This is a genomic window from Pseudomonas sp. PDM04 (assembly GCF_014851765.1).
Classification (GTDB): Bacteria; Pseudomonadota; Gammaproteobacteria; order Pseudomonadales; family Pseudomonadaceae; genus Aquipseudomonas.
Genome location: NZ_JACVAI010000002.1, coordinates 346030 through 402280 on the forward strand (window position 1 = coordinate 346030; position 56251 = coordinate 402280).

Genomic DNA, 56251 nt, shown 5'->3' on the forward strand with positions numbered 1-56251 from the left:
GGCAGAATCGATTTGCCGACATCCCCTGCAAAGTTGTAGAGACCCAAGGGTCTTTTCGCCGCACCGCCGTAAGCCCTTGCCACCATGGCCGAGGCAATGGGATGTTGCACGCTTGCGCCGATTCCCGCGATGACCAGCGCGCCGCCCAAGGCCACTGCGCTTCCCGCCAGACCGGCGAGGAACCAGCCCAGCGCGGTCACCACCGTCGAGACAACGAGCAGATGGGCAGGCCTGAATTTTTTCGACAACGTTGCAGCCGGAATCTGCAGGGACGCGAGGGTCAACGCATAGGCACTTCTGAGTACACTCAGCCACACATAGCTCAGGCTGAACATTTCCTGCCAGACCGGAAGAAACACATACACCAGGTCGCTTAAACCATCATGGGCGGCGTGGGCGGTACAGGCGGCGACAAGGGTATTCTTGTTCGAGGTGCGTTTAATATCCGAAACGTCAGATGCAGGAACTGAAGAGGCCATGGTTTCATGTCGCGCGAGGGTGGAGGGACATTGTGTCCCTTGGCAACGCATGGCCGTTAATGAAAGGAATTGATGCCCTATGAGATTGTTTGAGAGGGATGGCAATGGCGATTAGGAAGTTTCCATCCATGACAGCGCTGCGCGGCTTCGAGGCCTGTGCCAGGTACCTGAATTTCTCCCAGGCCGCCCTGGAGCTGCACATCACGCAAAGTGCGATCAGTCATCAGATCAAGCAGCTGGAAGAGATCATGGGCGCGCAGTTCTTTGATCGCAGCTCAGGCGCCATGACGCTGACGAAGGCCGGTGCCGAGTTGCTGCCGACTGTCCGCACGTTCCTCAAAGACATCAACGCCCTCGCCGGCCGGTTCGAGCGTGATGCCCAGGGCCAGTCGATGGTTGAGCTGTTCGTGCATGACTCCTTTGCCAACACCTGGCTGATCCCTCGCTTGCCCAGGTTCTACGCGGCCCATCCGAATATCCGGATTCAGCTCAATACCGATGAGTTTTCAAGATTCGACAACCCCAGCGCACAGGCCGCCATCCGCCTGGGAGAAGAGAGCGCCGCCTGGCCGGGTTTGTTCTCGGAGTTCATCCTCCCGGAGCGGATCTTTCCGGTGTGCAGCCCTGCCCTCATCGCCCGCCTGGGGCTGCCCGGCAGCGTGGCGGAGGTCCTCAAGTACCCGATCATCCTGCGCTGGCGAAGCCTGCAAAATGGGGAAATGGTCTCCACGCCCTCATGGGATTACTGGCTGCAGAAGAACGACCTGTCGTCGTTGCCGTTCGAATGCGTTCTCACCGTTCCTCACTCCAACATGGCTGTTTCAGCGGCCATCCGAGGCCTGGGCGTGGCCATGGCCCGGACGTCGCACCTCTCCGATGAACTGGACACCGGATCCCTTCAAAAACTGGTCACGGAGGAAATGAACTGCGGCACCGGCTATCACTTTCTGTGTTCGCCCGGGAAAGAGAGCACGCCTGAAATCCGCAGGATCCTGGAATGGTTCAGAAGCGAGAGCCTGCAACTGACGGGTCGATGATGGCGCAGTGCCAAGAGCCAACGCATAAGCTCATTCCAACACGATATTTAGAGCGTGCTCGGGACCCTGCCTAGAATCGGCCTCTTTTGTCAGCGGATCCACGCCACGATGTCTCGCCTTACCGTCCTCGATCGCCAGCACCTCGAACCGTCCACCGCCCATACCTTCGACCGACTCTTGCAGGACTATGGCCCCTACGCCAGCCTGCTGGGCGCATTCGCCCACCGGCCACCTGCGCTGGAGTATTTGTTCGGTTATCTGGTGCAGTCCAAGCGCGATGCGCTGATCTCGCCGCGGCACTTGGAGATCGCCCTGCTCACGGCGTCCAAGGCACACGCCTGCCATTACTGCATCACCCTGCACGAGCCGAAGCTGGCGGCGCACGGCATCAGCCAGGAGGCGATCGAGCACCTGCTCGACGACCAGGTGCCGGGGCTTGATGCACAGGATCTGCTGGTTCGTGACTACGCCCGCCTCGTCACCCTGACCCCCGAGCGCATCAGCGACGACGTCCATCGCCGGCTGCGCGAGTACTACAGCGAAGAGCAGGTGGTGGAGCTGACCATCCGCATTGCCCTGTGCAGTTTCTTCAAGCGCTTCAATGAAGCCCTCGAAGTGCCGAACGAAGACATCGTCGCTGCCGAACTGCACCCGGAGCCAGCGGTATGACCGCCAAGCTGGCGATCAGTCATCTGCGCAAATCCTTCAACACCGATGGCCAGCCGGTACCGGTACTGGACGACATCAACCTGCAAGTCCAGGCCGGCGAGTTCGTCAGCATCATCGGCCCTTCGGGCTGCGGCAAGTCGACGCTGTTCAACATCCTCGCCGGGCTGCTGGAACACGACAGCGGTCGTATTGCACTGGACGGCCACGAGGTGCCGCACCTGCGCGGGCGGGTGGGCTACATGCTGCAGCGTGACCTGCTGATGCCCTGGCGCACCGTGCTGGAAAACGTGATTGTCGGCCTGGAAGTCAAGGGCGTCGCCCGTGCCGAATCCATCGAGCGCGCGCGCGAGTATTTGCAGGATTTCGGCTTGCTGCCCTTCCAGAACAGCTACCCCAAGGAGCTATCCGGTGGCATGCGTCAACGCGTGGCGCTGGCGAGGACCCTGCTGCCTGACCCGGACATCCTGTTGCTCGATGAACCGTTCTCGGCCCTGGACTACCAGACGCGCCTTTACCTGGAGGCCATGCTGGTCGATACGGCCAGCCAACAAGGCAAGACGGTGGTACTGGTGACCCACGATATCGATGAAGCCATTGCCCTGTCGCAACGCATTTATGTGCTGAGCGCGCGCCCTGGCCGGGTCAAGAGCGAGCAACGCATCGAGTTGCAAACCCGTTCACCGCTGGAGGCGCGTCACGACCCGCGTTTCGCCGGTTACTTCGACCTGCTGTGTCGGGAACTGGACATCCAGACTGCCGCCAGGAAACAGGCCTCATGACCCCATCCACTTCAACGACTGCGCTGGCAGTCAACACCCCCGCACCACGAACCCGACGCCGCCTGCCGGTCGGCCTGGTGCAACTGGCGATCCTGTTGCTGGTGGTCGGCACCTGGGAATACGGCGTGCGCGCCGGGTTCATTTCCGCGTTCCTGTTCGGCTCGCCCAGCGGCACTGCGCTGGCCGGCTGGAAGCTGATCCAGTCAAGTGAACTGTGGGAGCACGCTTACTACACCTTGTGGGCCTCCATCATCGGTTTTGTCGCCGGCACCGTGCTGGGCACCGTACCGGGATTGCTGTTGTGGTACTCGCCGTACGTGGCCCGGGTGATCGAGCCGTTTCTGGTGGCGATCAACAGCGTGCCGAAAATTGCCTTCGCGCCATTGGTGATCCTCTGGTTCGGCACCGGCCTGGTGTCGAAAATTGCCCTGTCGATTTCCCTGACCTCGATCGTTGCCTTGCTCGCGGCGTTCCAGGCCGCCAAGGACACCGACCCGGACCTGCAGAAAATGCTGATTTCCCTGGGCGCCAGCAAGTGGCAGATATTCGCCAAAGTGGTGGTGCCCTCCTCCCTGCCCTACGTGATCAGTACCTTTCGCATCAACATCGGTTTCGCGCTGGTAGGCACCGTGGTCGGTGAATTCATTTCGTCCAGCTACGGCATCGGCCATGTGATCTTCGTCGCCTCTTCACTGTATGACCTGAACACCGTGTGGGTCGGGATTTTCAGCCTGATGGCGTTGGGCTTTGTGCTCTACGCCGGGGTCGAGTTGGCCGAACGAAAATTGCTGCGCTGGAAAGACCAGACCTACGCCACGAACTTCAAACTCTAGGAACTCGCATGAAATTGTCCCCGTCCATTCGACTGGCAGGTTTTGCCCTGGCCTCAACGCTGTCCCTGGGCGCTGTTGCCCAGGACCAGACCGTGGTCTCGGCCGCCTTCAAATCGGTGTTTTACCTGCCGGTGTATTTCGCCGAGGAGCACGGCTATTTCAAGGACGAAGGCCTGAACGTGCGCATCGACGTTGCCTCGTCCTCAACCAACGCGCTGGCGGCGGTGATCGCCCGCAGTGCCGACTTCTCGCTGCACGGACCGGAATGGACGGCGATCTCCTACAGCCGTGGCGCCCCGGTGAAAATCGTCGGCGGCACCCTCAATCGCCTGGGCGTGTGGCTGACCTGCAAGGCAGATGTGACGTTCAACGGTTTCACCAGCCTGGCCGGCAAGACCATTTCCACCGGCACCATGCCCACCACCAGCACTTCCGCCTTCCTGAGGCTGGCGCAGCAAGCCGGCCTGGACCCCAAGAAGGACCTGAACATCCTCCAGGTGCCGATGGGCAACGAGATTGGCCCGCTCAGTTCCGGCCAGGCCGATTGCGCCGTGTTGTATGAACCGGGCGCTTCGCAGGCAGAGGCGCAGGGCTACAAGGTGGTCGCGGCGTTCTCGAAACAGATGGGTCCCTACACCTTCTCCGCCATTTCGACCCGCAAGGACATCGATCCGGACACCTCGCACAAATTCGTCAGCGGGATCGACCGCGCACTCAAAGCCATTCACAAGGATCCCGAAGCCGCTGTTGCCAGCGGCTTGAAACTGTTCCCCAACCTGGACCCGGCCGTGGTGCGCGCTTCGGTACTGCGCCTGATCAACGACGGTGTATTCGCCGACTCGGTGGCGATCGAACCGAAGGCGCTGGAGGATGCGCTGGCGACGCAGGTGGATCTGGGCAACTTGCAAGAGATTCCGAAGGATCCCAGCTGGATTGATTTGCAGTGGGCGGATCAGCAGGCAAGCAAGCGCAATTAAGCTCAGCGCCGCCCGCCAGAGGGAGCGTGGACCGGTCACCTGGTTTTTCCGCCACGGTTCAACTGCTTGTCCAGCGAAATGTGGCTTCGTTGAGTGCAGCGCCAGTACCGGGCTGCGCGAACGGCATCAATCCAGCGACTCCGATTCGTTGCTTCCACCTGAACGGGCTGGAGTCAACTCGCCGCTGGCGAGTCAAACCGCCAGCTCGGCTGCGCCTCGCGCACGACCTCGGCCACCCAGTCCACGAACGCCCTGACGGTCGGTGACAGGTGACGGTTCTTCGGGTACATCGCCGACAACGGGACGGCAGGTGAGCTGTAGCGGGTAAGCACGCGCACCAGGCGCCCGTCCGCCAGATGGTCACGCACCATGTAACTGCCAGCGCGGATCATGCCCAGGCCTTCGGCGGCGGTGACCACGTAGGCGTCGGTGTCGTTGACGATCAGGCGTTCGCGCATGCGCACGCTGCGGTATTCGCCATCAACCACGAAATCCCACTCCAGCGAGCGCGCTGTTCGACTGGACAGGTAACCGACCGCCCAGTGATCCGCCAGGTCCTCCAGGGTTTGGGGCTCTCCATGTCTGGCGAGGTATTCGGGGGACGCGCAGGTCACCCATTCGAACGCGCCGATGCGCTTGGCCACCAGCGTCGCCGAGTCTTCGGGTGTGCCGGCGCGAATCACGCAGTCGATGCCTTCCTGCACCAGCTCGACCGTGCGATCGTTCATCGTCAGGGTCAGTTCGATTTCCGGAAAGGACGCCTGGAAATCCTTGAGCCTTGGCAGCACCACTAGCCGCGCCAGCGACAGCGTCATGTCGACGCGCAATCGACCTTGGGGGGTCCCGGCGGAACCCGGGAAGCTGGATTCGACCGCTTCGATGTCCGACAGCAAACGTCGGCAGTGGTCGTAGTAAAAGGTCCCTTCCGACGTCAGGCTGATGTGTCGGGTGGTGCGGCGCAACAAGGACACGCCGAGAAACGCCTCCAGGTCCTTGACCGCACGCGTCACCCGCGAAGGCGGAAGCGAAAGGCTGTCGGCGGCGCGGCTGAAGCTGTGCATCTCGACCACACGGGTGAAAATCTGCATCGACTGAAAGCGGTCCACGTCGTCTCCCCTGACCAGGGACTTTATTCCCCATGAAGCAATAAGTTTGAATGTTACGTCGGTAAAACCCGCTCATACCGATGGTTTGCTGTGAAACGCGCCGATGGGTCGCCCGGACATAATTCCAAATGAGGCAATAAAATTAGCCAGATTCGTGTCTAGATGTCCATGACCGCCGTGCCCAGACTGAAGTCCTACCACTTCACCAGGCATGCCCTCATGAATCCTATCAAGAAGTCACACCTGGCAGCCCTCGCCGTTGCCATCGCCGCGGTCACCGTTGGCACTGCCCTCCTGGACGACCGCGCGACCGTACACCTCCAGCCTTTACGGCGTTTACGGGACCCACGAGTTCCTCGCGGTAGAGCAATACACCCACCTTCTTCGTTGGCACGAGACCCTGGCCGCACGGCCTGCGGTCGCTCGCGGCCGAGTGGTCAATCGCACGTCCGGGGCACCGGGGGAAAACCTGCGCGAACGCCATGATGCATCCGATTTCGATTCACTGACCCAAGAGAAAATCTGACATGAAACTGTACTACTCTCCCGGCTCCTGCGGGCTGGCCTCACAAATCGCCCTGCGCGAAGCACAACAACCCTTCGACCTGGTCAAGGTTGATTTCGCCACGAAAACCACGCCTGAGGGTGATTACTACAAGGTCAATCCGAAAGGATTCGTGCCCGCCCTGAAACTCGATGACGGCGACCTGATGACCGAAGGTGCGGTGATTGTGCAATGGATCGCAGATGCCTATCCGCAGTACAAACTGCTGCCGGCGTTTGGTACCAAAGCCCGTTACAAGGCATTGGAGTGGCTGAACTTCGTTGCCTCCGATTTGCACAAAGGCATGGCGGTGATGTTTTCATCGCTGATTGATGCACCGTCCAAAAGCCAGTACGCCAAAGGCAGCTTGTTCAGTAAATTCGAATACATCGATGAGCACCTCTCAGCCAACAACTACGTGCTCGGCGATGAGTTTTCGGTGGCCGACGCCTACCTCTACAACGTCCTGTCGTGGCCACCACGGGTAAACCTGGACATCAGCGGCTACGCCTCGATCCAGCAGTTCATGGCCAGGATGGAGCGGCGGCCGAGCGTTCGCGACTCCCTCATCGCCGAAGGGCTGATCGACTAAGCCTCAGACATGTGCTGCGCACCCACACTGCGCAGCGCATCGTTCACACAACCCGGCAGGCCCGTGGCCTGGGCCGTTATTCCAGCAAATGGAATTGTCCATTGCCTTGGGGAGGCATTGTTTCCAGCGCCCAAACGTTCAACCATCACAGCCATTGTCAGCGTACGCCTGACGCGAATCTATCGTGCAATCAACGGGGATATGAATGTGAAAAAAGTCCTGATGCTCCTCGCCAATGGCATCGAGCCCATGGAGATGGCCGCCTTCACCGACATCCTCGGTTGGGCCGATTTGCTGGGTGAGGAAAACATCCAGCTGGTCATGGCAGGACTGCGGCCGGAAATCACTTCGACCTTCGATGTCATCATTCGCCCGAACAAACTGTTGGCCGATCTGGACCTCGACGAATTCGATGCCCTGGCGCTTCCGGGTGGATTCGAGCCCAGCGGTTTTTACGACGAGGCGTTGAGCCAACCCTATCTGGACACCATCAAGCACTTCATCAACGCCGAAAAGCTGGTCGCCAGCGTGTGCGTTTCGTCACTGAGCCTGGGTCGCGCGGGCGTGCTGAACAACCGCAAGGCAACGATCTACCACCAGGTCGGCGGACGCCGCAAACAACAACTGGTGGAGACCGGTGCCGAGTTCATCGACCGGCCGATGGTGCGCGACGGCAATGTCATTACCTCCAGCGGACCGGGCACCGCATCGGAAGTCGCTTTTCTGCTGGTTGAAATGCTCACCAGTAAAAGCAACGCGCTCACCATTCGTAAAGTCATGCGTTTCCCCACGCCGGATGCCCAGTGGTACCACACCGCGCAAGTGGAATAACGCCCTCGAATTTTCACAACGCTGACCACCCTCCCGACAATCGATGCCTGTTCGATTGACGGGAGCGTGTCGCCCACTGTTCACCCCCAAGGAAACAAGCACATGACCCAACTGATCAATGGCATCGATGTCACGGCCCTCAAAGATTTCGCCCAAAGCATCGTGGAAGATCCATCCAGGCGCTTCGCCCGCTTCAATGTGATAACCCGTTGGGAGCACCAGACCCGCAGCGTCGCAACCGTGTCCCGTTACCACTTGAGTGGCAACGACTACGACCGCCACTTTGAAATCGAGGCTGACGAGCCGGTGGAACTGCTGGGCAAGAACACGGCGCCCAATCCTCAGGAACTGTTGATGGCGGCTTTGAATGCCTGCCTGTCGGTCGGCTATGCGGCGAATGCCTCGCTGATGGGTATCACTATCCACCGCCTGGAAATCGAAACCAGCGGCGAGCTCGACCTGCGCGGTTTCCTGGGTCTGGATGACAGCGTCAACCCTGGCTATGACGAAGTCAGCCTGGTGGTGCGCCTGCACACCGATGCGCCCAAAGAGCAGGTTGAAGAACTGCACCGTGTCGCGACCCGCACCTCGGTGAACCTTGCCAACTTCACCAAGGCGATTCACGTGGTGCCAAAACTGGAAGTGATTGGCGGCTAGACTCCCTCGCAGGAAGACGGGCTCACCCCTCCAGCGCGCGCCTCACAAAAACCGGTTGGCTGCTCACCAACCGAATACCCTCAGGCCCGCTTTCCAGCAGCCGCCGCTCATGTTCGGCCACCAGAAGCTCCAGCTCGAAGCCTTCGGCTGCCGGGAAACGGGACGCGACCTCGCGAGCCGCGCTCGACGCGTTTGCAGTGTTGGAATCGAAGTGGCCGAGCAGTTTGCCGTATTGCCGGATGATCAGTCTGTGGGTTTGCATTCGAGGCCTGCCTGTATGGGTGGGTGGTGTTGATTCTTCAGGTTGCCGAGGGCCAATAGAGAGAATCAGGCGTGCTGCGAGCACCGAAGATCGCCTGCCCCACACGGACCACAGTGGCGCCTTCCTCGATGGCAATTTCGTAGTCGCCCGACATCCCCATCGACAGCTCATCGAGCTCGATACCTGCGGGCGCATCCTGACGCAGCTGATCGCGCAACTCGCGCAGCAGGCTGAAGCAAGCCCGGACGCGCTCAGGTTCTGCCGAAAGCACGGCCAGGGTCATCAACCCACGCACGCGGAGCGCGGAAAACGCTGGCAGTTCGCCAAGGAACGCCGGAACATCTTCAGGCCGCAGCCCGTACTTGCTGTGTTCGCCAGACGTATTGACCTGAACGAAAACGTCGAGCGACCTGCCGGCGTCCTGCAGGTGCCGATCGAGCGCGCGTGCGAGGCGCAAACTGTCCAGCGCCTGGAATTCACTGGCGAATTGCGCCACGACCTTGGCCTTGTTGGTTTGCAGGTGGCCGATGACTGACCAGCGCAGCGATTGGAGGTCGCTCATGGCCTGCCATTTGCGGCTCGCTTCCTGCACCTTGTTCTCGCCCAGCAATACACAACCCGCTTGGTGCGCCAGGCGAATGCGCGACTCTTCGACCGTTTTGCTGACTGGCAGCAGGCGCACGCTGTTCAGGGGGCGGCCGACACGGGCGCAAGCCGCCTCGATCCGGGCATTGACGGTGGCCAGGTTGCGCCGGAAGTCCTCGACGGTCTCGGCGATTGGCCACAAGCCATGCTGGTCATGGCGGGTCTGGGTGGGTGGATTGGCGCTGTGTTCGCTCATGGCTGCTTCTCCTGTGGGCTTCGGATCACTGGCTCGTTTCCAAGCACGGTGATCTCCGATATGCTTTGTCTGTGTCTAAATTTATATTGGCATAGGACAATGATCAAAATCAAAGGAAAATCGGCGCAAGAGATCGCCGACTGCGTTCGTGCCCTGGTGCACAGCGGCGAACTGGCCCCCGGGGCGTCGTTGCCACCGGTGCGCGAGCTGGCGTTGGAGATCAACGTGAATCGCAACACGGTCGCGTCGGCCTATCAGCGCCTGGTGACGGCCGGAATTGCCATCACTCAGGGACGGCATGGCACGACTATCTGCCAAGCCCCTCGTGCGGGCGAGCAGGAGGGCTTCAGCAGCGGCACCGCGCTGATCGATCTGGCAGACGGCAACCCCAATCCTGCGTGGCTGCCCTCGGTCGCGTCGCTCCTGGCGGGCTCACTGGCTCGTCCTTATCTCTACGGCGACGACACGATTCTTCCCGAACTGCGGCTGCTGGGGGAGAAGTCGCTCGGCCCCGATTGCCCCGCGCCCTGGAGCCTTGAACTGACCCACGGCGCAGTCGACGCCATCGAACGCCTGGCCGCCGCGCTGCTGGTCCACGGCGATGCCGTCGCCATTGAAGACCCCGGTTTTCTCGGTAGCCTCAATGCACTGCGCCTTGCCGGCATGCGCACATTCGGCGTCGAGATTGACCAACAGGGCATGACGCCGGCTTCTCTGGAGGCATCGCTCGCCAAAGGTGCAAGGGCTGTGCTGATCACCCCTCGGGCGCAAAATCCGACGGGTTGCAGCCTGACGAAGAAGCGCGCGCAACAATTGCAGAAAGTCCTGACCAGGTATCCGGATGTGGCGCTGATCGTTGACGATCATTTCGGTTTGCTGGACGAAACGCCCTATCACTCGATCATCCCGCCCGGCACCCAGCGCTGGGCGCTCGTGCGCTCGGTGTCCAAGGGGCTCGGACCGGACCTGCGCGTGGCATTCGTCGGTTGTGACACCGTGACAGCAGAACGCCTGCGCACCCGGCTCACGTCCGGTACGTGCTGGGTCAGCCACATTCTCCAGGCCGCAGTCATCACAGGCTTGACGTCGAGCGACGCCCTCGCCCGGATGAATGAGGCGCGGCTGGGATACGCGCGCCTGCGCCAGGAACTGTGCGACGAACTTGCGCAGGTGGGCATCGCCGTAACCCCACCGGAGGGCGGCTTCAATGTGTGGATTGCCCTGCCCGGGGACGCGAAGGATGTCGCCTACGAACTGGCGAAAAAAGGCTGGCTGGTTCGCCTGGGGACGGCCTTTGATGTGGACGGCGAATCCAGGGCCATTCGGGTCACCGTGTCGCACCTTCAGACGGATCAGGCAAAGGCCTTTGCCCGCGATCTGAAGGCTTGCCTCTGACGTTTTAACCAAGAGTTCAGCGAGGAAAAAATGAACGTACATTTTGTGGTACACGAGGCTTTCGAATCGCCAGGCGCTTACGAGACCTGGGTCGAGAGCCGCGGCCATCAAGCCAGCTATTCCCGCGTCTATCTTTACGATGAGCTGCCGCAAACCCTGGACGACATCGATCTGCTGGTCGTGATGGGCGGTCCTCAGGGTCCATCGACAACCCCGGAAGAATGCCCGCACTTCGATGCCGCCGCCGAATGTGCACTGATCGCCAAAGCCGTGGCCGCCAACAAGCCAATCGTGGGCGTGTGCCTGGGCGCTCAACTGCTCGGTGAGGCATTGGGCGCACACTGCGAACACAGCCCGGAACCGGAAATCGGCAGCTACCCGATCACCCTGACCGCTGCCGGCAAAGCCGACGCAAAGCTTGCGCACTTCGGCGATACGCTCGAGGTCGGCCATTGGCACAACGACATGCCCGGGCTGACCGCCGACGCGCAAGTCCTCGCTGCCAGCGAAGGCTGTCCGCGCCAGATCATCCGGTACGGCCAAGGGGTGTACGGTTTCCAGTGTCATATGGAGTTCACCCGTGAGGTCGTCGAGTTGCTCATCGAGGCCTCCGCAGACGATCTGCTGAAGCTGGCTGATCGACGGTTCGTGCAGCAGGCCGAGGCGTTGCGGGCGAGTGATTACGACGAGATGAACCAAAAGCTGTTCGGGTTTCTGGATGCCCTCGTTCTGGAACACAAACGATGAGCAACTTGAAAACACCGCAGCCCCTGTAGGAGCGAGCATGCTCGCTCCTACAGGGGCTGCGTCGTGGTCACGGTAAAATGCCGCCTTGTTGGGATTCGCACTCAAATAGCAATTGCTATCATTTACAGACGAGAGACATTTATTTAAGCTTCCGCCGCGATTTATCCGCTCGCCTGCCAGAGAAGCCCGACCATGTCGTTTGTCTCCTTCATCGCGTTGCTCCCCGGACCCCGTCATTGAACTGGCAGGACATCGACCTGCGCTGGGCCTACAGCGATCTGTTGCTCAGTCTCAGCCGGCAAACCCGCTGCGTGCAGCGCGCCTATGACGTATTGCACGACGCGCTTATCCGTTTTGCCCTTGCCCGCCCTGCGCAGCCGGTGACGCAGCCCAATGCCTACCTCAGGCAGGTGGCCCAGTCGGTGTTGATCGACCATTTCCGCCGCAACGCCCGTTTTCAGCCCCTGCCCGATTACCACGAACAAAACGATGACACGCACTTTGCCCCGTCCGCCGAACACTTGCTGGACATCCAGCAACGGCTGACCGCCCTGCAACGTATTCTCGACTGCCTGCCTGCGCGCTGCCGCGAGGTCTTCTGGCTGGCGCGCATCGAGGGCTGCTCGCAGAAAGAAATCGCCGAGCAGTTGGACATCAGCGTGAACATGGTCGAACGCCACATGGCCAGGGCCCTGGTCGACATGCGCAACGCCCGCGAATTGCTGCGTCGATGAGCACCGCCCGCGAACAGGCGGCGCTGTGGTTCGCGCGCCTGTACAACGGCGCCGACGACCACCCGGAACGCCCGCAGTTCGAGGCCTGGTTGGCCGAAAACCCGCTGCACCTGACCGAGTATCGTGAACTGGCCGAGCTGTGGGGCGATTTCGCCTCGGTGCGACACATCGAGGCGCTGGCCCAGGCAATGGAACTTGATCGCCGGCGCCAGCGTCGCCGCCTGATACAGAGCGGCGGGCTCGCCGTGTTGCTGGTGTTGGGCGGCCTGTTCACCTGGCACGTCCACCGGTACGGTCCGGTGGAGCTCGATCTGCACACCCGCATCGGCGAACGACAGGTGCAGCACCTGCGTGACGGCAGCGAACTTTCGCTCGATGCCGATACCCACCTGCACCTGCGTTTCGACAGCACAGTGCGCCAGGTCGAACTGCTGCGCGGTGAGGCGATCTTCTCCGTGGCGCGCCAGCCCGAGCGCCCCTTCGTGATCGACAGCGGCCTGGCCCAGGTTCGCGTCCTGGGTACGCGTTTCGTGGTCAACCGCCTGCCTGACCGACTGCGCATCAGTGTCGATCATGGCACGGTGCAGGTCGACAGCCTCTCCCGTCCCGGCGAGCGCCTGATGCTGGAGGCCGGACATGTGGCGGAGGTCAGCGCCGACGGACGCCTGCAACGCCTGTCCCGTGCCGCCGGCGATGCCTTCAGTTTCCAGGACGGCAGCCTGGTGTTCGATCAAGCCGACCTGACCGAGGTCGCCGCCACCCTGTCGCGGTATCGGCAGGCCCCGGTGCGTGCCGCCAACGGCAAGAGCCCGCGCATCAGTGCGGTGGTGCAGCTCAGCGATATCGACGGTTTCCTCCACTCGCTTCCCAAGGTGTTGCCGGTTCGTCTTCGCGAAGAATCGGGCACCACGGTCATTCAGCCCCTATAGCCTTCACGAATACCGGGCAATAGCGACCGCTCGTCGGCATCGCAAATAATTCGCAATCACAACATCAGGGTAAACCCGGCTTCGAGCGTTAGACAAAGGAGCTATCCAACACAAGAAGGATGATGTGCATGCACATGCAAGTAACGCTGCGGGCCCTGTCGGCCATCGTGGCCATGACATTGGCGACCCATACCCTCGCCGCCCCTGTGAATCTTGACCTGCCCGCCCAACCACTGGCCGTTTCCCTGCGGCAACTGGGCGAGGTCGCGGGCGTGACGATTGCGGTCGACAGCCGCCTGGTTCAGGGCCGCCAGGCTCCGGCCTTGAGCGGCACGATGGACGCGCAAAGCGCACTCCTGCGCCTGCTCGCGGGCAGCGGACTGACGTACCAGCAAAGCGGCAATACGCTGATCGTGCTTGAAACCGGCAGCGCTGCAATGGAGCTGGGCGCCACCAACATCAACGGCTTCGCCCTCGGGGCCACCACCGAAAACACCGGCTCCTACACCACCGGGTTGACGGCCACCGCCACCAAACTGCCGCTGTCGATTCGCGAGACACCACAGTCGGTGAGCGTCATGACCCACCAGCGCATGGAAGACCAGAACCTCACCCAGTTGCTGGACGTGGTCAAGCAGGCACCGGGCCTGAGCGTCAATCAGGGGGGCAACGCCGGCTCGGACTCCAGCCTGATCTACTCGCGCGGTTTCGTGGTGGAGAACTATCAGGTCGATGGCTTGCAGCGTCTGGACAGCGGTTACAACTCCGTCGCGCAGAGCAGCGACATGGCGTTGTACGACCGTGTCGAGATCATCCGTGGTGCCACCGGTCTGACCAATGGCACAGGCACACCGGGCGCCACGGTCAACCTGATCCGCAAGCGCCCCACCGCCGACTTCCAGAGCAGCGTATCGGTGGCCGCGGGCTCCTGGAACTACCGACGCGATGAAGTCGACGTCAGCGGCCCCTTGAACGACAGCGGCACCCTGCGCGGCCGAGTGGTCGGCGCCTATCAGGATAACGAGTCGTACATCGACCGCTTCAACGAGCGCAAGAAGGTGTTCTACGGGATCATCGAAGCCGACCTCACGCCCGACACGCTGCTGACCTTCGGCATGGACTCGCAGACCCACGACGCCGACGACCACGCCCGTGGCGGTCGCCCGCTGTTCAACAGCGACGGCTCGCGTGCCAAATGGTCCCGATCGGATTCGGCGGCGGCCAGCTGGGCCTACTCCAACCGCCATTTCACCAGCGGCTTCGCCACGCTCGAGCACAACCTCACGGAACGCTGGAAAGCCAAGTTGACACTCAACCGCGACCGCTACGAATACGATGAGGTGCTCGGCTACGCCGCCGGTGGCAACCCCGACCCGGCCACCGGTGCCGGGGTCAACCTGTGGGCCGGACGCTGGGCTGCCAAACCGGTGCAAACCAGTGCCGACTTCAACCTCTCCGGCAGCTTCGACCTGTGGGGCCTGGAACATGACGCCGTGCTGGGCTATACCCGCCAGCACACCCAATATCGCTCCAGCAATTTTCCCCTGTGGCGCTTCGACGGCTGGAGCGGTGCCATCTCCAACATCTATGAGTGGAACGGCGACTTCCCGGGCATACCTCCCATGCCCGCCACCGGGCGTGCGGACCACAAGGAAGATCAGGCCGCGACCTACGGCAGCACGCGCCTGCGCCTGAGCAACGAACTGTCGGTGATCCTCGGCGCCCGGGTCAACGACTGGAAAAACACCGTCAAGACCGAATACTACGACGGCTCGCCAGACACCGACGAACGCCGCAGCGAGACCGGAGTGGTCACGCCATTTGCCGGCGTGGTCTATGATCTCGATCAGAACTGGTCGGTGTACGCCAGCTACACGAGCATCTTCAAACCCCAGAGCAACAAGGACATCAACGGCCAATACATCGACCCACTGGAAGGCGAAAGCTACGAGCTGGGCAGCAAGGCATCGTTCTTCGACGACCGCCTGAACTTCGGTCTGGCGGTGTACGAAGTCAAGCAGGACAACCTGGCCGTGCTGATCGAGCCCAACGTCCCGGTCACCGGCGGCGGCTTCGCCTATCGCGCCGAATCCGGCACCAAGACCCGTGGGTTCGAAGTGGAACTGAGCGGCGAACTGGCCACCGACTGGCAGGCCAGCGCCAGCTTCAGCCGCAACATCGTGCAGGACGCCGAGGGCAAGAAGCTCAACACCAACGTGCCGCAGAACACCTTCAAGCTGTTCACCACCTACACCCTGCGCGATATCGGCAACGGGTTGACCGTCGGCGCCGGCGCCAACTGGCAGAGCAGGATCTACAGCAACAACCAGGGTTTGAATCGCGTGCGCTTCACCCAGGACGACTACGCCGTGGTCGACCTGATGGCACGGTATCCAATCACCCGCCAGTTGAGCGCCACCGTCAATCTGAACAACGTTTTCGACAAGTCGTACTACACCAGCACCGCCGGCAGCAGCTACTACGGCACACCGCGCAACGCATCGCTGGGGCTGAAATACAGCTTCTGAAGCACCGCGCAATGGGAGAACCCCTCACAGGGTTCTTCCATCACGGGCACAGCAGGCTATTGGTCCCTGCCTGGCACCCGTTCGGATGTCGGGCGCAACACCGACTGCATCGCCGGTGTCACCTCAACCGCCCCGCCGAGATTGACCTCCGTGACCTGCGCCTGCTTTTTCCGGCTGCGCGAATCATAGGCCTGACGACGTTCGATCCAACGCCGCAAAGCCAGCAACAGTGCGCTGACAAACCCGTACATCACAGTGACGATGAACGCCGATTGCAGCAGCGACTGCGGTGCGAAGCTGGATATCTGCTGTGAACGGCGCAGTAATTCCTCGTAGGGAATGATGTACCCCAGCGACGTGTCCTGGACGATCGCCAGGACGGCACTGACCAGGGCTGGCAACATCAGCTTCAATGCCTGGGGCAATACCACCCACACCATCGCCTGATGATCGCGCATGCCGATGGACAGCGCGGCCTCCTTCTGCCCCCGTCCCAACGAAAGAATGCCTGCGCGCACAATTTCCGCCGTCATCGCGCTGTGATGCAGCACCATGCCGAAAATCAGGTAGCCCAGGGCCGACCAGTGCAACCCGATCGAAGGCAGCAGGATGACGGTGAACAGGATCAGCAACAGCAGCGGGACCGCACGGAAACAACCGATGTAGCCCGCCGCCAGCGTGCGCACCCAGAGCCGGTTCGACAACCGCGCCAGCGCCAGGGGCACGGCAAGGCTGAAGGCCAGGACCGTGCTGATCACCGCCGCCAGCAAGGTCGCCATCAGGCCGTCAAACAGGAACTTCAAGGTGCCGGGATGCAGGAAGATTTTCCAGCGATGGGCATCGAACTGACCACTCGCTTCCAGGCGATGCCCGACCGCATACGCAAAGCCGAACAGCAGGACCACGCCCACCACCGAGATGATCCGGTTACGCCGCCTGGCCAGCGGACCCGGCGGCTCGTAAAGCAGGTTATCCGCGCTCATCGCAGCACCGCCATTTTTTGCTCAAGGAAGCGGAAAAACAGACCCGCAGGCAGGGTCAGCAGGAAATAGGCCGCCATTGCACCGAGGAATGTCGGCACCGCCAGGGCGGTGTCGAAGTTGATTTTTTGCGCGGTGTAGGTGATATCCGCCACCCCGATCGCGGCGCCGATGGCCGACGCTTTGATCTGGATGATGAACAGGTTGCCCAGGGGCGCAATCACCGACTGCACGGCCTGTGGCAAGACCACTTCGCCCAGTATCTGGTCGAAACGCATGCCGATGCTGCGTGCGGCTTCGATCTGGCCGATGGGCACGGTGTTGATGCCTGCCCGTACCACCTCGCAGATCCAGGCCGCGCTGTACAACCCCAGGACCAGGACCGTGGAGGTGAACAGCGAATACATGAAGCCGAGCTTCGGCAGGCCGAAAGTGAACAGCAGCAACAACGCCAGCAGCGGCATCATCCGCATGAGTTCTACGTAACTGCTGGCAAACCAGCGAAAGGGTGGCCATGGGCTCACCCTCATGATTGCCAGGAGCAGCCCGAGAACGATCGCAATGGCGAAGGACAGCAGGGTCAACTGAACGCTGACCGCAATGCCCCCCAGGAAGCGTTCGATATAAGACATCAGGTTCGCCTCAGCCGATCTTTTACTGTTCGATCACTGGCACCTGTGGCGCGCCCAGCCCCTCTTGCAGGTCCTTGCCGTACATTTCCTTCCACTGGCCATTCTCGATGGAGGCGCTCAACTGGCTGTTGAGCCAGTCACGCCACACCGTATCCTCCTTGATCACCGCAATTCCGTACGGCTCCTCGGTGAACGGTGCCCCGACCACGCGCATTTTTCCGGGTTGACGCATGGACTCACCGACCAGCGTCGCACCGTCGTCGACGTACGCGTCGAAACGCTTGTCGATCAGCCCCTCGACGCAAGCCGAGGCATCGCTGAACGTCACGATCCTGGCCGTCGGCGCCAACGGCTTGAGGTTGCGTTCCACGGTGGTGCCGCTCAGGACGCAGACCGTCTTGCCATCCAGGTCGGCGGTCTTCCTGATCGAATCATCGTCCGCACGAACCAGCGAATCCTGGCCGGCGAGGTAGTACGGGCCGGCAAAGCCGATGACCTTTTTGCGCTCATCGGTCACGGTCATGGTGGCGATGACCATGTCGACGCGCTTGTTCTCCACCAGAGGAATGCGGTTTTCCGGCGTGGTGCTGACCCATTCGATGTTGTCTTCGGACCCGGTGAGCTTCTTCGCCAGCATTCGCGCCAGGTCAGCCTCGAAACCTTCGACATCCCCGGTCATGGGGTTGCGCGACGAAAACATCAGGGTATTGAGCGAACTGCCGACCACCAGCTTGCCGCGCTTCTGAATCTTGGCCATGGTTGAATCGGCCGGGAACTGCTCAACGGTGGCGGCCGAGGCGAACGAGGCAAAAAGGCAGGAAGCCAGGAGGGAGACGCCGAGGGAAACGATTCGGTTTGAGCGCATGATGGTTATCTCTTGTTCTTGTGATGTTATTGAGTGAATCAGTGTGCAAGGACCTTGGACAGAAACTCGCGGGCGCGCTCCGAACGAGGGGCGCTGAAAAATGTCTCGGGCGGTGCGCTTTCGACGATCCGGCCGGCATCCATGAAAATGATGCGATCGGCAGCAGAGCGCGCGAAGCCCATCTCATGGGTGACGACCACCATGGTCATCCCGGTGCGGGCCAGGTCGACCATGACCTTGAGCACCTCGTTGACCATCTCCGGGTCAAGGGCCGAGGTGGGTTCGTCGAACAGCATCACGCTGGGCTTCATCGCCAATGAGCGGGCCAGCGCCACACGCTGCTGCTGGCCACCGGACAACTCCGCAGGATACGACTTGCCCTTGTGCCCCAAACCGACCTGATCGAGCAGCTGCAACGCCCATGCGTCGGCCTCAGCGCCGCGCATGCCGAGGACTTTGCGCGGGCCCATCGCGACGTTCTGCAACGCGGTGCGGTGGGAAAACAGGTTGAAACTCTGGAAGACCATTCCAACCTTCGCACGCATCTTCGCCAGTGCGCCACCCTCTTCCGGCAGGCGTTCGCCGTGCAGGAAGATATCGCCATCGGTGATGGTTTCCAGGCGATTGATGCACCGGCACAGGGTGGATTTTCCAGAGCCGGACGGACCGATGATCACCACCACTTCCCCCGGCTGGACCTCCAGGTCAACATCAAACAGCACTTGCTGACTGCCGAAGAACTTGTTGACGGCGCGCAGTGAAATGGCAGGGGTTTGTTGATTTAACGGTTGAGCCGATTGCATGGTTTCTGTCTGCCCTAAAGATCTGACCCGTGCCCGACAGGCACTCCGAACTAGACGAACTTCAATTGCACCGTGGCTTTCAATTGGCCGGCACGGGAACCGTTGTAACTCTTCAATACCGGGTCGGCCCAGGGTGCCAGCATTGGATAGTCGCCGTCCTGCTCCAGCACCCCCAGTTGCTTGAGCACGGCGATGGTCACCGCGAACACGCTGGGGAAATCACCGTCGCTGACCTTGACCGCCACACCCAGGCCACGGCTGCGGATGCCGACCGTCTGCACGCCATCGGCACCGGTTTTCGCAACCCAGTCGCCATTCGAAGACAGCGTAATGCCCAGGTCGGCGCGACCGGTCCCCGAGACCATTTGCGGATGGCTGCGCATGGCATCGAACAGCCGCTTCAAGACCGGATCGAGGCTGGCGTCGCCCCCACCGTCAGCACTGGCCAGGCGCGCCCACAGCAGGGCAAGGCGCGAGAGCGGCATGCCCAGGTTCGGCGCATTGCAGCCGTCGATTCCGGTCCACAGCTGATTTTCACCGACACCCGAAAGCGCCGCGACCACCCGCTGGATGTCGCGCTGCAAGGCGTGGTCGGGAGACAGGTAAGTGTCGCTGGGCAAACCATGCAGACGGCAATAGGCGAGGAAACCGCTGTGCTTGCCGGAACAGTTGTGGTGGCGTTGATCGTAGTGAAAACCCTGGGGTGGCAGATTGTCCACGGTGTAGAAATCCGGTAGATGGCACCCACACCCCAGGTCGGTGCATTCGCGCTGGATTTTCGCCAGCATGCCACTCACCGCATTGACGTGCGAGCTCTCGCCCGAGTGACTGGCGCACATCACGGCCACTTGCTCGTCGCAGAAGCCGAAGTGCTCGACACCACCATCGCGAACGAACGGAATGGCCTGGAACGGCTTGAGCGTCGAGCGGGAAAACATCATGGAACCGGGGTCGCCGGCATAGGCCAGCAACACGCCTTCGTTGTCTACGACCGCCACCGATCCCCAGTGGATGCGCTCCACGTGTTCGTTTCGGGTGGCAATGGCCAATGGAACGTGTGCAGGAAAATCCATGATGATCTCGATACTCCAAAGCTCGCCCCGGAATGTTCTTTCCTTCGGGCGCTGACGTGGTCGGTTGGATGAACGACGTGCGCACTTCGATCGAAAATGAGTCTATATTCAGGCAAATACTGATGGAATATCGTGAAACAGAATTCGGTTTTGCACTGAGCGCAAAGGCAACCACTTCCAACATGACGTCTGAAACCGCACGTATCGATCACCTGGGGGTCATGAGAGCACTGGTCAAGGTGGTCGAGTTGGGCACCTTTTCCGCGGCTGCCCGGGAGATGCATGTCTCCCCTTCAACCTTGACCCGCATGATCACGACGCTGGAAAAATCCCTCGGCACAACCTTGCTGCATCGCACCACGCACATCGTCGCGCTCACTGAAGCAGGCCAGATCTATCACGCGAGGGCGTTGTCGATGATCGCGGACCTGGACGACACCCTGCGTGTCGTCAGCGATCTCAACCTTGCACCCAGCGGCCCGTTGAAACTCGTGTCGCCGGTGGCCTTCGGCAGGCGATTTCTCGCTCCGCTGATCGCGCCTTTCCTGCAGATGTACCCGGGCATCCAGATGGACCTGCGGTTGACCGATAACCACAACGACATGATCGTGGGCGGCTTCGACCTCGATATTCATGAAGGCGAAAACCATTTGGAAAACCTCGTTGCCTACCCGATCTGTCGCAACGACTCATTGCTGTGTGCCAGCCCCGGCTACCTGGCGCGCAACGGGCATCCAGCCAACCCTGCCGAACTCAGTGCACACAATTGTCTGATCTACCTGCACCCCGACAGCGACCCCCACTGGTATTTCACAAGGGATGAGGTGAAGCACTCGATCTTCCCCAAGGGCAACTTGCAGTCGGATAATTCGGAGCTGCTGCTCGAAGCGGTCTGCGGCGGCCTGGGCATCGCGGAGTTTGAAATCTGGCTGGTGCGAGACCTGCTGTTGAGTGGGCAATTGCACATCGTGTTGCCTGAATACCGATTCGTTAATTCGCTGACCGGCAATCAGATCTACATGGCGTACCTGCCCAATCGACGGTACTCGACAAAGGTCAGGGTGCTACGCGATTTCCTTGAAGACCGACTCAAAGGCATCGGTGAACTACCGCCCGAGCTCTTCAAGTCTCGCTCATGAAAAATTCAACCCTGCCCCTTGCTCTTCTTTTTACTGAAGGCTTTCAGGCGAGCCGTGGCCTTTTGCACCGCGGCCATCTTTTCCGGACGCTTCATGCCTCGCCATTTGCGGATCTCCTCCCGGGAGCGCCCGCAGCTCACGCACATCTCGCTGTTCAATTGGCACAGCGAGACACAGGGGTTTTCAATGTCCTTGGCCATGCCGTCTCCCCGAACGTTGCCGTGAATCGAGCCGGGCAGTCCAGTCACCACCGTGCAGGGCGTCGCAGCGCTCTTGCGAGTCGAATTCGACATGACGGCCGATATCCTTCACGGTGATGCCAATGTCCTCAAACGCTGCCAGGGTGAGCGCATGCATCCTCGCGGCACCCTGGCGGGCGATCGCCTCATTCATGCTGCGGTCACCCTCGAACACCCAGGTGACGACGAGGCTTTCCGGAAAACGCTGGTAATCGACCCGATGGGTCAGCCACTCAAAACCAATGAGTTCACCCTTGGCCAACTCACAGGCGATGGTCAAAGCACGCGCCAACTCACGCTCCACGCCGGCATGTTTTCGTCTCGATGAAGCCATATGAATGTTTTTCGCCCTGTAAAGAGACAAGCTGAAACTCAAGCCGTCCGGTATTCAACAGTAAGGTTCATGCGCACTGGCTCCACCGGTTGGCAACAGCAAAAGGCCGTGCCTTGATCAACGTCGAGGCATGATCACCCGGCCCGTTCCAACGCCGAAAACAGGTTGATGTATTCCAGGGACAATTTGTGGCGGGGTGCCAGGTGAATCATGGGCACCGACACTTCATGGGACTCGCGCATCTTGATCGTGCTGCTCAGATAATCCGGCAACACCGGGACGCCTTCGGCCACCAGTTGGTCAATCAGCTTCTGGTGCACACTGGCCCGAGGCACGAACTGGTTGACCACCACCCCTTCCACGATCAACGACTCGTTATGGTCCGCCCGCAACTCGCCCACTTGCGCGATGACGTTATACAGCGCCTGGCGGGAAAACGTGTCGCAATCGAACGGGATCAACACGCGGTTGGCCGCGATCAGTGCGCTGATCGTGTAGAAGTTCAGCGACGGCGGCGTGTCGATGTAAATGCGCTCGTAGTCTTCGGACAACGCGACCAGCAGGCGGCGCAGCTTGTTGATCTTGAATCGGGACTCGAGCTTGGACTGCAGGTCGCACAGTTCCTGGCTCGCCGTGACCAGGTGCAGATTGTCATAGCGGGTTTCGGTGATCGCCACGAAGTTCTTTTTACTGGCCGGCCCGCTGGACAGGGTTTGCTTGAAGAAATCGGCGATGCCCATGGGAATGTCGTCGCCGCTCAGCCCGGTCAGGTAGTGGGTCGAGTTGGCCTGCGGGTCGAGATCCACCAGCAGCGTCCTGTAGCCTTCGGCAGCGCTGACCGCCGCGAGATTACAGGCGATGCTGGATTTGCCAACGCCCCCTTTTTGATTGAACACCACTCGACGCATGAGAGAACTTCCCTGAAAGAAAACGCCTACGATCATAGGAATGAAACATTTCAGTAATATTTCTGCGCGACATTTTTATTGCACTTATAAGACAGCCCTCCTCAGGACAATCACAGGATTAGCCACACAACTGGCATAATCACGCCCGGCTCATAACAGGCGCGCATGAATGACCCTCGAAAGTTACGACCAACTGGCAATTTTCTCGGCGGTCGCTCAAGAGCGCAGCTTCACCCGCGCTGCGGCCCGGCTCGGCATGTCGCAACCGGCCTTGAGTCGGGCCATGCGCCAGCTGGAGGAGCGCCTGGGGGTCAGGCTGCTCGCCCGCACCACCCGCAGTGTCGCCCCCACCGAAGCGGGCGAACACCTGCTGAAAGTCATTGCGCCGCGATTTGAAGAGATCGACACGGAGCTGGCATTGCTCAGCGAGTTTCGCGACAAGCCGGCCGGAAAGTTGCGCATCACCGCGGGTGAGCATTCGGCAATCAAGGTTCTGCATCCAGCGCTGGCGAAATTGCTCCCCGACCATCCCGACCTGAACATCGAAATCATCGTCGACTACGGCTTTACCGATATCGTGGCGCAGGGCTTCGACGCCGGCGTGCGCTTGGGTGAGCAAGTGGCCAAGGACATGATCGCCCTGCGCATCGGCCCTGACATGCGCATGGCGGTGGTGGGCTCACCGGCGTATTTCGCCCGATACCCGCAGCCGGTCATCCCCAGTGACCTGATGGCACACAACTGCATCACCCTGCGTTTGCCCACTTACGGCGGACTCTACCTGTGGGAGTTTGAAAAAAACGGCCAGGAGTTGAACGTGCGGGTCGAAGGACAACTGGTGTTCAACAACATCGCCATGCGCCTGGAAGCGGCGCTCCAGGGATTGGGCCTGGCCTACATGCCCGAGGACCTGCTGCAGGAACTGGTCGCGCAGGGTCGGCTGATTCGTGTGCTTGAGGACTGGTGCGAACCGTTCTCTGGCTACCACCTCTACTACCCGAGTCGGCGCCAGAGTTCACCGGCCTTCACGCTGCTGCGCGAAACCCTGCGTTACTTGGGCTGATTGGCCTGCACCGTATCCAACGCTTCGCCGGCACGTTTGGCCGCCGCCTCATTGCCCTGATCAGCCAGAAGCTGACTCAACTGGCGCAACTGCGCAGCAGTCAAACCCACCCGCAGACTGGCTGCCATGTGCGAGCGCAGTTGTGACTCCACCCCCGGAGTGACAGCCAACGCAGCGACGGTGGCCAGCTCACGGCTGTGCCAGTCCAGGTTATCGCGCTCGAAAATGTCACCGAACAGGTGCGCCTGCAGGTACTGGTTGATCACCGGCACAAAATCGAACAACGGCCCCTGGACCGACGCCCCGGCGATGCGTGTCTGGTTGGCCTTGCCCGCCGCCAACAGGGCGTCGCCGGTGGGGATGGCGCGACCGGGTTCACGTCCCGGATCATCCTGCACGCCGTGTTGCCGACGCGCCTCGACCACGTTCATCAGCTCGCCAAGGGCATTGAGGCTGCGTGGAAAACCGCTGTAGGCGTACAACTGCACCAGGACTTCCTTCGCCTCGCTGACACTCAGGCCCGCATCCAGTCCTTGGTTCAATGCAATATTCAGCGCCGGCATGTCACTCGTGGCCATGGCCGCAGCCATCAGCACAATGGCCTGCTGCCGGGTGGACAGCATTGGCGACACCGGCGGCGCGGCGGGTGGCGTCAGTGTGCCGCGAGCGTTGTATTGCTCATCGCTGACCTTCTCCAGCCACTCCACATTTTTGCCCTCCACCGAACCCGTCACCGCCAGATGGGTCATGGCGCTCGCCGGGGCAGCGCCATGCCAATGCTTGACGCCCGGTGGACAGACGATCACGTCGCCAACGTGGATTTCCTGCACCGGTTTACCCCACTCCTGGACCAGGCCTGTCCCGGAAGTCACCACCAGCCGCTGTCCAGCCGGATGGGTATGCCAGGCCGAACGCGCCCCCGGTTCGAAGCTGACATAGGCGGCCGAGGCATCGATTTTCGGCGTGGCGGGAAACAACGGATCGACACGTACCCGTCCGGTGAAATAATCCGCAGGGCCCGCCACCGAAGCCTGCGAACCCGCCCGGGCGATTTGCTGTTCAACCCGGCGCGGTTCATTGGCAGCGCCCGCACCGGCCGCTTCGGCAAAGGGCGCGGCGGCGCACACTGCGAGGCCGATCAAGGTGTTTTTCATGAGGAGGTGTCCTTCAAGTCAGCGTGTTCTGGCGTATTGGATGTCACAGAGACGCAAGTTACCTGCTCGATCATTGATGGATAAACGGCTCCAATCACATAGCACTGATACCAAATACACATTAATCTGACCCTGCAAATGACCGTGCGCGGTGCCTTCAAGGAGGCATGTACCCAACGTCGGTTGCAGCCAGGCGATCTTCAAAACACGAAACCTCCACGGAAAATCGATGTCAGTTAGCCATGGAGCAGGCTTTGCGAAACAATGGAACATCCAGTCTGTGCTCGTCCCGAGGGCGGTCGGACGAAGACCTGTACCCTCAGCCGTCGCCATCACGAGATCAATTTTTAGAATCCATGCCCATCCAATCAAAGCCCAGCAGCGTTCCACCCGTGCTACAGGATCTGCGGGCCGGCACCGCCGAACTGCACATCGCCCTGGAAAAACGCCTGCCCTATTTCTCCGACACCCTGGATACCCCGGCCTTCAACCGCCTGATGCAAGCCTATTACGGCTTCTACCTACCGCTGGAAACCGCCTTGCAGGACAGTGATTCGATGCCCGTCGACTTCAATCTGAAAACGCGATTGAAAGTCCCGGCGTTGCGCGGCGACCTGCAAGCCCTGGGGCTGTCGGCACAGTCACTGGAACGCTTGCCAACCTGCCGCCAGCTGCCCGTCACCGACTCCAGCGCCGCCTGTCTGGGCGTGTTGTATGTGCTGGAAGGCGCAACGCTGGGTGGCCAGATCCTGCGTCGGGAAATTGCGGCACGGTTGGGCCTGGGCGCGGAAAACGGCGCAGCATTCCTCGATATTTATGGTGCGGCCACCGGACGCCGCTGGCGCGAGTTCATTGAATACCTGGGTAACCGCCCCATGAGCGCAGACGAGCGAGTCGCCGTCGTCACGGCCGCGCACACCACATTCAGCTGTTTCGAGCGTTGGCTCGAAAGCCAGGAGGTTCTGGTATGACCCCTCAAGATCAAGACGCTTTTGAAGAGCTGTTGGCCAATTGTGCCGACGAGCCGATCCGTTTTCCCGGTGCGATTCAACCCCATGGCCTGCTGCTGACCCTGACCGAGCCCGGCCTCGAGATCATCCAGGTCAGCGCCAACGTCGAGACCTTGCTCGCGCGCGCGCCACACACGCTGATCGGCCAACCACTGCGCGGCCTCATTGGCGATGCGCACACTCAGGCCGTGCAGCAAGCGTTGCAGCAACCCACATTGTTCGACGCGCCGCCCCTGCGCGTCGAAGTCAACGGCACCGTGTTCGAAGGCTTGCTGCACCGCCATCAGGGCGTCCTGATCCTGGAGCTGGAGATCCACGTCGAGAACTTCCAGCCGCGCAATGTCGCCGGCAACCAGACCCATCTGGGCCGGATGCTCCAGCGCCTGCAAGCAGCCACCACCCTGCAGGCGCTGTACGACATCAGCGTCAGGGAAATCCAGGCCATGACCGGTTACGACCGGGTGCTGATCTACCGTTTCGAGGAGGAAGGCCACGGCCAGGTCATCGCTGAAGCGTCCGACCCTTCGATGGAAGTGTTCAACGGCCTGTTCTTCCCGGCCTCGGACATCCCCGAACAGGCGCGTGAGCTGTACCGCACCAATTGGCTGCGGATCATCCCCAACGCCGACTATGCGCCGGTGCCTCTGATACCGAAGCTGCGCCCGGACACGCAGACCCCGCTGGACCTGAGCTTTGCGACCCTGCGCAGTGTCTCGCCGATCCACTGCCAGTACATGAAAAACATGGGCGTGCTGTCGTCGATGAGCATTTCGCTGCTCAAGGGTGACCGGCTATGGGGCCTGATCAGTTGCGGCAATCGTCAGCCGCTGCATGTACCACACGAGTTGCGAACAGCGTGCCAGACCATCGGTCAGGTGCTGTCGCTGCAGATCAGCGCGATGGAAGCGCTGGAAGTCAGCCGCCAGCGTGAGGAGAAGGTCGAGGCGCTGGCGTTGCTCAGCCAGGCGATGATCGACTCGCCGCAAAATGTCTTCGACGGCCTGGCCGGTCAGCCGCACGTGCTGATGGCGCTGACCGGTGCCGGCGGCATCGCGATCATCGAGGACAAACAGTTGCACCGCTATGGCAACTGCCCCGAACCGCACGAGATCCGCGCGTTGCACAAATGGCTGCAGGACAGCGGCGAGCCGGTGTTCGCCAGCCATCACCTGAGCAGCGTCTACCCACCCGCCGCGCACTATCGACAGGTGGCCAGCGGCGTGCTCGCCATGAGCCTGCCCAAGCCAGTGGACAACGGCGTGCTGTGGTTCCGTCCGGAAGTGAAAGAAAGCATCAACTGGAGCGGAGACCCGAGAAAGCCGCTGGACCTCGAAAACTCGGACGCAGGCCTGCGCCTGCGACCGCGCACTTCGTTCGAAATCTGGAAAGTTGAAATGGCCGGGATCTCCACCAAATGGAGCCACGGCGACCTGTTTGCGGCCAACGATCTGCGCCGCTCGGCACTGGAAAACGACCTGGCCCGCCAGGTGCATCGCGAGCAGGAAGCGGTGCGGGCCCGCGACGAGCTGGTGGCCGTGGTCTCCCACGACCTGCGCAACCCCATGACAGTGATCTCGATGCTCTGCGGCATGATGCAAAAGGCGTTCAGCTCCGATGGCCCGCACACCTCGCGACGCATCGCCACCGCCATCGACACCATGCAGCAAGCCGCCGGGCGCATGAACACGCTGCTTGAAGACTTGCTCGACACCTCGAAAATCGACGCCGGGCGCTACACCATCACGCCGCAGAAACTCGACGTGACGCAGATGTTCGAAGAAGCGCAATCGCTGCTCGCGCCATTGGCGATGGACAAGGACATCAGCATTTCCTTCGAAGCCGATCCCGACCTGAGTATCCATGCCGACCCCGAGCGTTTGTTCCAGGTGCTGTCGAACCTGGTCAGCAACGCGATCAAATTCACCCCGCGCCTGGGCACCGTCGGCGTGCAGGCGACATCCGTCGGGAACGAAATCGTGTTCACCGTGCGCGACAGCGGCGAAGGCATTCCCAAGGAAAACCTGCCCCATGTGTTTGAACGTTACTGGACGGTCAAGGATGGCAATCCGACCGGCACCGGGCTGGGCCTGTACATCACGCAAGGGATAGTCGAAGCCCATGGCGGTCGCATCGTTGCCGAAAGCGAGCCGGGCGGTGGCGCCCTGTTCAGGTTTACGGTGCCGGCGTCCATTGAGGGTGTTGAATGAGGCGCCGGAGTGCGACTACGCGCGCTGTCAATCCATCACGACCTGCACCGTGACCACCGCAGCCAGCCCCATCAGGCACAGGACACCCAGGGTGTAACTCACCGTTCGCCATGGCTGCAGGCTTGCCAGGTACGTCGCCGTGTGCACGTACCTCGCGGCGGTAAACACACCGCACAGCCAAAGCGTCATGACGCCGGGCGCATCCAGCGCAATCGCCAGCCCCCCCAGCGCGATGAACATCGGGATGTTCTCCAGGTCGTTCCTCCAGGCGCGCATGGCACGGCTGACTTCCGGCCGCTCCGCCGCCTGGGCTGATCGATTGAAAACGGCAGCGTCTTCCGGATTGATGAACGCGGTAAAGCGAAGCCGGAAGTACCCCTGATAACAGGAAATCGCCAGCATCTTCAGAAACAGCGCCACGACGCAGAGCGCATAGGTTGACAGCACGATGCTCATGCCCGACTCCCGTTCGCCAGGCCCTTGACCGCGATGTACAACAACGGTCCGATGGAAACGAACACCGCCGTGACCAGCAGATAAGGCACCACGCCCCGCAACCGGCCGCCTCGCGCGCGGGTATCGTCGATCATCCAGATGCAAGCCAGCGCCGCCATCAGATAGAGATCGATGACGACCTGCGCGGTGTCGGGTCGAGACAACAGTTGAAGGCCGAACGCGACCAGCGACTGATCGGCGATCGCCATCGTCCAACCGGTATAAAGCGCAAAGATCGTCAACACGAACAATGCAAGGTAATGGGTCCTCATCCTCTTCTCCCGGGTGAATGGTCACCCGACAGTAGTGGTAGAGTCGCTCGTACCTCAATGACCTGACAGGTCATGGACGCACTCAACAGGGACAGTCAGAGTCGAAACATGAGCCAAAAACCTTTTCATTCAACCAGCCCGGCTGCCGGCCCGTCCGCCGGGGAACACCTGCGTCGCCTGCGTCGCCAGGCGGGGCTCAGCCAACTGGAGCTTGCGTTGCTCGCGGGCGTATCCCAGCGTCACTTGAGTTGCGTGGAAACGGCTCGTGCCAAGGCCAGTCCGAGCACACTGCACGCCCTGCTGTCCGCCCTGGACGTGCCCCTCGAGCACTGCAACGAAGTGTTCCTCGCCGCAGGCTACGCCCCCCGCTACGTCGTCTCGGCCATCGATGCGCCGACGATGAAAATGGTGTCTGACGCAGTCGAACACATCCTGCAGGCCAATAATCCGGCACCCGCCATCGTCATCAACGACAACTGGGATGTCACCGCCGCCAACGCCAGCACGGGCCTGCTGTTCGCACTGGTCGGTATCGACGCCGACAGCCTGTCGGGCCTGAACCTTCTGGACACCCTGCTGCGCCCCGGCGGCCTGGGTGATCACCTGGTCAATGCGCACGAGATACGCGCCATCGCCTGGCAACGCGCAGCTCGCGAAGCAGTGGCCAATCCCGCACTGGCTCGCCTGCTGCAGGACATGCCCGGCTCGCCGTCCCCGCCCTTGAACACGGCGCCCGCGCCAGTGGTACTGACACGCGTGCGTTCCGGGCACGGCGAACTGAGGTTCCTGTCGACCTTTACCACCTTCGGCATGCCCCTCGACATCACCGTCGCATCGCTGCGCATCGAGCACCTGATCCCCGCTGACAGCCAAACGTGGCAGATCATGTCAACGGCGTTCGAACAGTGGTCAGCAGGTCGACATTGAGCGGAAGGACTGGAGCGTGCAGAAGGCTGTCGCTCCGGACAACACCTCCAAACGCACCGAACCCCTGCCCCGCAAAACCCTCAAAGCACTCATTAAATGGCAGAATTGCCATCACTTGATCCTATCGGAGGCCACAATGCTTCGTGTGTTTGAACGAAGACTCGACCCTTTCCCGCCCGATGAAGCACCGCCGCCACCGGTTGGCCTGGTACGGTTTCTGTGGGCCTGCACGCGGGGTGCTCGCGGCTACATCCTGGCGTTTGCGCTGCTCAGTGCCAGCGTGTCGATTTACGAAGCCTGGCTGTTTTCCTTTCTGGGGCAGGTCGTAGACCTGCTCTCGACCTGGCAGGTCGGCGGCGAAGCCCAGGCGCAGGAAAGCCGCGTGCTGTGGGGGATCGGCATTGTGCTGGTCATCAGCATCGGGCTGGTGGCGTTGCGAACCATGGTTCAGCACCAGGTGCTGGCGATCAATCTGCCACTGCGGCTGCGCTGGGACTTCCATCGCCTGATGCTGCGGCAAAGCCTTTCGTTCTTTTCCGATGAGTTCTCCGGCCGGGTCACGACCAAGGTGATGCAGACGGCACTCGCCGTGCGTGAGGTGCTGTTCACCGTCATCGAGATTCTGCCGGGGATCGGCGTGTACTTCATCGCGATCATCGCCCTCGCCGGCGGCTTCGCCCTGAAGCTGATGCTGCCGTTCATTGCCTGGATCGCGCTGTTCGGGCTGGCCATGCTGTACTTTGTGCCACGCCTGGGGCAAGTCGGCCAGGAACAGGCCCATGCGCGGTCATCGATGACCGGGCGCATCTCGGACGCCTACACCAACATCACCACCGTGAAGCTGTTCTCGCACTCCAAGCGCGAGGCGCATTTCGCCCGGGCGGCGATGGAGGATTTCAAGCTCACCGGCTTTCGTCAGATGCGCCTGGTCAGCCAGTTCGAAATCGTCAACCAGGCATTGGTGGTGGCCCTGATCATGGGGGCCGGAGGCTACGCCCTGTGGCTGTGGCACCAGGGCGAAGTCGGCACGGGAGCCGTGGCGGCGATCACCGCCATGGCCTTGCGCATCAATGGCATGTCGCACTGGATCATGTGGCAGATGACTTCGCTGTTCGAGAACATCGGCACCGTGCAGGATGGCATGGCGACCTTGACCCGTGGCCCCAAGGTGCAGGATGCGCCGGACGCCGGCGTGCTGGTGCCCGCAGGCGGCGCGGTGACCTTCGACAATGTCGGGTTCAACTACAACGGTGAACGCCAGGTGCTCGATGGTCTGAGCCTGAGTATCCGCCCGGGGGAAAAAATCGGCCTGGTGGGTCGTTCCGGGGCCGGCAAATCCACGCTGATCAACCTGCTGCTGCGTTTCTACGACGTGGACAGCGGCGAGATTCGTATCGACGGTCAGAACATCGCACAGGTGACGCAAGACAGCCTGCGCAGCGCCATCGGCATGGTCACCCAGGACACCTCGTTGCTGCACCGCTCCATTCGCGACAACATCGCCTACGGCCGTCCCGAGGCCACCGACGCGCAGATCCGCAGAGCCGCCGCCAATGCCCAGGCCGATGGTTTCATCAGCCAGTTGAGCGACCGGCAAGGCCATAGCGGCTATGACACCCTGGTGGGTGAGCGTGGCATCAAGCTATCGGGCGGCCAGCGCCAACGCATTGCCATCGCCCGGGTGATGCTCAAGAACGCCCCGATCCTGTTGCTGGACGAGGCCACCAGCGCCCTGGACTCGGAAGTCGAAGTCGCGATCCAGGAAAGCCTCGACGAAATGATGCAGGGCAAGACCGTCATCGCCATCGCCCACCGGCTGTCGACGATCGCGGCCATGGACCGGCTGATTGTCATGGATGACGGACGCATCATCGAACAAGGTACGCATGCCGAACTGTTGGCGAAGAACGGCACCTACGCGCGGTTGTGGCACCACCAGAGCGGTGGGTTCCTGGGTGAGGACCAGGGCGTGGCCGAGGCGATGGAATAGGCAGGATTGCCCACACCGTGGATGTAGCGAAGGCCAGGCCCATGAAGCGATGAACTCATGAGCCTGGCCCCACGTTTTCCAATGCGGCGAACCCCCGGCGTCAGTTGCCCCAGCCGACCACACCCTTGATTTCGAGGAAATCATGGATACCCCAACCGGCGTACTCGCGGCCATTACCGGACTGCTTGTAACCACCGAACGGGGCAAAGGTATCCCAGCTCGGATAGTTCAGATACACCGAGCCGGCACGCATGCGCCCCGCCACGGTGCGGGCATGTTCGATGTCGGTTGACTGCACATAGGCCGCCAGGCCGTAGACGGTGTCGTTGGCGATCTCGATGGCCTGCTCTTCGCTGTCGTAGGGAATGATCGCCAGCACCGGGCCGAAGATTTCCTCCCGGGCAATCGTCATCTGAGCCGTCACTCCGCCGAAAACGGTGGGCTGCACGTAGTAGCCCTTGTCCAGGCCCTGCGGGCGGCCCAGACCACCCGTTACCAACGTGGCGCCCTCCTCGATGCCGGTGGCAATCAGGCCCTGGATCTTGGCGAACTGCGCCTCGCTGATCACCGGACCGAGGTCGGTACTGGCGTCAAGCGGACTGCCGGTGAGCATTTTTTCGGCAGTCTGCCGGGCAATCTGCAGCGCACGCTCATGCTGCGAAGCCGGGACCAACATGCGGGTGGGTGCATCGCACGATTGCCCCGAGTTGGAGAAACAGCCCTGCACACCCTTGGCCACCGCAACCTCGAAGTCAGCATCCTCCAGCAGGATGTTCGCCGATTTCCCACCCAACTCCTGGGCGACGCGCTTGACCGTATCGGCCGCCGCCTTCGCCACCATGATCCCGGCGCGGGTCGAACCGGTGAACGACACCATATCGACCTTGGGGTGGCTTGCCATGTGCTGGCCCACGTCGGGACCCGTGCCGTTGAGCAAGTTGAACACCCCGGCCGGCACGCCCGCTTCGTGGAGGATTTCGGCGAAGATGATCCCGGTCAGCGGTGCGATCTCGCTGGGCTTGAGCACCACGGTACAGCCCGCAGCGATGGCCGGGGCGACCTTGCAGACGATCTGGTTCAGCGGCCAGTTCCAGGGGGTGATCAGGGCGCATACGCCAATGGCTTCGCGCACCACCCGGGTGCTGCCGTGCGACTCGCTGAACTGGAATTTTTCCAGGGCGCTGATGGTCGACTCCAGGTGCGCGCGGCCACTCCAGATTTGCGCGTCACGGGCGAAATGCAATGGCGCGCCCATTTCCTGGCTGACAGCCTTGACCAGGTCTTCATAACGCAGGTTGTACACCCGCAGAATCTCCTTGAGCAGCGCCAGGCGTTCGCTGACGCTGGTTGTCGAGAAGGCCGGGAAAGCCTTGGCTGCTGCCGCGACTGCCTTGTCGACATCCTGCGCATTGCCCACTGCGATGCTGATAAAGGCCTGTTCGGTGGAGGGGTCGATGACCTCCAGGGTATTGCCGGACAGGGCATCGGTCCATTGGCCGTCGATGTAGAACTTGAGCGCGTTGTTCATGTTTTCACTCGCCTTGACTGGGACACCGGGTGAGGACATTTCGGGTCCTCACCCTGTTGAATGGATTGCGCCGGCTCAGCTGTTGCTGGGGAAAGCAAACTGGGCCGCTTCGTGGCTGGCACGGCGTGGCCAGCGTTGGGTGATGGCCTTCTTGCGGGTGTAGAAACGCACCCCGTCCGGACCATAGGCGTGCAGGTCGCCGAACAGCGAACGCTTCCAACCGCCGAAACTGTGGTAGCTCACCGGGACCGGCAACGGCACGTTGACGCCGACCATGCCCACCTCGATCTCATCGCAGAACAGGCGCGCCGCTTCACCGTCACGGGTGAAGATGCAGGTGCCGTTGCCGTACTCGTGATCGTTGATCAGTTGCATGGCCTCTTCCAGGCTGCCGACACGGACGATGCACAACACCGGGCCGAAAATTTCGTCGGTGTAGATGCTCATCTGCGCGGTCACCCGGTCGAACAGCGTGCCGCCGACAAAAAAGCCGTTTTCATGGCCGGCCACCACCAGGTCACGGCCGTCCACCACCAGACTGGCGCCCTGGGCGACCCCGGCGTCGATGTAGCCCTTGACCTTGTCACGCGCCGCGCCGGTCACCAGCGGGCCCATGTCCAGACCACAGGCGGTACCGGCGCCGACTTTGAGTGCGCGCACCTGCGGCACCAGTCTGGCCACCAGCGCATCAGCCACCTCATCGCCGACACACACGGCCACCGAGAGCGCCATGCAGCGTTCGCCGCACGAGCCGTAGGCCGCGCCCATCAACGCGCCGACGGCGTTGTCCAGGTCCGCGTCCGGCATCAGCACCGCGTGGTTCTTTGCCCCGCCCAGGGCCTGTACGCGCTTGCCGCGCCTGGTCCCTTCGCTGTAGATGTACTCGGCAATCGGGGTGGAACCGACAAAACTCAGCGCCTTGACGTGGGGCGACTCGATCAGGCCATCGACGGCCTCCTTGTCGCCATGCACCACGCTCATCACGCCCTTGGGCAGACCCGCTTCGATCAGCAACTCGGCAATGTACAGGGTCGAACTGGGGTCGCGCTCAGAGGGTTTGAGGATGAAGCAGTTGCCGCAGACGATGGCCAGCGGGTACATCCACAGCGGCACCATGGCCGGAAAGTTGAACGGCGTGATGCCCGCCACCACACCGACCGGCTGCAGGTCGGTCCAGGCGTCGATGTGCGGCCCGACGTTACGGCTGTAGTCGCCTTTGAGCAGCTCCGGAGCGCCGCACGCGAACTCGACGTTTTCGATGCCGCGCTTGAGTTCGCCCGCAGCATCTTCCAGGGTCTTGCCATGCTCCTCGCTGATCAATCGCGAGATCTCGGCTTCGTTCTGCTCCAGCAGTTGCTTGAAGCGGAACATCACTTGTGCCCGTTTGGCTGGCGGGGTGTTGCGCCAGGCCGGGAACGCGGCGCGGGCGGCGTCGATGGCTTGTTGCAAGGTGGCGCCGTCGGCCAGCGCCACTTGCCGGGTCACCGCGCCGGTGGACGGGTTGTAGACATCCGCAGTGCGCCCCGTGCCTTGCACGCGAACACCGTTGATCAGATGGGGAACGATACTGCTCATAAAACTCTCCAGTGCCGGACAGGTTCACCCCGCCGGCAGGTATGAATGACTGGTCAGTCAGGCCTTGACGGCCGCCTGCAGGGCAATTTCCACCAGGATATTGTCCGCCGCCATGTTCGCCTCGACGGTCGCCCGCGCCGGCAGCGCGTCCTGTGGCACCCACTCGCGCCAGACCGCGTTCATCGCCGCGAAGTCCTGGACCGCGTGCTTGAGCCAGATCTGCGCAAACAGGATGTGCGACTTGTCGGAACCGGCCTCGGCCAGCAGCGCGTCGATGCGCGCCAGCACCTGGGCGGTCTGCCCGGCGACGTCCTGGGTACGGTCGGCAGGCACTTGCCCGGTGATGTAGACGATGCCGTTGTGCACCAGCGCGTGGCTGAGCAGGCCGGGGTTGGGTTGTAGTCGGGTGATGGTCATGGGAGTAACTCCTGCTGAGTAAAGGGGTTGAATCAAGCGATTTGCAGTACCGTGCGGCCGACCAGTTGGCCTTTGCGCATGCGGGCGAAAATGTCGTTGATGTCGTCCAGGCGTTCGAGGTTGATCTGCGCCTTGACCAGGCCACGGGCCGCGAATGACACCGCCTCGTTCAAGTCATGGCGGGTGCCGATGTTGGAACCGGTGATCGACAGCTCCCAACCGCTGATGCTGGAAATGGAAGCGCGCACCGTGTCGGCATCGCCGCCGGGCAGGCCGATGAACACCGCCGTTCCACCGGGGCGCAGCATCTTCACCGACTGCTCGAACGCCGCGTTGGCGGTGGCGGTCACCAGCACCGCGTGGACGCCGCCGGGAATCTGTTGCCTGAGGGTTTCGACCGGGTTGTCGAGAGCGTTGATCAGGCACTCGGCGCCATAGCTGCGTGCCAGTTCAAGCTTGTCCGCCCCCACATCGATGGCCGCCACGCGCAGCCCCATGGCAATGGCGTACTGCACCGCCACATGACCCAGCCCGCCGATGCCCATGACGGCCACCCACTGCCCCGGTCGGGCACGCGAGCGCATCAGGCCACGGTAGGTGGTCACGCCAGCGCAGAGAATGGGGGCCATGGCGTACAGATCGACATCGGGCTCGATCGTGGCGACGAATGCTGCCGGGGCCACCATGTACTCGGCGTAGCCGCCCTGCTTGCTGTAGCCGGTGGATTCGCGGTGTTCGCAGATGGTTTCCATCCCACCGAGACAGAACTCGCAGGTGCCACAGGCGCTGTACATCCAGGGCATGCCGACTGCGGTGCCGATCGCCGGTTCGCTGACACCCTCGCCATGGGCCGCCACGTGGCCAGTAATTTCATGACCCGGAATCAGTGGCAGCGTGGGCAAGGCCGACCAGTCGCCGTCGATGGCATGCAGATCACTGTGGCAGACGCCGCAGGCGACGATGCGAATCAGTATTTCGCCGGGGCCCGGTTGTGGAATCGGTACCTGTTCAATGCGCAACGGTTCGCCGACAGCGTGCAGAACGGCCGCCTTCATGGTTTGACTCATCGCTCTCTCCTGAAACATCCACCCGATTTTCGGGCAAGTGGTCACCTATACCGCAGGCCAGGGCCGGCGGCAGGTGTGCGGGTCGAAAGAATTCCCCGGAGCGTCAGCCCACGGGACGTAAACTGCGTGTCGCGCTGGCAATGTTGCGCGCGGTGTTGATCACCTTGGGCGCCAGGTGTTTGCGCGCGTCCTCCAGGTTCCAGCGGCTGAACGGCACCGAAATGTTGACGGCCCCCAGGGGGTAGCCATCGGCATTCACCACCGCCGCCGCAACGCTGATATCTCCGGCGAAATACTCTTCCTGGGCATAGGCGTAGCCTTCACGACGCGCCTCGGCGACGATCGCGCGCAATTGATCCAGCTCGGTGACGGTGCTGGCGGTGTAGCCCTGGCGTTCGGAGGCGACCAGAATCGCGTCCGTTTCCGCCTCCGGCAGTGCGGCCAGGTACGCCCGACCTGCCGAGGTGCAGTACATCGGCAGGTGCCGGCCCAGCGGCATATGGATGGCAATCTGCTTGTGGCTGGGAAAACGCGCCACGTAGAGCATGTCCAGGCCGCACGGTTCGAGCAGGTTGCAGCTCTCCTCGACGTCGCGGTTGAGCTCGTGCAGGTACGGGTTGGCGCGTTCGATCAACTCGCTGGTCTGCAGGTAGCCGGTGCCAAGGTCGAGGGACTTGGGCGCTAGGCGAAACCGCTTGGTCACGGGTTCCTTGTACAGGTAGCCCAGCGCTTCGAGGGTAAAGGTCGAGCGTTGCACGGTGCTTTTGTTCAGCCCGGTGGCTTGCGCCAATTCAATCAGGCTCATGCTCGGACGCCCGGCACGGAATGCCGTCAGGATCGACAGTCCCTTGGACAAAGCAGTAATGAAGAGTGGCGAGTCTTCTAGGGAACTCATGGGGTTATCCTTGTGGGTGCCGTGACAGGCGCGTGCGTGACGGTGCTGTTCAAACGGTGTTTCATTCGAAATGACTCAAGACAATGCCCGGTTCCACGACCGGCCGGTTGCATTCAAATCTATTGACGGCGAAGGGTCGCATACGCTCATCCACTTCGCCGCTGACAATGGCCTTGGCCAGGAACTCACCCGCCGCCGGCGCACCGGCGTGGCCATAACACCAGCCTGCGCTGACGAAGAGTCCCGACAAATCCTCGTGGGCCCCCAGTAACGGCCCGAAATCCTTGGAGATATGCACCAGACCCGCCCATTGGCGCAAGATGCGCGCATGACCCAATTGCGGAAACATCTCCAGATACGCTCGCGCGGTCGCCGCCATCACCGGTACGTCGGCGTTCAGCGTGTGCTGCGGTCGCTCGGCGACTTCGGCACCGCCCACCACTTCGCCACGGGCGGTCTGGTGCATGTAGCAGAGTCGGTCCAGCAGCGCCACGGCAGGGCCGATCAGCGGGCGGGTCGGCTCCAGCGCCATGGCCTCCAGGCGCATCGGGTAACCGTCCAGTGGCACCCCCGCCAGTTGCGCCAGTCGATTGCTCTCGGCGCCGCCGGCCAGCACCACGGTATCGCTTGAAATCCAGTGTTCCCCCACCCGAACCCCGCAGACTCGCCCGGCGCTCTGGTCGATGGCGGTGACTTCGGTGCGGTAGCGAATGTCCACTCCCCGCGCCGCACAGGCTTGCCGATAGGCGTACATGGCCGCATGGTGCGGCGCCACGCCGCTGTCGGGCAGGTGCAGGGCCGCGCTCACCCGTCCATGGGCCAGGGCCGGAAGCACCTCGCGCAGTCGAGCCGGGGTGAGCAGACTGGACGTGATGCCGCAGGCCTTGTGGACTTCAAGCGTGCGATCCAGCAGCGCCGCCGTGGCACTGCGCTCGCCCACCATGGTGTAACCCCGGCGAGAGTACATGACATTTTCGCCCAGGCGTTTGGACAGCCCCTGCCACAGGTGGCAGGAATGAGCGAAGAAGCGCGTCCACTCGGGCGAACTGAACGCACCACGAATCAGCGTGCCGTTTCGGCCCGACGCGCCGCCCTGCCAGTAACCGGCGTCCAGCACGAGCAGGTCGCGCACGCCCAGCTCGGCCAGGTTGAAGGCCAGCGACAAGCCCTGGATACCGGCCCCGACAATGATGATCGACGCCTTCCCAGGCAACGGTTTGAGGTTGTTCATTGCAATGGCTCGACAACAGGGGCCAGGCCGGCCGCCTGAGCGACACTCAAGGCACGGCGCGGCGGACGCAGCGTCGGCCGGGCCAACCCGGCCAGGGCGATGCCGCTGCGGGCACTGACCAACGCGCGCAGCGCATCCCAGCAGGGTTGCCCCTGGCAGGGTCCCATGCCACAGGACGTCAGGCGTTTGATCACTTCCAGGTCGGTGATGCCCTGCGCGAGCAAGGCCTCGACCTCGTGGTCAGACACATCGAAGCATGGGCACAACAACGTCTTGTGGCGCGAGCGCGCAGCCACCGGCAGCAACTGATCGGCCTCCATGACCGACCCCACTTCACGCAGGCGGCTCTGGCGTTGCTCGCGCAGTTGCAGCAAACCTTCGGCGTGGCTCTGGAAGGTCAGGCTGGCATCGGCCAGCCAGGGCCCGGCGTGCACCACGGCATCACAGGCAACCGACCTGGCGAACAGTGCAGCCGTCACGCGACTGCGCCCCACGACCCGGCGCAAATCGGCAACCGGTCGCGCGGCGACCACTGTGACGCCCAACTCGCGCAAGCGACTGGCGACCGCTTCCTGGTCGCCATTGCCGACCACCACGACCCGCGCACCCGGCGCCACCGATTGTTCATGGGCCATGATCAGCGCCGTGCGCACATCCATCACGCCGGGCAACCACATCCCCGGCACGACCGGTGGGCAGGCGCGACGACCGCTGGCCAGGATCACCTCGTGCGCCTCCAGGGCCAATGCGCCTTGCGCCGGGTCATGGGGCGCCGCGAGCAGCAGCTCGCCTTCGCGGTAGGCACCGAAGACCTCCACACCGCTGACCAGCTGCACCCGCTCGTCCAGCGTCGGCCGAGCGTGGCCCGCCGCCCGGGCATGCCGGGCCAACGAATGACCGCGTGTCACCAACACCACGCTGCGTCCGGCGGCCACCGCATCATTGGCGGCGGCACAACCGGCAGGCCCACCACCGATCACCAGGACATCGGCGCTCAAGTGCCGTGCCATGGGTACCGGCACTTCGCCTGAACGTTCGGCCGGCTTGGCCACACCTGCGAGGAACGCCAGAATGGCCTCCCAGCGCTGGAACAGTGCCGTGCCGCTGGGCACCAGGTTGGTGTGTTCGAACCCACCCTGAATCCAGCTGGCAGGAATCAGCCGCGACAGGCGCAGCAGATCGAACCCCGGAATCGGCCAGCAGTTCTGCATCTCCACCCGCGCACCGGCCGTCACCGGCACCAGGTCCAGGCGCACATTCGGCACACCGTCCACGCGGGCCAGGACACCGGTGACATAGCTGCCGGAATAGCCCAGCGGTCGATGGGATTTGCGACTCCAGGCCAGCGTGCGGATGCCGTTGGCCAGCAACGCCGTCGCCAGGCTTTCGCCCTGGCGACCCTGCACGGCGCGACCGTTCCAGAAGAACTCGAGCACCTCCGTGCTGGCGCGTTCAAGGCGCAGACTGCCGTTGTTCATACCGCATTCCTCTTGGCCTTGCGCTGCGCCATGATGCTGATGCACAGCATGATGATCGACAGCAGGGTCATCAGCGTCGCGACCACGGCGATCAAGGGGTCGATCTCGGAACGCAGCGAACTGAACATCCGCTTGGTCAGGGTGGAGCTGTCACCGCCGCTGATGAACAGCGAGATCACCGCTTCGTCCAGGGAAATGGCAAAAGCGAACATCGCGGCGGCGATCACCGAAAAACGGATCTGCGGCAACGTCACGTCAAAGAACGCCCGCAACCGACTGGCGCCGAGGATACAGGCAGCCTGTTCCTGGGTCATGTCGTAGCTGCGCAGCCCCGCGCTGACGTTGATCACCACATAGGGCAAGGCCAGCAACGTATGCGCCAGCACCAGCCCGGGAATGGTGTTGTTCAGGTCAAAGCGCGCATAGACGAAGAACAGGCCAATGGCGATGAAGATCGTGGGCACGATCATCGGCGCCATCATCAGGCCGCGCAGCACGCCCGAGAAACGTGACTGGGTGACGTGCAGCGAGTACGCGGCCGCCGTGCCCAGGGTGGTGGCCAGCAGCATGGTCAGCGTCGCGGTGATGAGCGACACCTTGGTTGCCGTGCGCCACTCCAGCGACGCGAAGTAGCTGAAGAATGGCTCGATGCTGAACGACTTGGGCGGAAAGCTCAGGTAGCGTGCATCGGACAGCGACATCGGAATCACGATCAGCGTTGGCAGCACCAGGAACAGCATGGTCACCAGCACCAGCAGGTACAACCAGGAGGCGCGCACCACCTCGGTCAGGGTTTGTCTAAATCGGCTCATGGTCTCACTCGCTGCGCCGGCCGAGGCCCGCGCTCTTCTTGACGATAAACAACATAAGCAAGGTGGCGACCAGCAGCACCACACCCAGGGACGACGCGGCGCCCCAGTTGGCGTACATCGACACGTCGCTCTCGATCCGCATCGAAATCATCTGCACCTTGCCACCGCCCAACAAGGCCGGGGTGACGTAGAACCCGAGGGTGATCACGAACACCAGCGTGGCACCGGCGGCCAGGCCCGGCAGCGACAGCGGAAGAAAGACATCGCGAAAGGCACGCGAGGGCGATGCACCGAAAGCCGCCGCCGCCTGGTTGTAGATCGGGTCGATGCTCTTCATCGACGCGAACAGCGGCAAGATCATGAACGGCAGCATGATGTGCACCATGCCGATCACCGTACCCGTCAGGTTATGCACCAGCGACAAGGGAACGTCAGTGAGGCCCAGGCTCATCAGCAGGTCATTGGCCATGCCACGACGTTGCAGGATGATCAGCCAGGCGTAGGTCCTGACCAGCAGCGAGGTCCACAGCGACACCAGCAACAGGCCCATCGCCAGGTTGGCCAGCCAGCGCGGCCCCTTGATCATGAAGTACGCATAGGGGTAACCGATCAGCACGCAGGCGACCGTGACGATGATGCTGATCTTGAAGGTCTGCACAAACGTCAGCACGTAGATCGGTTCCAGCAGACGGGTGTAGTTCTCCACCGTCAGTTGGCCATTGGCATCGAAAAGCGACAGCCAGAACAGCCACCCGATCGGCAGCACGAACGTCAGCAGGACCAGCAGCAGCGCCGGCAGGCCTGAACCGAACAGGTACCAGCGATTGCGCCGTTCGGCCTTGAGCAGTTCGCGAGCATTGCGTGCGCCCGGCTCGGTCCGGTTCATTGCTCGTCTCCCACCACCAGTGTGTCTTGCAGGTGCAACCCCAACACCACGGCTTCGCCACGTGTCGGCAGACGGTCGCTGGCGGAGCTGCGGGTTGGCCGGCGAATGGCCACGGCCATGCCCTCACCCAGGTCGATCTGCACCAGTTGGCTTTCGCCCTGGAAAATGACATCGGTGACATGACCGTGCAACAGGTTGCAATCGCTGGCATCGGCCGTCACGAACTGCAGTTTTTCCGGACGCACCACCAGGCTCGGGTTTTTCAACCCGGCGGTGGCGCTGGAAGCGCGCAACGGGCGCCCCTGAAACTGCACCTGGCCGTCCTGCAGCGTGACAGGCAGGCACGAAGACTCGCCGACGAACTCGGCGACAAACCGGTTCGACGGGCGCTCGTAAAGATTGACCGGCGTGTCGACCTGGCGAATCCGCCCCTTGCTCATCACCGCGATGCGGTCCGACATGGTCAGGGCTTCTCGCTGATCATGGGTCACGTAGACCACGGTCATCCCCAGGCGCTCGTGCAGGCGGCGCAGTTCCAGCTGCATGGTTTCGCGCAAGCGCTTGTCCAGGGCCGACAGCGGCTCATCCATCAGCAGGATCTTGGGTTCGAACACGATAGCGCGGGCCAGGGCGATACGTTGACGCTGGCCACCGGACATTTCGGTGATGCCGCGCTCGATCAGGTGATCCAGCTCCACGGTGGCCAGCGCCTGTTCGACCCGCTGGCGAATGTCGGCACGGCTGTAGCCGCGCAGCTTCAGCGGATAGGCCACGTTCTGGAACACGTTCATGTGGGGGAACAGCGCATAGCTCTGGAACATCATGCCGACGTCGCGCTTGTGCGGAGGCTCGAAGATCATCTCGCGGCCGCCAAAGCGAATACTGCCGGCATCGGGGCGAACGAACCCGGCCAACGCCATCAACAGCGTGGTCTTGCCAGAGCCGGAGGAGCCGAGCAAGGACAGGAACTCGCCGCTCTTGATCGACAGAGAGACATCATCCAGCGCAGCAAAGTTATCGTAGGTCTTGGTCAGGTTTTCGATGTCGATGGACATCGAAAGTTTAGGGTCTTCGGACATGCTCACACTCGGCACAAATCGGACGCTTCGCGTCCTTTTTATCGTAGATCGGGCGCCATGGGCGCCCCACCCCACTTCTCAAATTGCTCGCAACGGATCAATTGGCCAGGAACAAGGCGAATCGCTGGCGAACGGCTTCCTGATTCTTGACCCACCATTGCGGCGACACCGAGACCACCTTGTCGATGTTCTGCGGTGACGTCGGCAGGCGCGCAGCCAGTTGCTCGGTAATGATCGGCAGCTCGTAGGCTTTGGCGTTCACTGGCGAGTACGGAATCAGCGTGGCCAGTGCCGCCTGGCTTTCAGGCTTCATGATCTGGGCAATCAACTTCATCGCCAGCGCCTTGTTCGGCGCACCCTTGGGAACAATCAGGCAATCGTGGCTCAACAGCGCTCCGTCGAAGCTGTAGTCGACTGGCTCGCCACTGGCCTTGACCTCACTGACTCGGCCGTTCCAGATCGCCAGGAAGTCCACTTCACGACTGCGCAGCAACTGGGCCGAGTCGGCACCGGCGCTCCACCAGTTGACCACCTGAGGCTTGATGCGCGTCAGCACCTTGATTGCGCGCTCGACATCCAGCGGATACAGGTCCTTGGGCGCCACACCGTCACCCAACAAGGCCGCTTCCATGGTTAACCAGGGCTGGCGGTACAGTGCCCGCGCGCCCTTGACCTGCGGGTCGAAGAACTGCTGCCAGTTCTTCGCCACGGGGGCTCCGCTGTCTTCTGCCCAAGCCACCACGGTGGCGTAGGCGTGACTGGCGATCCAGTGGCTGCTGACCACATTCTTGTCGACATGCGTGGCATCGATCACCGAGTAGTCCAGTGGCTCGACCAACCCTTCCTGCTGGGCCTGGGCGCACTCGGTACTGCCCAGTTCCACCACATCCCACTTCGGCTTGCCCGACATCACTTGTGCACGAACGGCGGCCAGGCCGTCCATGTTGTCTTCCTTGATGGTGACACCCAGCGCCTTCGCGGCGGGCTCGAGATACGCCTTGCGTTCGGCGTCCTGCAAGGCTCCGCCCCAACCGGAGAAGGTCAGGCTGTCCGCCAGCACCGAGGCGCTGGCACCCATGGCCAGTACCGCTGCAACGGCACCCTGCAGCAGGTTTTTCTTGATGAAATTCATAGGGACGTCCTTATCAATTCTGGATGAACAGGTCGAATCGACGCTGGACTTCAGCCTGGTGCGCCTGCCACCAGACCGGGTCGAAGAATACAACCTTGTCGATGTTCGCCGGCGCCGTCGGCAACGTGGCCGCCATCGCGGCGGGAATGATACCGGTATCGTAGGCCTTGACGTTGATGGGCGGATTCGGGATCAGGGTCACCAGGGTCGCCTGGCTGTGAGGCTTCATGATTTCAGCCACCAGTTTCATCGCCAACGCCTTGTTCGGTGCACCTTTTGGCACGACCACACAGTCGTAGTCGACCAGGGCATGGTCGTAGGTGTAGTCGACGGCATCACCGGACTGCTTCAGCTCATCGACCCGGGACGCCCAGATCGCCAGCGCATCCACTTCACGGCTGCGCAGCAACTGTGCGGAGTCGGTGCCGCTGCGCCACCAGTTGACCACTTGCGGCTTGATGCGCTCCAGCACCTTGAAGGCACGATCGACGTCCAGCGGGTACAGCGCCTTGGGCGATACGCCATCGGCAATCAATGCCAGTTCGAGCGTGGTGTAGGGCTGCCGGTACATGGAGCGCGAGGCTTTGACTTCAGGATCAAAGAAGGCTTTCCAGGTTTTCGGCGTGTTTTCGCCGGCATCCTTCGCCCAGGCCAGCACGGTGGAATAGGCATTGCTTGCAATCCAGTTCTTGCCGTAGAAATTCGCCGCCACACCCTCGGTACTGATCACCGAGTAATCCAGCGGCTCGGTCAGCCCCTGCTCCTGCGCCATCACGCAATCGTTGGAGGCGAGTTCGACCACGTCCCACTTCGGCTTGCCCGACATCACCTGGGCGCGTACCGCCGCCAGGCCATCCATGTTGTCTTCCTGAATCTTGATCCCCAACGCGGCTTCCGCAGGCTTGAGATAGGCCTTGCGTTCAGCATCCTGCAATGCCCCTCCCCAGCCGGCAAAGGTCACCGTACCCGCTGCCTGCACCTGGGCAACGGAACACAAGGACATGGCAAACGCCAGGCCCGCCATTCGTTTATTGATTGATCGCATTTTCAACTCCTGAGCTTATTGTAATTAGACAGTTGAATCGAACGCCGGGCGTTGCCGCCCACTGGGTTGTTGTTATATCGGGAGACGTTGTTCGTCATCCTCTCTTGTCGCTTTTTACCACCCGGTCCTTGCCCCCACCCGGGTGCTCGACCGCTCTAGCGCTTGCCATCCCTCGTGCATCGGGTCACTGCGCATCCTTGAAGCGATACCAGGCGTAGGCCATCCGCTGCCCCACGCGCAGGAAGGGTTGAAACGGAAAACGCTTGGGGCACTGGTGCAGAAAACCGATGGAAGTGGGCTGTGAATCACCGGCCACCATTTGCGCCAGGCGCTTGCCGGCCTGCACGGAAAACGACACGCCGCTACCGGCATATCCGCCGCCTGAAAACACATTGTCCAGGCCCGGGACCTTGCAAATGAACGGCAAGGAATTTTCACTCACCGCGACCCAGCCGCCCCAGTTGTAATCCACCGCAATGCCCTGCAAGGCTGGAAACTTGCGACACAGTGCGTCGTGCAGGTTCTGTCGGTGCCGGGGGTTTTCCGCGTCGCGACCGGTGATGGCGCTGCGCCCGCCAAACAGAATGCGGTCGTCGGGCAAGCGGCGGTAATACGAGAGCAGGTTGCGGGTATCGAACATGCATTCGCTGCCGACCAGGCTCTGTCGTTTCTCTTCGGCACTCAAAGGCCGCGTCACGATGATTTGCGAGTGGACCGGCAGCACCCGTCCGGCCGTGGCCTTGTTCAGTGCCCCGGAGGTATAGCCATTGGTAGCGACCACCACCCGGCGAGCCGTCACCACCCCACCCGGGGTGACCAGGCGATGACGGCCCTTGTCGCTGTGCCAGTCGGTCACGGGCGAACCCACATGCACCTTGACCCCGGCTGCCCGGGCCATGCGGTGGATCCCCCAGGCCAGCTTCAGTGGATGCATCGAAAAACCGTCGGGCATGTACAGCGCACCGAATGACTCCGCACCGCCATGCACGGCATGGGCTTGCGCGTCACTGACAAACTTCGCGCCGTAGTTCAATACATCGTTATAGAGGCCCACTTCACGCTTGAGCCCGTCGACATGACTGGCGTGGCTGGCGACCTTGTACACACCATCAGGCTGCACGTCGCAATCGATCTGACCTTCGCGAATCAACCCGCGCACAGTGTTCAGCCCCGCCGACATTTCATCGAAATAGGCTTTTGCCTCTGTGGCGCCATAGCGCTGGATCAGCTCCGCCAGCGGAACGCGACCACCGGAGATACGGGCAAAGCTGCCATTGCGACCACTGCAACCCCAGGCGACCTGGTTCGCTTCCAGAACCACTGCGCGAACGCCGTGCTCACGGGCCAGGTGCAAGGCACAACTGAGGCCCGTATAGCCGGCACCAATGATCGCCACCTCGACATCCATGTCCCTGCTGACCGGACCGTCATCCTGAGGCGCGATACCTGCGGTATCCACCCAATAGGAAGCGGTATGTGGCGTTCCGACGCCTGGATGAGGATTGACCAGAGGATCGTACAATTTAATCTCCGTATCGCTGTGCGATTTATAAATATCACTTAATTGAAATATTCATACAGTTATTGATTCGTGTCAATCTCTCATCAGATTTAAGGAATCGACTTTTGTACTTGAAGGGAGAGTGTCGTGCAGCGACGCGGGCTGTCTGGCAGCCGGGAAATGGCGGTCAGCGGAGAGAGGGAATGGTGTTGGAGACGGTGTTGCGAAATCGGAGGATGCGCCGATGCAGGTTCAACGCGAGCGCAGTGTTGCAGCGACATGCCGACGATTGGCATGTCGCTTGACCAAATGAATCAGGAGACCTTGATGACTACTTTGCCGAAGACGCCTACAGCCGGTACTCGCCGATCACTGGGCGTGATCGGATGCTTGTTCGGCAATTGGTTCATGCGGCGTGAACAATTTCCGAAACTCTACGGGCGCTGGCTGGAGCGCTGCAAAGGCGATTGAGCGCGACAGCGCGTTTGACGGCGAGGGCTTCTCCCGGCGGGGTTGCGTGATTTCCGACCTTGCCCTTGCGCTGGGTCATCAGTCGCCCATCGACCCCAGGAGCCATTCCCGGAAAATCTCGGCCGAGGCAGAACGCTTGCGATGCTTGAGCGATACCAGGAACTCGCCTTTGCCTGTCACGCATTCGAAAGACGTCACCCGCTGCAATTCGCCCTTGGCCAGCGACTCATCCAGCATGAACGTCCAGGCCAGGCCGATGCCCATGCCCTGCTGGACGGCCCGATAAGCCAACGTCAGTTGGTTGAACACCGGGGCTTTGTCCCGCGCCACGTAGTCGATGCCGAAGTGGCCGAACCATTGATGCCAGTCCAGGCACTGCCAGGCGCAGGTGTCGATCTGCACCAGGTTGGCCTGCGCCAATTGCTCCAGGGTCTTGATCCCCGAGACATCCAGTGAGGGATGGGCCACGGCATAGACGATTTCCGGCAGCAGGAAATCGCTGTCCAGCGAAGGCCATTCGCCAGAACCATACAGAACGCCCACGTCAAAATCGTTGAGGCTGGCCTCGTCGAACTCGTTGATCGCGTGAACGTGCACCGCGATGTCCGGATACGCCTTGTTGAATTCGATCAGCTTCGGGAACAGCCAGAACTGGGCCAGGGCATGGGTCGCCAGCACCGACACGGCATTGGACTGGTGGACGTTGCGAATCCGCGTGACGCTCTGGTACATCGTGGCAAGGAGCACATTGACCGTCATCAGCAGCTCATCGCCTGCGCTGGTCAACGTGACACCCCTGGGTTTGCGCTCGAAAAGCGGGACGCCCACACAGTCCTCGAGCTGGCGCATCTGTTTGCTCACGGCGCTCTGGGTCAGGAACAGTTCACCTGCGGCGCCGGTGAAACTGGCGTGTCGCCCCACAGCCTCAAAAGTGATGAGGGTCTCCAGTGGCGGCAAGGTACGCAGGTAACGGTTAATGACAGTGCTCCCGAACGGCGGCTTGGCCGCCTGACATTCCGCCTGGGAATGGGTGGCCAACTATTTATCGCAGGTGACGCTTATATACCACGGCTAGAATGTCGCCAAACAGCCTGTCAGAGCCGAGTGGATGAACAGCGGGATTGTCTTTGCGATTTTGGCGGGTGCCATTTGGGGAGGGGTGATTATCGCCCCTTCATTACTGCCGGAATTCAATGCCGTGCTGATCAGCAGCGTGCGGTTTGCGCTGTACGGCCTGATCTCGCTGCTCGTGGCCCTGCCCATCGCATCGCGCCTGCTCAGACAGGTCACGCGCCGCGACGCCCTGATGCTGCTGCGCCTTTCATTCACCGGGAACATCCTGAACTATGCGCTGCTGGGCGCCTCCGTACAGCTGAGCGGGGTGACGGCCGCCGCCCTGATCAACGGCATGATGCCGGTTGCGATTACCTTTCTGGGGCGTGGCGATGCCGGCTCCCTGCCCCTGACCAAACTCAAGCTGCCCCTGTTACTGGTATTCCTGGGCATTGTATCGGTCAGTCTCGGGCACTCCGGTGCGCAGGCGGCGAGCACCTCGCTGTCGTCCCAGTTACTGGGCCTGGCCTGCGGGGTCAGCGGTGTGGTCTGCTGGTCGTGGTACGCCACCCACAATGCCCGCTACCTCAAACAAAGCCGCTTCAACAGCAGCGAATGGTCGACGCTGGTGGGCATCGTGACGGGTGTCGTGGCGGTTGTATTCGGCATCGCTGCCTTGATGCTGTTCCCCAACCTGGTACCCGCTCAGGTAGAACACAACCGCTGGATGGCGTTGCTGTGGGTCTGCCTGTTCCTCGCACTCTGTGGCTCGTGGTTAGCCAACGGGTTGTGGAATGCCTGCTCGCGTCGAATGGCCGCCTCGCTCAGTGGCCAGATGATCGTGTTCGAAACGCTGTTTGCCTGTGTCTACGGGTTTCTGTTCAGCCAGCGGGTGCCTGGCTTGATGGAGGTGACGTCAATCGTGCTGTTGGTGAGCGGTGTGGTCTGGGCGGCCAAGCGTCACCAGATCGTCCCGGCGAAACCGGCCGAACCGTAGACGCAGATGGCAACCGCTTTTCAAAGCCGCCACCCACAGACGTGCCGGCCCACTCGCTTGCGGTTCAACACCCCTGATGACCCCGTGGGGTCTACGCTTGCCTGATCATTCGTAGACAGGAGGCGTCATGAGCAACTTCCCGATCGTTGCCACGGTACTTTCGATGATATTGGGGCTGTCCGTCACTCGCCTGCTGCTGGGTGCATTGACGGTTTTCCGCATCCGTCGTGCGGCGACCCCCGATTGGGTTGCGCCTGTCTGGGCCGTCATGCTTTTTACGACGCAGCTGGATTTCTGGTGGGCGGTCAACACACTGCCTGAGGTCAAGACTTCATACTCGTTTGCAGAATTTCTGTTGCTCGTTCTCCTGGCGCTGTCGCTTTTTGTCTCGGCCGCACTCTTGCTGCCAAGCCGAAGTGAGGACGAGCAAAATGGCCTTCGTATTTACTTCGAACAGGATGGCCGGTACGCATTGCTGTTTCTGTCGGCGTATCTTTTTCTCGGATTGGTCGTGAACATTCTTCTATTCAAAGCCTCTCCCATAGCGCTGTGGGGGGCCTTCGACCTGTTCATGATTATTCTTCCCCTCTGTGCATTTGCCGCCACGTCACGCAAGGTCTATTCGATTTTGACCCTGATTTACGTGCCGGTTAACGCGATCGACTTGGCCATATCGCTGACGAACTAGTGTGATTCAACAGCATGCACGCTTTGCAAGCCCTCCAGCAACACCCGCCCCTGTGACAAGCCTGCACACGGCGAGTCCTCCTGGCCGAGGCCCCGTCTGTTAAAGAATCCGCCGCACCTGCCGAAAATCCGGCATCCCCGAATGGATTCACAGAGGTTACCGTGCGTTTTTTTCCATCACTCCTGTTTGTCTGCGGCGTCATCAGTCTGGCAGGTTGCGCAACCAATGCGCGCAAGCCCGAAGGTGATTTGAAGGCGACCCTGGCCCAGCCCCTTGTGCAGGAAAGCATCCTGCGCGAAGGTGACCTGCTGAGCTTCCAGGTGTGGGTGCCCAAGTCCGACAACACACTGCCGGTCACCATGCAATTCGAGGCGGGATGTTCATCCGCGCAACTGCGCCTGCTGTACCTGGACGGCGCCGTGCGCATGTATCCGATGGGTTCCCGTCAATACACCTCGGCCCGCGAATTACCAGCCGACCTGCATGCGACGCTGGCGGCCAACCCGACATTCGTCCAGGCGTGTGCACAAACCCCCAAGGCCGACTGGCGCCTGGTGAAAGCCAGCGACAGAGACAACTGGGTGTTGCTCGATCGCAATAGCGTGAGCACAGACAACGGCGAAACCCGCTTCTGGGCGGCCTTCGACAACCCCACGGTCCTCAATGACGTGCCCTACAACGCACCGTATGCACAGAAACGCGAGCGTTTTGCCGTATCGTGCACCACCGGCACCTTCAAGCAGTTGGCAGGTTATGACCTGGATGCACGCAATCGGATCAGCGACGGGCGAGTGGACCGCTCCCCTGCTCCACAACCCATCGCTGGCAGTAACGCCGATTACGAGGCGCTGTTCGCGCTGGTGTGTGGCGAGACCCAACGGACGGCACAGCTGGCGTTGTTCAAGCCTCGCCTGAAAGCCCCGGTGAAAATTGCGCTGCAATCGGTACAGCCCGACGTGCTGACGGCGATAAGGCAACTCAACCTGGACCCGCCGGACCACGCCTTGAAGTTCGTGCGTAAAACGGGAACAGCGACTTACAAAGGCAAAACCAGCCCTGCCATCGAAGAACGGTTCCTCAGCAGCGATGCTCCCAGTGGTCAATTGAACATCCTGTCACGCGGGGAAGGTTATGAAAGCCAGCAGCTGAACTGGCGCGGCTTAATTCCCCTGGTGTCCAAGTCAAGCTTTGGTGGAAGCGGTGGCATGGCCGAGAGCAGTGCACTCAGCCGACTGAGCTTCGAGGGTGACTGGAAAACGCTGCCGATCGGGCAAACGGTCAGTTACACCTACACCAGCGCCACCCTCAACAGCGTTGTCGGTGCCTATGGCGACACCCCCAAAACCAGTCGTTGCACGGTGGAACGCGAGCTCAAGGCCAGTGAACTCCATCCTGGTCTGTCGGGCAGCGCCAAGGCGCTGGCCTGCTCGCAAGCGCCTGACGAATATCATCGCGTGAATCACGTCTACTACTTGACGGAGTACGGATACTTCTTTGAATCCAGCACCGATAAAAACAGTTTTTTCTACAGCGACCAGCGCATCGACGCCGTGGAATAGCCGTGCCTGCCCTTCAAATCACGAACCGCGTCACCATCGTGCTGAGTTCCACTGCCAGGCGTGACAACTCGCTACTGGCGGCGCTGGTTTGATTGGCCCCCGCCGCTGACTGCATCGACAGGTCACGGATGTTGACCAGATTACGATCGACTTCTCGCGACACCTGCGCCTGTTCTTCCGAGGCGCTGGCGATCAGCAGGTTTCGCTCGTTGATCTGCAAGACCGACTCGGTGATTTGTGCCAGTGCCTCACCGGCGGCGGTGGCCAGCTCAAGTGTCGATTGAGTGCGATCGGTGTTGCGCGCCATGGACAAGACGGCATCGTTGGTTCCACTCTGAATCCCGGCCACCATGGTCTCGATTTCTTCCGTGGACTGTGCAGTACGGTGCGCCAGTGCGCGCACTTCGTCGGCGACAACCGCGAACCCCCTTCCGGCTGCCCCCGCGCGCGCGGCCTCGATGGCAGCGTTCAGCGCCAGCAGATTGGTCTGCTCGGCAATCGAGCGGATCACATCCAGAACGCGGCCGATATCACGACCTTTCGCCGCGAGGCCTTCAACGAGTACGGAGGTGTTTTGCACGTCAACGGTCATGGACTCGATGGCGGCTACGGTCTGCACGACCCGTTCACGTCCGTGCATGGCAAAGGCACTCGATTGCCGGGAGGCTTCAGAGGTTGATACCGCATTGCGTGCAACGTCTTCCACTGCCACAGTCATCTCATTGACGGCCGTCGCGGCCTGTTCGATTTCATCATTCTGATTCTGCAGGCTGCGGGACGATTCATCGGTGACCGCGCTCAATTCCTCGGCAGCCGATGCCAACTGCGTGGCGGAACCGGAAATCTGCTCGATTGTCTGGCGCAGGTTCTGCTGCATCACGAACAAGGCCGCGAGCACCTTCCCCGGCTCATCCTTGCCATCGACATCGATCGTTTGACTCAGATCCCCGGTCGCAATCCGCTCGGCTGCCTTCAGTGCGCGGCCCAGTGGCGCAGTAATACTGCGCGTGAGCATCCAGGCCAGCAATACGGTCAACACGACCGCCAGGATTGAAGTACCGATAATAGCGTGGCTGGCACTCTCAAACTGCTCACTGGACTTTCTGGCGGTATCTTTTGCCGCCCGCTGATTAATATCGATCAGCTTTTGCAAACTTGTCGACATTGATTCCAATGCACTTGTCAGGCGTGTGTTAAGCAACTCCCTGAGCTCATTGACTTTGTCCTGCCTGGATAACTCCAGCGCTTCACCCTGAACTTTAAGGTACAGGTCATGGGCGATATTGAACTGCGCAAAAGTTGCTTTTTCCTCTTCACTCGCCGGCGTCGCACCATAAGCATCCTTGGCTGTTTTCAGTTCGCGCATATAGTTCGGTATCGAGTCGTACATCTGTTGTAGCTGAGCAGGATCGCGGTTGTTGACCATGCGCGAAGCAGCGATGCGCAAGTAAAGCGTGTTTTCCTGGACGTCACCCAGATAAACAATACTGGGCAACATATTCGTTTCCATGTCGATCGTCGCCTGGCGAATCAACGTCATACGATTCATTGAAAACACCCCCAGCGCTATGACTAAAAGGGCAATCAGCGAAAACCCCAAAAAAGCACGTGGCGCAATACTAATGTTTCGTATGGTCGACATTCATTTATACCTGGAACCGTCAGAAACCAGAGGGTACGTAAAGTTTCGACGGGTAACACTCATACGTAGGTATCAAGATGACATCAACCTTGTATAACCCTTGCTGCCATGGGCATTCCCGAGCAGATTCGTAAACAGGTGGGCCTGATTCCAAAGTCTGTCAGGCAGCGTTGATCAACATGACCCGAACAGCGGCATGGCTCAATCGATGACCCGCCAAACAACAATCGATCTCCGGACATCATGGCGCATCAGGATTAAACGGCCGTCACGGACCGCATTCGGCTCGGAGGCGCGTCATGAAAGCGGCTCCACGTCCGTCGCAACTGCCTGGCGGAGGCAAACCCGGCTCGTTCAGCCACGGCCTCGATGTCCAGTTGTGACCCCGTCAGCAACTCACGCGCCAACGCGATGCGCATGCGGTTGACGTAGTCGATCACGCTCATGCCGGTGTGTTCGTTGAACAGTCGCGACAGATTGCGCGTGCTGGCCCCGGCAATGCCGGCCAGTGTCTCCACAGACCAATCCTGGGTGGGGTCTGCCGCCACGGCATCCTGCGCGCGATGGATCGTCGGGTGGATGTGATTGCGGCCCTCGAGCCACGGGGACAATTGCGGGTCCGCGCCACCGCGACGCAAGTAGATGACCAGGTGGCGTGCGATGGACAGTGCGATGGCATGACCGGCCTGCTGGGCGACCAGGTGCAGCATCAGGTCGATGCCGGCCGTGACGCCGGCGCTGGTCAGGCGTTCGCCGTCCTCCACGTACAACCGGTTCTCCTTCACCCGGGCCGAAGGTGCGATTTTCGTCAGTTCGGCCACGCAGCCGTGGTGCGTCGTGCAGTCCCGCCCGTCCAGCAATCCGGCGCGCGCCGCCATCAGCGCGCCCGAGCAGATCGACACCAGACGCATGCCGGGGCGGATCGCCAGTCTCAGCCAATCGACAATCACCTGCTCCTGGCGATAAGCCTCTGCGCGATCCACGACCGTCTGATCGAGCAGCACGTCAATGGTGCCGGGCACCACCACCAACGCCCCGTCCGGCAGACTCGCCGGCAACGGGGAGAGACCGGCGATCTGCAGACCGATGGAGCTGCCCACCGTCGCCGAGGGGCCGATGTAAGTCACGGTGTAGCGCACGGCATCCTGTTCGCTGTTGGCTTTGCGCAGCACCTCCATGGGCCCCGCCACATCGAGCAGCAACAGGCTCGAGGGGATGACCACGAACACGGCGATATCCACTGGCTGTCGTGCGCTGGACTTCATGCGACGGCTTGCTCCCCAAGCCCTGCCAGTGCCTCTTCAACCGTGGCGATCCGCGCAAAGCGATCCTCCAGCACCAACTCGGTACGGTCACGCAGATCCGCCGCGCTCCAGACACGTCCCTTCCTGTCCGTCATGGGGAAGGTCAGCGTCGCTTCACTGACGTAATCGACGATATAGCCCAGGTCGTGGGCATGGCGCGCCGTGGTTTCGCAGCATTGCTCGGTGCGGATGCCGCAAATGATGACCCGACGGATGCCGTGGGTGTTCAGCCACACATCCAGGCCCGAGCCGACCAGGGCGCTGTGACGCGGCTTGTGGAAAATCGCATCCGGCTCGATGGCGAGCGGCGCGAGGGTTCTGACCAGCCCGGACGCTTCGGAAAAAGCGAAATCGCCATCGCGGTGAAAAATCTGCACGACGGGAATGCCAGCGTTTTTTGCGCCATCGATCAACGGCTGCAGACGATCCAGGAAGGCCGGCAGGCTGGCTTCATTCCAGTAGTCGGTGGAGCGAAACGATTCCTGGACGTCGATCACGATCAGGGCAGTGTTCAGGTCGGACATTTTGTTACTCCTTACACGTTGGGTATGGCGTAACGATAACCGTGGGGCTTTATAGCCGAAATGCACACGCCGGACAACGACCGGACAATTCACGCCATTATGTTTCAGTGGTGTTGCCACGCGAGGTGCACCGGGTTGGAAACCGCAAACTTCCGTGGGTGCCCGTCGCTGTGTATCATCAGCGCGGGCTGATGCTGCCCGCCGCTCGCTTCCGAAAGGAAAGGTGAAAGCATTGTTTCTCTCCCAGATCCTGTCGCAACTCTTGAGAGTCGAGGTTTGGCAACGCGAGCACCAGGATGCCTCGATTACAGGAGCAACGATGTCTTCAATCGAACACGCCAAACAGATGGCCAAGCGGCTGCGCACCTTGCTGCAATCGCGCAATCAAGCGGTGACTCACTCCACGGCGCTGGAAATGGTCGCGCAGCAACTGGGCTACAAGGACTGGAACACCGCCGCGGCGATGCTTCCCTCGGAAACGCCCCTGCCCTCGATTGCTTTCGACAAAGCCATCCCGATATTGCGGATGTTCGACGAAACCAAGGCCCGCGAGTTCTATCTTGATTTCCTGGGGTTCAGCGTCGAATTCGAGCACCGATTCGAAGCGGATCTGCCGCTGTACCTGGGGATCCATCGAAACGGCCTGCAACTCCACCTTTCCGAACATCATGGCGATGCCAGCCCGGGATCGACGGTGTTTGTCCCGATGCACAATATCGAAATGCTGCGGGACGAATTGCAGGGCAAGCGCTACGGCTATGGACGCCCGGACATTGTTCAGCAGGGTTGGGGGCAACTGCTGGAAGTCCATGACCCCTTCGGCAATCGAATCCGGTTCTGCCAGAGCTGATCCCCACGGGCGGGCCGGGTAGCCCCGGCCCGTTTTCAGTCCAGGGCCATCCCTGACGAGCGACTGCGCTCAGCCAGTGGCATTTGCATCAAGCACCCCGTCAAAGAACGATGAGATCAGCCGACTGGAGCGACGCTCCGCCAGGCAATAGAGATAGGTCTCTGTGTAAAGCGGATCACCGGCGATCCGGACCGTCCGGATGCGGGGATCGGGGATGAATTCCGCTTCCGACACAACACCCAGCCCCAGACCACGCACCACGGCTTCGCGCAGTGCCTCGCGGCTGCCGATCTCCATGGCGATACGCGGGACAATTGCGTTGGCCAGTAACGCCTCTTCAAGCACCAGCCGAGTGGTCGAGCCGGGCTCTCGTTGCAGCAGCCGCTGCCCGTCCAGCTCTTCAAGCCGTACAGCGTCGCGCTGAGCAAAAGGATGTTCATGGTGGGCGAACAGGATGATGGCATGGCGCGCATAACGTACGGCGCA

General features: G+C 61.5%; 58 protein-coding genes (2 of these 58 running past the window's edge). 25 read left to right on the forward strand and 33 right to left on the reverse strand.

The annotated features are described in order from the left end of the window. On the reverse strand, positions 1-479 hold the beginning of the coding sequence (locus IB249_RS08340) for an MFS transporter (protein WP_192303478.1). It extends 736 nt beyond the left edge of the window; only the first 479 of its 1215 coding nucleotides appear in the window; the start codon lies at positions 477-479; its stop codon lies off the left edge, out of view. Between the two features lie 128 nt (positions 480-607). On the opposite strand from IB249_RS08340, the gene IB249_RS08345 reads away from it, so the two are divergent. From IB249_RS08345 to IB249_RS08365, 5 genes are all read left to right on the forward strand, one after another. Further along, positions 608-1516 (forward strand): LysR substrate-binding domain-containing protein, encoded by a 909-nt coding sequence (locus IB249_RS08345; protein ID WP_192303480.1) that lies wholly within the window; start codon positions 608-610, stop codon positions 1514-1516. Positions 1517-1624: 108 nt separating this feature from the next. After that, positions 1625-2185, forward strand: coding sequence for a carboxymuconolactone decarboxylase family protein (locus IB249_RS08350; RefSeq protein WP_192303482.1), 561 nt, complete (start codon positions 1625-1627; stop codon positions 2183-2185). Beyond that, a complete protein-coding gene (locus IB249_RS08355) occupies positions 2182-2964 on the forward strand; it encodes an ABC transporter ATP-binding protein (RefSeq protein ID WP_192303484.1) in 783 nt (260 codons plus the stop codon). Before IB249_RS08350 ends, IB249_RS08355 begins: the two co-directional genes overlap by 4 nt. Further along, positions 2961-3797, forward strand: a complete 837-nt coding sequence (locus IB249_RS08360; protein ID WP_192303486.1) for an ABC transporter permease — start codon at positions 2961-2963, stop codon at positions 3795-3797. The genes IB249_RS08355 and IB249_RS08360 overlap by 4 nt, the downstream gene beginning before the upstream one ends. A gap of 8 nt (positions 3798-3805) precedes the next feature. Beyond that, positions 3806-4774 carry an ABC transporter substrate-binding protein gene (locus IB249_RS08365; RefSeq protein ID WP_192303488.1) on the forward strand — a complete coding sequence of 323 codons (969 nt, stop codon included), beginning with the start codon at positions 3806-3808 and terminating at the stop codon, positions 4772-4774. Positions 4775-4947: 173 nt separating this feature from the next. Here IB249_RS08365 and IB249_RS08370 read toward each other — a convergent pair whose 3' ends face one another. Next, the gene (locus IB249_RS08370) at positions 4948-5880 is read right to left on the reverse strand and encodes a LysR family transcriptional regulator (RefSeq protein WP_192303490.1); all 933 of its coding nucleotides are present in this window, start codon (positions 5878-5880) and stop codon (positions 4948-4950) included. A 280-nt stretch (positions 5881-6160) separates the two neighbouring features. Here IB249_RS08370 and IB249_RS08375 point away from each other — a divergent pair, with 280 nt between their 5' ends. The 4 genes from IB249_RS08375 (at position 6161) to IB249_RS08390 (ending at position 8504) form a co-directional block, all read left to right on the forward strand. Then, entirely contained in the window at positions 6161-6406 is a 246-nt protein-coding gene (locus IB249_RS08375) for a hypothetical protein (protein WP_225606878.1), read from the forward strand. Between the two features lies 1 nt (position 6407). Beyond that, complete coding sequence (gene gstA, locus IB249_RS08380; RefSeq protein WP_192303492.1) at positions 6408-7016, forward strand: glutathione transferase GstA; 609 nt, start codon at positions 6408-6410, stop codon at positions 7014-7016. Between the two features lie 207 nt (positions 7017-7223). Then, complete coding sequence (locus IB249_RS08385) at positions 7224-7847, forward strand: DJ-1/PfpI family protein (protein WP_192303494.1); 624 nt, start codon at positions 7224-7226, stop codon at positions 7845-7847. 102 nt (positions 7848-7949) lie between these two features. Then, the gene (locus IB249_RS08390; RefSeq protein ID WP_192303496.1) at positions 7950-8504 is read left to right on the forward strand and encodes an OsmC family protein; all 555 of its coding nucleotides are present in this window, start codon (positions 7950-7952) and stop codon (positions 8502-8504) included. Between the two features lie 22 nt (positions 8505-8526). Here IB249_RS08390 and IB249_RS08395 read toward each other — a convergent pair whose 3' ends face one another. Both IB249_RS08395 and IB249_RS08400 read right to left on the reverse strand, forming a co-directional pair. Then, a complete protein-coding gene (locus IB249_RS08395; RefSeq protein ID WP_192303498.1) occupies positions 8527-8766 on the reverse strand; it encodes a cytoplasmic protein in 240 nt (79 codons plus the stop codon). Between the two features lie 37 nt (positions 8767-8803). Continuing rightward, positions 8804-9607: a YggS family pyridoxal phosphate-dependent enzyme gene (locus IB249_RS08400; RefSeq protein ID WP_192303500.1), complete on the reverse strand. Its 804-nt coding sequence runs from the start codon at positions 9605-9607 to the stop codon at positions 8804-8806. A gap of 99 nt (positions 9608-9706) precedes the next feature. On the opposite strand from IB249_RS08400, the gene ptsJ reads away from it, so the two are divergent. From ptsJ to IB249_RS08425, 5 genes are all read left to right on the forward strand, one after another. After that, a complete protein-coding gene (gene ptsJ / locus IB249_RS08405; protein WP_225606879.1) occupies positions 9707-11002 on the forward strand; it encodes a transcriptional regulator PtsJ in 1296 nt (431 codons plus the stop codon). Positions 11003-11032: 30 nt separating this feature from the next. Then, positions 11033-11749: a type 1 glutamine amidotransferase gene (locus IB249_RS08410; protein WP_192303502.1), complete on the forward strand. Its 717-nt coding sequence runs from the start codon at positions 11033-11035 to the stop codon at positions 11747-11749. A gap of 236 nt (positions 11750-11985) precedes the next feature. Continuing rightward, a complete protein-coding gene (locus IB249_RS08415) occupies positions 11986-12483 on the forward strand; it encodes an RNA polymerase sigma factor (protein WP_225606880.1) in 498 nt (165 codons plus the stop codon). Then, a complete protein-coding gene (locus IB249_RS08420; protein ID WP_192303506.1) occupies positions 12480-13412 on the forward strand; it encodes a FecR family protein in 933 nt (310 codons plus the stop codon). Before IB249_RS08415 ends, IB249_RS08420 begins: the two co-directional genes overlap by 4 nt. Positions 13413-13540: 128 nt before the next feature. Continuing rightward, complete coding sequence (locus tag IB249_RS08425) at positions 13541-15940, forward strand: TonB-dependent siderophore receptor (protein ID WP_225606881.1); 2400 nt, start codon at positions 13541-13543, stop codon at positions 15938-15940. A gap of 56 nt (positions 15941-15996) precedes the next feature. Here the strand turns inward: IB249_RS08425 and IB249_RS08430 are convergent, their stop codons facing one another. The 5 genes from IB249_RS08430 to IB249_RS08450 are packed head-to-tail and all read right to left on the reverse strand — an operon-like array spanning position 15997 to position 20293. Then, entirely contained in the window at positions 15997-16923 is a 927-nt protein-coding gene (locus tag IB249_RS08430; RefSeq protein WP_192303510.1) for an amino acid ABC transporter permease, read from the reverse strand. After that, positions 16920-17552, reverse strand: coding sequence for an amino acid ABC transporter permease (locus tag IB249_RS08435; RefSeq protein ID WP_192303512.1), 633 nt, complete (start codon positions 17550-17552; stop codon positions 16920-16922). The genes IB249_RS08430 and IB249_RS08435 overlap by 4 nt, the downstream gene beginning before the upstream one ends. 22 nt (positions 17553-17574) lie before the next feature. Further along, positions 17575-18417: a glutamate ABC transporter substrate-binding protein gene (locus IB249_RS08440; protein ID WP_192303514.1), complete on the reverse strand. Its 843-nt coding sequence runs from the start codon at positions 18415-18417 to the stop codon at positions 17575-17577. A gap of 38 nt (positions 18418-18455) precedes the next feature. After that, the gene (locus tag IB249_RS08445; RefSeq protein ID WP_192303516.1) at positions 18456-19220 is read right to left on the reverse strand and encodes an amino acid ABC transporter ATP-binding protein; all 765 of its coding nucleotides are present in this window, start codon (positions 19218-19220) and stop codon (positions 18456-18458) included. A 50-nt stretch (positions 19221-19270) separates the two neighbouring features. Further along, on the reverse strand, positions 19271-20293 hold the full coding sequence (locus IB249_RS08450; RefSeq protein WP_192303518.1) for an asparaginase: 1023 nt from the start codon (positions 20291-20293) through the stop codon (positions 19271-19273). A 68-nt stretch (positions 20294-20361) separates the two neighbouring features. Between IB249_RS08450 and IB249_RS08455 the strand changes: the two genes are divergently transcribed. Continuing rightward, positions 20362-21432, forward strand: a complete 1071-nt coding sequence (locus IB249_RS08455; protein ID WP_225606882.1) for a LysR family transcriptional regulator — start codon at positions 20362-20364, stop codon at positions 21430-21432. 5 nt (positions 21433-21437) lie between these two features. On the opposite strand, the gene IB249_RS08460 is transcribed toward IB249_RS08455, so the two are convergent. From IB249_RS08460 to IB249_RS08470, 3 genes are all read right to left on the reverse strand, one after another. After that, positions 21438-21632 (reverse strand): DUF1289 domain-containing protein, encoded by a 195-nt coding sequence (locus tag IB249_RS08460; protein ID WP_192303520.1) that lies wholly within the window; start codon positions 21630-21632, stop codon positions 21438-21440. Beyond that, entirely contained in the window at positions 21616-22047 is a 432-nt protein-coding gene (locus tag IB249_RS08465; RefSeq protein WP_225606883.1) for a hypothetical protein, read from the reverse strand. The genes IB249_RS08460 and IB249_RS08465 overlap by 17 nt, the downstream gene beginning before the upstream one ends. Before the next feature lie 92 nt (positions 22048-22139). After that, entirely contained in the window at positions 22140-22913 is a 774-nt protein-coding gene (locus IB249_RS08470; protein WP_192303522.1) for a ParA family protein, read from the reverse strand. A 169-nt stretch (positions 22914-23082) separates the two neighbouring features. Between IB249_RS08470 and IB249_RS08475 the strand changes: the two genes are divergently transcribed. After that, positions 23083-23976, forward strand: coding sequence for a LysR family transcriptional regulator (locus tag IB249_RS08475; protein WP_192303524.1), 894 nt, complete (start codon positions 23083-23085; stop codon positions 23974-23976). Here the strand turns inward: IB249_RS08475 and IB249_RS08480 are convergent. Further along, positions 23964-25130, reverse strand: coding sequence for a cupin domain-containing carboxymuconolactone decarboxylase family protein (locus IB249_RS08480; protein WP_192303525.1), 1167 nt, complete (start codon positions 25128-25130; stop codon positions 23964-23966). The two genes, IB249_RS08475 and IB249_RS08480, sit on opposite strands and share 13 nt — an antisense overlap. Positions 25131-25486: 356 nt before the next feature. Here IB249_RS08480 and IB249_RS08485 point away from each other — a divergent pair, with 356 nt between their 5' ends. Both IB249_RS08485 and IB249_RS08490 read left to right on the forward strand, forming a co-directional pair. Then, on the forward strand, positions 25487-26101 hold the full coding sequence (locus IB249_RS08485) for a biliverdin-producing heme oxygenase (RefSeq protein ID WP_192303527.1): 615 nt from the start codon (positions 25487-25489) through the stop codon (positions 26099-26101). Further along, complete coding sequence (locus IB249_RS08490) at positions 26098-28347, forward strand: ATP-binding protein (protein WP_192303529.1); 2250 nt, start codon at positions 26098-26100, stop codon at positions 28345-28347. The genes IB249_RS08485 and IB249_RS08490 overlap by 4 nt, the downstream gene beginning before the upstream one ends. 27 nt (positions 28348-28374) lie before the next feature. Here IB249_RS08490 and IB249_RS08495 read toward each other — a convergent pair whose 3' ends face one another. Then, positions 28375-28803, reverse strand: coding sequence for an MAPEG family protein (locus IB249_RS08495; protein ID WP_192303531.1), 429 nt, complete (start codon positions 28801-28803; stop codon positions 28375-28377). Next, on the reverse strand, positions 28800-29114 hold the full coding sequence (locus tag IB249_RS08500; RefSeq protein WP_192303533.1) for a DUF2834 domain-containing protein: 315 nt from the start codon (positions 29112-29114) through the stop codon (positions 28800-28802). Before IB249_RS08500 ends, IB249_RS08495 begins: the two co-directional genes overlap by 4 nt. A 108-nt stretch (positions 29115-29222) precedes the next feature. On the opposite strand from IB249_RS08500, the gene IB249_RS08505 reads away from it, so the two are divergent. Beyond that, positions 29223-30041 carry a helix-turn-helix domain-containing protein gene (locus tag IB249_RS08505; protein ID WP_192303535.1) on the forward strand — a complete coding sequence of 273 codons (819 nt, stop codon included), beginning with the start codon at positions 29223-29225 and terminating at the stop codon, positions 30039-30041. Between the two features lie 136 nt (positions 30042-30177). Continuing rightward, positions 30178-32031 (forward strand): ABC transporter ATP-binding protein, encoded by a 1854-nt coding sequence (locus IB249_RS08510; RefSeq protein ID WP_192303537.1) that lies wholly within the window; start codon positions 30178-30180, stop codon positions 32029-32031. Between the two features lie 100 nt (positions 32032-32131). On the opposite strand, the gene IB249_RS08515 is transcribed toward IB249_RS08510, so the two are convergent. The 13 genes from IB249_RS08515 to IB249_RS08575 all read right to left on the reverse strand — a co-directional run bounded on the left by IB249_RS08515 (position 32132) and on the right by IB249_RS08575 (position 46698). Further along, positions 32132-33559: an aldehyde dehydrogenase family protein gene (locus IB249_RS08515; protein ID WP_192303539.1), complete on the reverse strand. Its 1428-nt coding sequence runs from the start codon at positions 33557-33559 to the stop codon at positions 32132-32134. Between the two features lie 75 nt (positions 33560-33634). Beyond that, on the reverse strand, positions 33635-35134 hold the full coding sequence (locus tag IB249_RS08520; RefSeq protein WP_192303540.1) for a CoA-acylating methylmalonate-semialdehyde dehydrogenase: 1500 nt from the start codon (positions 35132-35134) through the stop codon (positions 33635-33637). 57 nt (positions 35135-35191) lie between these two features. Next, a complete protein-coding gene (locus tag IB249_RS08525) occupies positions 35192-35551 on the reverse strand; it encodes a RidA family protein (RefSeq protein ID WP_027620518.1) in 360 nt (119 codons plus the stop codon). Positions 35552-35583: 32 nt separating this feature from the next. Then, on the reverse strand, positions 35584-36618 hold the full coding sequence (locus IB249_RS08530; protein ID WP_192303542.1) for a zinc-dependent alcohol dehydrogenase: 1035 nt from the start codon (positions 36616-36618) through the stop codon (positions 35584-35586). 103 nt (positions 36619-36721) lie between these two features. Further along, positions 36722-37513, reverse strand: coding sequence for an IclR family transcriptional regulator (locus IB249_RS08535; RefSeq protein ID WP_027620520.1), 792 nt, complete (start codon positions 37511-37513; stop codon positions 36722-36724). Positions 37514-37574: 61 nt separating this feature from the next. Further along, complete coding sequence (locus IB249_RS08540) at positions 37575-38744, reverse strand: NAD(P)/FAD-dependent oxidoreductase (RefSeq protein WP_225606884.1); 1170 nt, start codon at positions 38742-38744, stop codon at positions 37575-37577. After that, the gene (locus tag IB249_RS08545) at positions 38741-40222 is read right to left on the reverse strand and encodes a 2Fe-2S iron-sulfur cluster-binding protein (protein ID WP_192303544.1); all 1482 of its coding nucleotides are present in this window, start codon (positions 40220-40222) and stop codon (positions 38741-38743) included. The genes IB249_RS08540 and IB249_RS08545 overlap by 4 nt, the downstream gene beginning before the upstream one ends. Then, positions 40219-41034 (reverse strand): ABC transporter permease, encoded by an 816-nt coding sequence (locus IB249_RS08550; protein WP_192303546.1) that lies wholly within the window; start codon positions 41032-41034, stop codon positions 40219-40221. Before IB249_RS08550 ends, IB249_RS08545 begins: the two co-directional genes overlap by 4 nt. A 4-nt stretch (positions 41035-41038) precedes the next feature. Beyond that, the gene (locus tag IB249_RS08555) at positions 41039-41920 is read right to left on the reverse strand and encodes an ABC transporter permease (protein ID WP_192303548.1); all 882 of its coding nucleotides are present in this window, start codon (positions 41918-41920) and stop codon (positions 41039-41041) included. Next, on the reverse strand, positions 41917-42999 hold the full coding sequence (locus tag IB249_RS08560) for an ABC transporter ATP-binding protein (RefSeq protein ID WP_192303551.1): 1083 nt from the start codon (positions 42997-42999) through the stop codon (positions 41917-41919). The genes IB249_RS08555 and IB249_RS08560 overlap by 4 nt, the downstream gene beginning before the upstream one ends. Positions 43000-43096: 97 nt before the next feature. Continuing rightward, a complete protein-coding gene (locus IB249_RS08565) occupies positions 43097-44131 on the reverse strand; it encodes an ABC transporter substrate-binding protein (protein WP_192303553.1) in 1035 nt (344 codons plus the stop codon). Positions 44132-44144: 13 nt separating this feature from the next. Further along, positions 44145-45176, reverse strand: a complete 1032-nt coding sequence (locus IB249_RS08570; RefSeq protein ID WP_192303555.1) for an ABC transporter substrate-binding protein — start codon at positions 45174-45176, stop codon at positions 44145-44147. Positions 45177-45360: 184 nt separating this feature from the next. Beyond that, positions 45361-46698, reverse strand: a complete 1338-nt coding sequence (locus IB249_RS08575; protein ID WP_192303557.1) for an NAD(P)/FAD-dependent oxidoreductase — start codon at positions 46696-46698, stop codon at positions 45361-45363. Positions 46699-47004: 306 nt separating this feature from the next. Between IB249_RS08575 and IB249_RS08580 the strand changes: the two genes are divergently transcribed. Then, positions 47005-47148, forward strand: a complete 144-nt coding sequence (locus IB249_RS08580; protein ID WP_192303559.1) for a hypothetical protein — start codon at positions 47005-47007, stop codon at positions 47146-47148. A gap of 78 nt (positions 47149-47226) precedes the next feature. Here IB249_RS08580 and IB249_RS08585 read toward each other — a convergent pair whose 3' ends face one another. Further along, positions 47227-48186 carry a LysR substrate-binding domain-containing protein gene (locus tag IB249_RS08585; protein ID WP_225606885.1) on the reverse strand — a complete coding sequence of 320 codons (960 nt, stop codon included), beginning with the start codon at positions 48184-48186 and terminating at the stop codon, positions 47227-47229. Between the two features lie 70 nt (positions 48187-48256). Here IB249_RS08585 and IB249_RS08590 point away from each other — a divergent pair, with 70 nt between their 5' ends. The 3 genes from IB249_RS08590 to IB249_RS08600 all read left to right on the forward strand — a co-directional run bounded on the left by IB249_RS08590 (position 48257) and on the right by IB249_RS08600 (position 51445). After that, on the forward strand, positions 48257-49198 hold the full coding sequence (locus IB249_RS08590) for a DMT family transporter (RefSeq protein WP_192303561.1): 942 nt from the start codon (positions 48257-48259) through the stop codon (positions 49196-49198). A 127-nt stretch (positions 49199-49325) separates the two neighbouring features. After that, the gene (locus IB249_RS08595) at positions 49326-49886 is read left to right on the forward strand and encodes a hypothetical protein (protein ID WP_192303562.1); all 561 of its coding nucleotides are present in this window, start codon (positions 49326-49328) and stop codon (positions 49884-49886) included. Between the two features lie 161 nt (positions 49887-50047). After that, complete coding sequence (locus IB249_RS08600; RefSeq protein WP_192303564.1) at positions 50048-51445, forward strand: hypothetical protein; 1398 nt, start codon at positions 50048-50050, stop codon at positions 51443-51445. A gap of 13 nt (positions 51446-51458) precedes the next feature. On the opposite strand, the gene IB249_RS08605 is transcribed toward IB249_RS08600, so the two are convergent. The 3 genes from IB249_RS08605 to IB249_RS08615 all read right to left on the reverse strand — a co-directional run bounded on the left by IB249_RS08605 (position 51459) and on the right by IB249_RS08615 (position 54915). After that, positions 51459-53087 (reverse strand): methyl-accepting chemotaxis protein, encoded by a 1629-nt coding sequence (locus IB249_RS08605; protein WP_192303566.1) that lies wholly within the window; start codon positions 53085-53087, stop codon positions 51459-51461. 257 nt (positions 53088-53344) lie between these two features. Next, positions 53345-54352, reverse strand: a complete 1008-nt coding sequence (locus IB249_RS08610; protein ID WP_192303568.1) for a GlxA family transcriptional regulator — start codon at positions 54350-54352, stop codon at positions 53345-53347. Further along, a complete protein-coding gene (locus IB249_RS08615; RefSeq protein ID WP_192303570.1) occupies positions 54349-54915 on the reverse strand; it encodes an isochorismatase family protein in 567 nt (188 codons plus the stop codon). The genes IB249_RS08610 and IB249_RS08615 overlap by 4 nt, the downstream gene beginning before the upstream one ends. Before the next feature lie 319 nt (positions 54916-55234). On the opposite strand from IB249_RS08615, the gene IB249_RS08620 reads away from it, so the two are divergent. Continuing rightward, positions 55235-55765, forward strand: a complete 531-nt coding sequence (locus IB249_RS08620) for a glyoxalase superfamily protein (protein WP_192303571.1) — start codon at positions 55235-55237, stop codon at positions 55763-55765. A 69-nt stretch (positions 55766-55834) separates the two neighbouring features. Here IB249_RS08620 and IB249_RS08625 read toward each other — a convergent pair whose 3' ends face one another. Continuing rightward, positions 55835-56251: the 3' end of a LysR substrate-binding domain-containing protein gene (locus tag IB249_RS08625; protein ID WP_192303573.1), read on the reverse strand. The gene runs 456 nt beyond the window's last position; 417 of the gene's 873 nt are visible here — the last part of the coding sequence; its start codon lies off the right edge, out of view; its stop codon occupies positions 55835-55837.

What these genes read in the sequence shown, in the direction of transcription:
- IB249_RS08440 (WP_192303514.1), bottom strand. Translation starts at nt 18,417, where the DNA reads ATGCGCTCAAACCGAATCGTTTCCCTCGGCGTCTCCCTCCTGGCTTCC.
- IB249_RS08420 (WP_192303506.1), top strand. Translation starts at nt 12,480, where the DNA reads ATGAGCACCGCCCGCGAACAGGCGGCGCTGTGGTTCGCGCGCCTGTAC.
- IB249_RS08530 (WP_192303542.1), bottom strand. Translation starts at nt 36,618, where the DNA reads ATGAGTCAAACCATGAAGGCGGCCGTTCTGCACGCTGTCGGCGAACCG.
- IB249_RS08550 (WP_192303546.1), bottom strand. Translation starts at nt 41,034, where the DNA reads ATGAGCCGATTTAGACAAACCCTGACCGAGGTGGTGCGCGCCTCCTGG.
- IB249_RS08450 (WP_192303518.1), bottom strand. Translation starts at nt 20,293, where the DNA reads ATGGATTTTCCTGCACACGTTCCATTGGCCATTGCCACCCGAAACGAA.
- IB249_RS08590 (WP_192303561.1), top strand. Translation starts at nt 48,257, where the DNA reads ATGAACAGCGGGATTGTCTTTGCGATTTTGGCGGGTGCCATTTGGGGA.
- IB249_RS08470 (WP_192303522.1), bottom strand. Translation starts at nt 22,913, where the DNA reads ATGCGTCGAGTGGTGTTCAATCAAAAAGGGGGCGTTGGCAAATCCAGC.
- IB249_RS08510 (WP_192303537.1), top strand. Translation starts at nt 30,178, where the DNA reads ATGCTTCGTGTGTTTGAACGAAGACTCGACCCTTTCCCGCCCGATGAA.
- IB249_RS08545 (WP_192303544.1), bottom strand. Translation starts at nt 40,222, where the DNA reads ATGAACAACGGCAGTCTGCGCCTTGAACGCGCCAGCACGGAGGTGCTC.
- IB249_RS08495 (WP_192303531.1), bottom strand. Translation starts at nt 28,803, where the DNA reads ATGAGCATCGTGCTGTCAACCTATGCGCTCTGCGTCGTGGCGCTGTTT.
- IB249_RS08525 (WP_027620518.1), bottom strand. Translation starts at nt 35,551, where the DNA reads ATGACCATCACCCGACTACAACCCAACCCCGGCCTGCTCAGCCACGCG.
- IB249_RS08515 (WP_192303539.1), bottom strand. Translation starts at nt 33,559, where the DNA reads ATGAACAACGCGCTCAAGTTCTACATCGACGGCCAATGGACCGATGCC.
- IB249_RS08360 (WP_192303486.1), top strand. Translation starts at nt 2,961, where the DNA reads ATGACCCCATCCACTTCAACGACTGCGCTGGCAGTCAACACCCCCGCA.
- IB249_RS08615 (WP_192303570.1), bottom strand. Translation starts at nt 54,915, where the DNA reads ATGTCCGACCTGAACACTGCCCTGATCGTGATCGACGTCCAGGAATCG.
- IB249_RS08445 (WP_192303516.1), bottom strand. Translation starts at nt 19,220, where the DNA reads ATGCAATCGGCTCAACCGTTAAATCAACAAACCCCTGCCATTTCACTG.
- IB249_RS08565 (WP_192303553.1), bottom strand. Translation starts at nt 44,131, where the DNA reads ATGAATTTCATCAAGAAAAACCTGCTGCAGGGTGCCGTTGCAGCGGTA.
- IB249_RS08490 (WP_192303529.1), top strand. Translation starts at nt 26,098, where the DNA reads ATGACCCCTCAAGATCAAGACGCTTTTGAAGAGCTGTTGGCCAATTGT.
- IB249_RS08500 (WP_192303533.1), bottom strand. Translation starts at nt 29,114, where the DNA reads ATGAGGACCCATTACCTTGCATTGTTCGTGTTGACGATCTTTGCGCTT.
- IB249_RS08460 (WP_192303520.1), bottom strand. Translation starts at nt 21,632, where the DNA reads ATGGCCAAGGACATTGAAAACCCCTGTGTCTCGCTGTGCCAATTGAAC.
- IB249_RS08355 (WP_192303484.1), top strand. Translation starts at nt 2,182, where the DNA reads ATGACCGCCAAGCTGGCGATCAGTCATCTGCGCAAATCCTTCAACACC.
- IB249_RS08475 (WP_192303524.1), top strand. Translation starts at nt 23,083, where the DNA reads ATGACCCTCGAAAGTTACGACCAACTGGCAATTTTCTCGGCGGTCGCT.
- IB249_RS08480 (WP_192303525.1), bottom strand. Translation starts at nt 25,130, where the DNA reads ATGAAAAACACCTTGATCGGCCTCGCAGTGTGCGCCGCCGCGCCCTTT.
- IB249_RS08605 (WP_192303566.1), bottom strand. Translation starts at nt 53,087, where the DNA reads ATGTCGACCATACGAAACATTAGTATTGCGCCACGTGCTTTTTTGGGG.
- IB249_RS08345 (WP_192303480.1), top strand. Translation starts at nt 608, where the DNA reads ATGACAGCGCTGCGCGGCTTCGAGGCCTGTGCCAGGTACCTGAATTTC.
- gstA (WP_192303492.1), top strand. Translation starts at nt 6,408, where the DNA reads ATGAAACTGTACTACTCTCCCGGCTCCTGCGGGCTGGCCTCACAAATC.
- IB249_RS08505 (WP_192303535.1), top strand. Translation starts at nt 29,223, where the DNA reads ATGAGCCAAAAACCTTTTCATTCAACCAGCCCGGCTGCCGGCCCGTCC.
- IB249_RS08535 (WP_027620520.1), bottom strand. Translation starts at nt 37,513, where the DNA reads ATGAGTTCCCTAGAAGACTCGCCACTCTTCATTACTGCTTTGTCCAAG.
- IB249_RS08400 (WP_192303500.1), bottom strand. Translation starts at nt 9,607, where the DNA reads ATGAGCGAACACAGCGCCAATCCACCCACCCAGACCCGCCATGACCAG.
- IB249_RS08455 (WP_225606882.1), top strand. Translation starts at nt 20,362, where the DNA reads ATGAACGACGTGCGCACTTCGATCGAAAATGAGTCTATATTCAGGCAA.
- IB249_RS08580 (WP_192303559.1), top strand. Translation starts at nt 47,005, where the DNA reads ATGACTACTTTGCCGAAGACGCCTACAGCCGGTACTCGCCGATCACTG.
- IB249_RS08350 (WP_192303482.1), top strand. Translation starts at nt 1,625, where the DNA reads ATGTCTCGCCTTACCGTCCTCGATCGCCAGCACCTCGAACCGTCCACC.
- IB249_RS08430 (WP_192303510.1), bottom strand. Translation starts at nt 16,923, where the DNA reads ATGAGCGCGGATAACCTGCTTTACGAGCCGCCGGGTCCGCTGGCCAGG.
- IB249_RS08555 (WP_192303548.1), bottom strand. Translation starts at nt 41,920, where the DNA reads ATGAACCGGACCGAGCCGGGCGCACGCAATGCTCGCGAACTGCTCAAG.
- IB249_RS08540 (WP_225606884.1), bottom strand. Translation starts at nt 38,744, where the DNA reads ATGAACAACCTCAAACCGTTGCCTGGGAAGGCGTCGATCATCATTGTC.
- IB249_RS08560 (WP_192303551.1), bottom strand. Translation starts at nt 42,999, where the DNA reads ATGTCCGAAGACCCTAAACTTTCGATGTCCATCGACATCGAAAACCTG.
- IB249_RS08390 (WP_192303496.1), top strand. Translation starts at nt 7,950, where the DNA reads ATGACCCAACTGATCAATGGCATCGATGTCACGGCCCTCAAAGATTTC.
- IB249_RS08620 (WP_192303571.1), top strand. Translation starts at nt 55,235, where the DNA reads ATGTCTTCAATCGAACACGCCAAACAGATGGCCAAGCGGCTGCGCACC.
- IB249_RS08395 (WP_192303498.1), bottom strand. Translation starts at nt 8,766, where the DNA reads ATGCAAACCCACAGACTGATCATCCGGCAATACGGCAAACTGCTCGGC.
- IB249_RS08595 (WP_192303562.1), top strand. Translation starts at nt 49,326, where the DNA reads ATGAGCAACTTCCCGATCGTTGCCACGGTACTTTCGATGATATTGGGG.
- IB249_RS08425 (WP_225606881.1), top strand. Translation starts at nt 13,541, where the DNA reads ATGCACATGCAAGTAACGCTGCGGGCCCTGTCGGCCATCGTGGCCATG.
- IB249_RS08485 (WP_192303527.1), top strand. Translation starts at nt 25,487, where the DNA reads ATGCCCATCCAATCAAAGCCCAGCAGCGTTCCACCCGTGCTACAGGAT.
- IB249_RS08365 (WP_192303488.1), top strand. Translation starts at nt 3,806, where the DNA reads ATGAAATTGTCCCCGTCCATTCGACTGGCAGGTTTTGCCCTGGCCTCA.
- IB249_RS08570 (WP_192303555.1), bottom strand. Translation starts at nt 45,176, where the DNA reads ATGCGATCAATCAATAAACGAATGGCGGGCCTGGCGTTTGCCATGTCC.
- IB249_RS08410 (WP_192303502.1), top strand. Translation starts at nt 11,033, where the DNA reads ATGAACGTACATTTTGTGGTACACGAGGCTTTCGAATCGCCAGGCGCT.
- ptsJ (WP_225606879.1), top strand. Translation starts at nt 9,707, where the DNA reads ATGATCAAAATCAAAGGAAAATCGGCGCAAGAGATCGCCGACTGCGTT.
- IB249_RS08520 (WP_192303540.1), bottom strand. Translation starts at nt 35,134, where the DNA reads ATGAGCAGTATCGTTCCCCATCTGATCAACGGTGTTCGCGTGCAAGGC.
- IB249_RS08435 (WP_192303512.1), bottom strand. Translation starts at nt 17,552, where the DNA reads ATGTCTTATATCGAACGCTTCCTGGGGGGCATTGCGGTCAGCGTTCAG.
- IB249_RS08610 (WP_192303568.1), bottom strand. Translation starts at nt 54,352, where the DNA reads ATGAAGTCCAGCGCACGACAGCCAGTGGATATCGCCGTGTTCGTGGTC.